Annotated in this window: 53 protein-coding genes and 2 pseudogenes (2 of these 55 running past the window's edge); 39 read left to right on the top strand and 16 right to left on the bottom strand. The window is 66.7% G+C overall.

The genetic code is table 11. From position 1 onward, the window contains the following. From ACJEIK_RS10420 to ACJEIK_RS10515, 20 genes and pseudogenes are all read left to right on the top strand, one after another. Positions 1–132, top strand: partial view of a DUF5642 family protein gene (locus ACJEIK_RS10420; RefSeq protein ID WP_409431447.1) — the end only. The gene continues 546 nt to the left of window position 1, outside the view; 132 of the gene's 678 nt are visible here — the last part of the coding sequence; its start codon lies beyond the left edge, outside the window; it ends in the stop codon at positions 130–132. A 315-nt stretch (positions 133–447) separates the two neighbouring features. Further along, positions 448–2,160: a putative lipid II flippase FtsW gene (gene ftsW, locus ACJEIK_RS10425; RefSeq protein ID WP_061010523.1), complete on the top strand. Its 1,713-nt coding sequence runs from the start codon at positions 448–450 to the stop codon at positions 2,158–2,160. Positions 2,161–2,246: 86 nt separating this feature from the next. Next, entirely contained in the window at positions 2,247–3,362 is a 1,116-nt protein-coding gene (gene murG / locus ACJEIK_RS10430; protein ID WP_409347422.1) for an undecaprenyldiphospho-muramoylpentapeptide beta-N-acetylglucosaminyltransferase, read from the top strand. After that, positions 3,359–4,810, top strand: coding sequence for a UDP-N-acetylmuramate--L-alanine ligase (gene murC / locus ACJEIK_RS10435; protein WP_061010525.1), 1,452 nt, complete (start codon positions 3,359–3,361; stop codon positions 4,808–4,810). The genes murG and murC overlap by 4 nt, the downstream gene beginning before the upstream one ends. Further along, positions 4,807–5,799, top strand: a complete 993-nt coding sequence (locus ACJEIK_RS10440) for a cell division protein FtsQ/DivIB (protein WP_082762207.1) — start codon at positions 4,807–4,809, stop codon at positions 5,797–5,799. Before murC ends, ACJEIK_RS10440 begins: the two co-directional genes overlap by 4 nt. A 207-nt stretch (positions 5,800–6,006) precedes the next feature. Beyond that, positions 6,007–7,191 (top strand): cell division protein FtsZ, encoded by a 1,185-nt coding sequence (gene ftsZ, locus ACJEIK_RS10445; RefSeq protein WP_061010527.1) that lies wholly within the window; start codon positions 6,007–6,009, stop codon positions 7,189–7,191. 42 nt (positions 7,192–7,233) lie between these two features. Beyond that, complete coding sequence (gene pgeF / locus ACJEIK_RS10450; RefSeq protein ID WP_409431448.1) at positions 7,234–7,944, top strand: peptidoglycan editing factor PgeF; 711 nt, start codon at positions 7,234–7,236, stop codon at positions 7,942–7,944. Next, positions 7,941–8,744 carry a YggS family pyridoxal phosphate enzyme gene (locus ACJEIK_RS10455; RefSeq protein WP_061005133.1) on the top strand — a complete coding sequence of 268 codons (804 nt, stop codon included), beginning with the start codon at positions 7,941–7,943 and terminating at the stop codon, positions 8,742–8,744. Before pgeF ends, ACJEIK_RS10455 begins: the two co-directional genes overlap by 4 nt. A gap of 65 nt (positions 8,745–8,809) precedes the next feature. Then, positions 8,810–9,448, top strand: a complete 639-nt coding sequence (locus tag ACJEIK_RS10460; RefSeq protein WP_061005131.1) for a cell division protein SepF — start codon at positions 8,810–8,812, stop codon at positions 9,446–9,448. A gap of 133 nt (positions 9,449–9,581) precedes the next feature. Then, the gene (locus ACJEIK_RS10465; RefSeq protein ID WP_061005129.1) at positions 9,582–9,875 is read left to right on the top strand and encodes a YggT family protein; all 294 of its coding nucleotides are present in this window, start codon (positions 9,582–9,584) and stop codon (positions 9,873–9,875) included. 269 nt (positions 9,876–10,144) lie between these two features. Further along, the gene (locus ACJEIK_RS10470) at positions 10,145–10,948 is read left to right on the top strand and encodes a DivIVA domain-containing protein (RefSeq protein ID WP_020103630.1); all 804 of its coding nucleotides are present in this window, start codon (positions 10,145–10,147) and stop codon (positions 10,946–10,948) included. A gap of 10 nt (positions 10,949–10,958) precedes the next feature. Next, positions 10,959–11,330: pseudogene (locus ACJEIK_RS10475) on the top strand (hypothetical protein); the annotation flags it as partial. 664 nt (positions 11,331–11,994) lie between these two features. Then, entirely contained in the window at positions 11,995–13,488 is a 1,494-nt protein-coding gene (locus tag ACJEIK_RS10480; protein WP_133426993.1) for a NarK/NasA family nitrate transporter, read from the top strand. Between the two features lie 115 nt (positions 13,489–13,603). Next, a complete protein-coding gene (locus ACJEIK_RS10485) occupies positions 13,604–14,308 on the top strand; it encodes a FadR/GntR family transcriptional regulator (RefSeq protein WP_064858713.1) in 705 nt (234 codons plus the stop codon). A 12-nt stretch (positions 14,309–14,320) separates the two neighbouring features. Beyond that, on the top strand, positions 14,321–15,151 hold the full coding sequence (locus tag ACJEIK_RS10490) for a sterol desaturase family protein (RefSeq protein WP_409431449.1): 831 nt from the start codon (positions 14,321–14,323) through the stop codon (positions 15,149–15,151). A gap of 149 nt (positions 15,152–15,300) precedes the next feature. Further along, complete coding sequence (locus ACJEIK_RS10495; protein ID WP_409431450.1) at positions 15,301–19,341, top strand: molybdopterin-dependent oxidoreductase; 4,041 nt, start codon at positions 15,301–15,303, stop codon at positions 19,339–19,341. 90 nt (positions 19,342–19,431) lie between these two features. After that, positions 19,432–20,724, top strand: a complete 1,293-nt coding sequence (locus ACJEIK_RS10500) for a GTP cyclohydrolase II (protein WP_409431451.1) — start codon at positions 19,432–19,434, stop codon at positions 20,722–20,724. Then, complete coding sequence (locus ACJEIK_RS10505; RefSeq protein ID WP_409431452.1) at positions 20,721–21,956, top strand: URC4/urg3 family protein; 1,236 nt, start codon at positions 20,721–20,723, stop codon at positions 21,954–21,956. The genes ACJEIK_RS10500 and ACJEIK_RS10505 overlap by 4 nt, the downstream gene beginning before the upstream one ends. Positions 21,957–21,965: 9 nt before the next feature. Next, on the top strand, positions 21,966–22,595 hold the full coding sequence (gene upp / locus ACJEIK_RS10510) for a uracil phosphoribosyltransferase (RefSeq protein WP_267316747.1): 630 nt from the start codon (positions 21,966–21,968) through the stop codon (positions 22,593–22,595). Positions 22,596–22,597: 2 nt separating this feature from the next. After that, positions 22,598–23,179, top strand: coding sequence for a nucleoside deaminase (locus ACJEIK_RS10515; RefSeq protein ID WP_409431453.1), 582 nt, complete (start codon positions 22,598–22,600; stop codon positions 23,177–23,179). Positions 23,180–23,198: 19 nt separating this feature from the next. Here the strand turns inward: ACJEIK_RS10515 and ACJEIK_RS10520 are convergent, their stop codons facing one another. From ACJEIK_RS10520 to ACJEIK_RS10535, 4 genes are all read right to left on the bottom strand, one after another. Further along, entirely contained in the window at positions 23,199–23,552 is a 354-nt protein-coding gene (locus ACJEIK_RS10520; protein WP_061005115.1) for a heme-binding protein, read from the bottom strand. A gap of 75 nt (positions 23,553–23,627) precedes the next feature. Next, a complete protein-coding gene (locus ACJEIK_RS10525; RefSeq protein ID WP_409431454.1) occupies positions 23,628–25,007 on the bottom strand; it encodes a glycoside hydrolase family 1 protein in 1,380 nt (459 codons plus the stop codon). Between the two features lie 28 nt (positions 25,008–25,035). Further along, on the bottom strand, positions 25,036–25,617 hold the full coding sequence (locus tag ACJEIK_RS10530) for a TetR/AcrR family transcriptional regulator (RefSeq protein WP_409431455.1): 582 nt from the start codon (positions 25,615–25,617) through the stop codon (positions 25,036–25,038). 68 nt (positions 25,618–25,685) lie between these two features. Then, on the bottom strand, positions 25,686–27,026 hold the full coding sequence (locus ACJEIK_RS10535) for an FAD-dependent oxidoreductase (RefSeq protein ID WP_409431456.1): 1,341 nt from the start codon (positions 27,024–27,026) through the stop codon (positions 25,686–25,688). Positions 27,027–27,250: 224 nt separating this feature from the next. Here ACJEIK_RS10535 and ACJEIK_RS10540 point away from each other — a divergent pair, with 224 nt between their 5' ends. From ACJEIK_RS10540 to ACJEIK_RS10550, 3 genes and pseudogenes are all read left to right on the top strand, one after another. Then, positions 27,251–27,670, top strand: a complete 420-nt coding sequence (locus ACJEIK_RS10540) for a hypothetical protein (RefSeq protein WP_409431457.1) — start codon at positions 27,251–27,253, stop codon at positions 27,668–27,670. Between the two features lie 5 nt (positions 27,671–27,675). Further along, on the top strand, positions 27,676–28,137 hold the full coding sequence (locus tag ACJEIK_RS10545) for a hypothetical protein (RefSeq protein ID WP_409431458.1): 462 nt from the start codon (positions 27,676–27,678) through the stop codon (positions 28,135–28,137). A 92-nt stretch (positions 28,138–28,229) separates the two neighbouring features. Continuing rightward, positions 28,230–29,680, top strand: a pseudogene (locus tag ACJEIK_RS10550) (LLM class flavin-dependent oxidoreductase). A 155-nt stretch (positions 29,681–29,835) separates the two neighbouring features. Here the strand turns inward: ACJEIK_RS10550 and ACJEIK_RS10555 are convergent. The 3 genes from ACJEIK_RS10555 to ACJEIK_RS10565 are packed head-to-tail and all read right to left on the bottom strand — an operon-like array spanning position 29,836 to position 33,040. Further along, a complete protein-coding gene (locus tag ACJEIK_RS10555) occupies positions 29,836–30,414 on the bottom strand; it encodes a carboxymuconolactone decarboxylase family protein (protein ID WP_067330661.1) in 579 nt (192 codons plus the stop codon). A 35-nt stretch (positions 30,415–30,449) separates the two neighbouring features. Next, entirely contained in the window at positions 30,450–31,550 is a 1,101-nt protein-coding gene (locus tag ACJEIK_RS10560; RefSeq protein ID WP_067330664.1) for a zinc-dependent alcohol dehydrogenase, read from the bottom strand. Further along, on the bottom strand, positions 31,547–33,040 hold the full coding sequence (locus ACJEIK_RS10565) for an acetyl-CoA acetyltransferase (RefSeq protein ID WP_186275003.1): 1,494 nt from the start codon (positions 33,038–33,040) through the stop codon (positions 31,547–31,549). Before ACJEIK_RS10565 ends, ACJEIK_RS10560 begins: the two co-directional genes overlap by 4 nt. A gap of 51 nt (positions 33,041–33,091) precedes the next feature. On the opposite strand from ACJEIK_RS10565, the gene ACJEIK_RS10570 reads away from it, so the two are divergent. From ACJEIK_RS10570 to ACJEIK_RS10585, 4 genes are all read left to right on the top strand, one after another. Beyond that, positions 33,092–33,778, top strand: a complete 687-nt coding sequence (locus ACJEIK_RS10570; protein ID WP_011560606.1) for a TetR/AcrR family transcriptional regulator — start codon at positions 33,092–33,094, stop codon at positions 33,776–33,778. 45 nt (positions 33,779–33,823) lie between these two features. After that, a complete protein-coding gene (locus ACJEIK_RS10575) occupies positions 33,824–34,261 on the top strand; it encodes a PaaI family thioesterase (RefSeq protein ID WP_186272285.1) in 438 nt (145 codons plus the stop codon). Then, positions 34,261–35,172, top strand: coding sequence for an alpha/beta fold hydrolase (locus ACJEIK_RS10580; RefSeq protein ID WP_186272284.1), 912 nt, complete (start codon positions 34,261–34,263; stop codon positions 35,170–35,172). Before ACJEIK_RS10575 ends, ACJEIK_RS10580 begins: the two co-directional genes overlap by 1 nt. Before the next feature lie 90 nt (positions 35,173–35,262). After that, on the top strand, positions 35,263–35,844 hold the full coding sequence (locus ACJEIK_RS10585; protein ID WP_174545964.1) for a TetR/AcrR family transcriptional regulator: 582 nt from the start codon (positions 35,263–35,265) through the stop codon (positions 35,842–35,844). Positions 35,845–35,935: 91 nt separating this feature from the next. On the opposite strand, the gene ACJEIK_RS10590 is transcribed toward ACJEIK_RS10585, so the two are convergent. Genes ACJEIK_RS10590 through ACJEIK_RS10600 form a run of 3 tightly spaced genes read right to left on the bottom strand, consistent with a single transcriptional unit; the run spans position 35,936 to position 38,871 of the window. Next, a complete protein-coding gene (locus tag ACJEIK_RS10590; protein ID WP_048469544.1) occupies positions 35,936–37,135 on the bottom strand; it encodes an NAD(P)/FAD-dependent oxidoreductase in 1,200 nt (399 codons plus the stop codon). Further along, the gene (locus ACJEIK_RS10595; RefSeq protein ID WP_048469546.1) at positions 37,132–38,520 is read right to left on the bottom strand and encodes a cytochrome P450; all 1,389 of its coding nucleotides are present in this window, start codon (positions 38,518–38,520) and stop codon (positions 37,132–37,134) included. Before ACJEIK_RS10595 ends, ACJEIK_RS10590 begins: the two co-directional genes overlap by 4 nt. 30 nt (positions 38,521–38,550) lie before the next feature. Further along, complete coding sequence (locus ACJEIK_RS10600) at positions 38,551–38,871, bottom strand: 2Fe-2S iron-sulfur cluster-binding protein (RefSeq protein WP_005086615.1); 321 nt, start codon at positions 38,869–38,871, stop codon at positions 38,551–38,553. 115 nt (positions 38,872–38,986) lie between these two features. Between ACJEIK_RS10600 and ACJEIK_RS10605 the strand changes: the two genes are divergently transcribed. From ACJEIK_RS10605 to ACJEIK_RS10655, 11 genes are all read left to right on the top strand, one after another. Next, positions 38,987–39,991, top strand: a complete 1,005-nt coding sequence (locus tag ACJEIK_RS10605) for an AraC family transcriptional regulator (RefSeq protein WP_048469543.1) — start codon at positions 38,987–38,989, stop codon at positions 39,989–39,991. A gap of 280 nt (positions 39,992–40,271) precedes the next feature. Beyond that, complete coding sequence (locus ACJEIK_RS10610; RefSeq protein ID WP_048469542.1) at positions 40,272–41,438, top strand: thiolase family protein; 1,167 nt, start codon at positions 40,272–40,274, stop codon at positions 41,436–41,438. Next, positions 41,435–41,872, top strand: coding sequence for a Zn-ribbon domain-containing OB-fold protein (locus tag ACJEIK_RS10615; RefSeq protein WP_048469541.1), 438 nt, complete (start codon positions 41,435–41,437; stop codon positions 41,870–41,872). Before ACJEIK_RS10610 ends, ACJEIK_RS10615 begins: the two co-directional genes overlap by 4 nt. Beyond that, a complete protein-coding gene (locus tag ACJEIK_RS10620) occupies positions 41,869–42,912 on the top strand; it encodes an LLM class flavin-dependent oxidoreductase (RefSeq protein WP_048469540.1) in 1,044 nt (347 codons plus the stop codon). Before ACJEIK_RS10615 ends, ACJEIK_RS10620 begins: the two co-directional genes overlap by 4 nt. Continuing rightward, positions 42,905–43,363: a MaoC family dehydratase N-terminal domain-containing protein gene (locus ACJEIK_RS10625; protein ID WP_048469539.1), complete on the top strand. Its 459-nt coding sequence runs from the start codon at positions 42,905–42,907 to the stop codon at positions 43,361–43,363. Before ACJEIK_RS10620 ends, ACJEIK_RS10625 begins: the two co-directional genes overlap by 8 nt. After that, positions 43,360–43,785: a dihydroxy-acid dehydratase gene (locus ACJEIK_RS10630; RefSeq protein WP_005086611.1), complete on the top strand. Its 426-nt coding sequence runs from the start codon at positions 43,360–43,362 to the stop codon at positions 43,783–43,785. The genes ACJEIK_RS10625 and ACJEIK_RS10630 overlap by 4 nt, the downstream gene beginning before the upstream one ends. 32 nt (positions 43,786–43,817) lie before the next feature. Next, positions 43,818–44,309 carry a MaoC family dehydratase N-terminal domain-containing protein gene (locus tag ACJEIK_RS10635; protein ID WP_174545966.1) on the top strand — a complete coding sequence of 164 codons (492 nt, stop codon included), beginning with the start codon at positions 43,818–43,820 and terminating at the stop codon, positions 44,307–44,309. Then, complete coding sequence (locus tag ACJEIK_RS10640) at positions 44,306–44,776, top strand: MaoC/PaaZ C-terminal domain-containing protein (protein WP_048469537.1); 471 nt, start codon at positions 44,306–44,308, stop codon at positions 44,774–44,776. Before ACJEIK_RS10635 ends, ACJEIK_RS10640 begins: the two co-directional genes overlap by 4 nt. Positions 44,777–44,819: 43 nt before the next feature. Further along, positions 44,820–45,587: an enoyl-CoA hydratase/isomerase family protein gene (locus ACJEIK_RS10645; RefSeq protein ID WP_048469536.1), complete on the top strand. Its 768-nt coding sequence runs from the start codon at positions 44,820–44,822 to the stop codon at positions 45,585–45,587. Between the two features lies 1 nt (position 45,588). Then, positions 45,589–46,401, top strand: coding sequence for a TIGR03084 family metal-binding protein (locus ACJEIK_RS10650; protein WP_048469535.1), 813 nt, complete (start codon positions 45,589–45,591; stop codon positions 46,399–46,401). After that, positions 46,398–48,122, top strand: coding sequence for an acyclic terpene utilization AtuA family protein (locus tag ACJEIK_RS10655; RefSeq protein ID WP_186272283.1), 1,725 nt, complete (start codon positions 46,398–46,400; stop codon positions 48,120–48,122). The genes ACJEIK_RS10650 and ACJEIK_RS10655 overlap by 4 nt, the downstream gene beginning before the upstream one ends. On the opposite strand, the gene ACJEIK_RS10660 is transcribed toward ACJEIK_RS10655, so the two are convergent. From ACJEIK_RS10660 to ACJEIK_RS10685, 6 genes are all read right to left on the bottom strand, one after another. Continuing rightward, on the bottom strand, positions 48,119–48,712 hold the full coding sequence (locus ACJEIK_RS10660; protein WP_011560588.1) for a TetR/AcrR family transcriptional regulator: 594 nt from the start codon (positions 48,710–48,712) through the stop codon (positions 48,119–48,121). The genes ACJEIK_RS10655 and ACJEIK_RS10660 overlap by 4 nt on opposite strands. Before the next feature lie 219 nt (positions 48,713–48,931). Continuing rightward, a complete protein-coding gene (locus ACJEIK_RS10665) occupies positions 48,932–50,485 on the bottom strand; it encodes a long-chain fatty acid--CoA ligase (protein ID WP_186272282.1) in 1,554 nt (517 codons plus the stop codon). Between the two features lie 26 nt (positions 50,486–50,511). After that, positions 50,512–51,666 carry an acyl-CoA dehydrogenase family protein gene (locus ACJEIK_RS10670; protein ID WP_186272281.1) on the bottom strand — a complete coding sequence of 385 codons (1,155 nt, stop codon included), beginning with the start codon at positions 51,664–51,666 and terminating at the stop codon, positions 50,512–50,514. Between the two features lie 56 nt (positions 51,667–51,722). Then, positions 51,723–53,756, bottom strand: a complete 2,034-nt coding sequence (locus tag ACJEIK_RS10675; protein WP_174545962.1) for a biotin carboxylase N-terminal domain-containing protein — start codon at positions 53,754–53,756, stop codon at positions 51,723–51,725. A 5-nt stretch (positions 53,757–53,761) separates the two neighbouring features. Then, a complete protein-coding gene (locus tag ACJEIK_RS10680; RefSeq protein ID WP_048469530.1) occupies positions 53,762–55,363 on the bottom strand; it encodes an acyl-CoA carboxylase subunit beta in 1,602 nt (533 codons plus the stop codon). Between the two features lie 345 nt (positions 55,364–55,708). Then, positions 55,709–56,377 carry a TetR/AcrR family transcriptional regulator gene (locus ACJEIK_RS10685; RefSeq protein ID WP_409431459.1) on the bottom strand — a complete coding sequence of 223 codons (669 nt, stop codon included), beginning with the start codon at positions 56,375–56,377 and terminating at the stop codon, positions 55,709–55,711. Between the two features lie 68 nt (positions 56,378–56,445). Here ACJEIK_RS10685 and ACJEIK_RS10690 point away from each other — a divergent pair, with 68 nt between their 5' ends. Beyond that, positions 56,446–57,200: the 5' portion of a metal-dependent hydrolase gene (locus ACJEIK_RS10690; protein ID WP_014805699.1), read on the top strand. The gene runs 115 nt beyond the window's last position; the window shows 755 of its 870 coding nt (coding positions 1–755); it begins with the start codon at positions 56,446–56,448; its stop codon lies beyond the right edge, outside the window.

The raw sequence follows: 57,200 nt of genomic DNA on the forward strand, positions 1-57,200 counted from the left end.
GGCAAGCCCATCGAGGAAACCACCTACACCGCGGTCATGGGCGACAAGACCGTGGTCGTCGTCCAGGCCGACGTCGAACCGCAGGTCGCCAAGGACCTGCTCGTCAAGGCCGTCGCGGCGATCAAGAGCTGACCGCCCGCGCAGGCGCGTCCGGCTGCGCTCTTGCCGCGCCGCGAACGCAACCAGGTGGCGGCAGAACGGCCCGAACTTCGCCGTGCGGTTGCATTCGCGTCGTGCCGCCGCTGAGTGTGGGCTCGCGGCCCACTGTCAACGAGGTGCGGCGGTCACTCTCGGCCGTGTGACGCAAGAGTTCCTGGCAAATCGCTCCATTCCGGCGACACGCGCCGGATGTGCCGCCCCCTGCGGGTGCGACAGGGGAGGATTTTGGGATGCAAGGGACAGTTGTGGTTTTTGTGACCAATGTGAACGACGAGGTCGGGTAGTCACATGCCGGACATCCTTGCCAAGCTCCGTCGGGGCAAAGCCGGCCCGGAAGGTGCACAGGCCCCTGACGAGAAAGACCCCAGCGCCGCGGCGGACGGGGGCAAAGATGCGGCCGCAGAGTCGGCCGCGAAGCCCGCCCAACCCGCACGGCAGGGCCCCCGGGCTCGGTTCGGCGCCTGGCTGGGCCGGCCGATGACGTCGTTCCACCTGGTCATCGCCTGCGCGGCGCTGCTGATCACGCTGGGCCTGACCATGGTGCTCTCGGCCTCGGGCGTGCACTCGTACGACGAGGACGGCTCGCCGTGGACGATCTTCGCCAAGCAGGTGCTGTGGACGATCATCGGCCTGTTCGCGTTCTACATCGCGCTGCGGGTGCCGATCGCGTTCATCCGCCGGATGGCGCTGCCGGCGTTCGTCGTCAGCCTCGTGCTGATCGCCCTGGTGCTGATCCCGGGCATCGGCCACCTGTCCAACGGCGCCCGCGGCTGGTTCGTCGTCGCCGGTTTCTCCATGCAGCCTTCCGAGCTGACCAAGATCGCGTTCGCGATCTGGGGTTCGCACCTGCTGGCGACCCGCCGCATGGAACACGCCGGGCTCAAAGAACTGCTGTTTCCGCTGCTGCCCGCGGCGGTGCTGGCCCTCGGGCTGATCGTCGCCGAGCCTGACCTCGGCCAGACCGTGTCGGTCGGCATCGTCCTGCTGGGTCTGCTCTGGTACGCCGGTCTGTCGCTCAAGATCTTCGCCACGTCGCTGGTCGCCGCGGTCTCGGCCGCCGCCATGCTGGCGGTCTCGGCCGGCTACCGCTCCGACCGCGTGCGGGCCTGGCTGGACCCGGACTCCGACCTGCAGGGCATCGGCTACCAGTCGCGGCAGGCCAAGTATGCGCTGGCGAACGGTGGCATGTTCGGCGACGGGCTGGGGCAGGGCACCGCGAAGTTCAACTACCTGCCCAACGCGCACAACGACTTCATCTTCGCGATCATCGGCGAGGAGCTCGGCTTCATCGGCGCGGCGGGCCTGCTGGCGCTGTTCGGCCTGTTCGCGTACACCGGCATGCGGATCGCCCGCCGGTCGGTCGACCCGTTCCTGCGGCTGCTGACCGCCACCACGACGCTGTGGGTCGTCGGCCAGGTGTTCATCAACGTGGGTTACGTGCTCGGCCTGCTGCCCGTCACGGGCATCCAGCTGCCGCTCATCTCTGCCGGTGGAACGGCAACGGCCACAACACTTCTGCTGATCGGCCTGATCGCCAATGCGGCGCGCCATGAGCCCGACGCGGTGGCTGCGCTGCGGGCCGGGCGCGACGACCGGATGAACCGGATCCTGCGGCTGCCGCCGCCGGTGCCGTATTCGCCGACCACGTTGGACTCGGCCCGGGACCGGTTACGTGGTCGCGGCGACAAGCCGGTCCGCAAGCCCGCCGCCCGGCAGGCCAAACCCGCCAAGCCGGCAAAGCCCACGAAGGCCGCGCGGCCGACCAGGCAGGCCACCCGGCAGGAACCCCCGGCCCGGCAGCGCCGGACCGACGCTCCGAGGCGCCCGCGGCGTACCGAGGAACCGGACCGGCGGTCCGACCGCGGCCGCAGAAACCCCGTACCGGCCGACGGTGCCGGACGGCGTGCAAGGCAAAATGGTGACCTCAAGGGTCAACAAAGACGTGACCCGCGCCGGTCGGACCCGCGGGTCCGCACATTGGAAGGTCAGCGGTACGGGTGAGTGGTGTGAGTTCGGGCCGAGGCGAGCGGAGCGACGGGGAAACACACCCAGGCGAGCGGAGCGACGGCGGAACTCGCGGCATCTCCGTGGTGCTGGCCGGCGGCGGCACCGCCGGTCACATCGAGCCCGCGATGGCGGTTGCCGACGCGCTGGTGGCGCTGCGGCCCGACGTCCGGATCACCGCCCTCGGCACGGCCCGCGGGCTGGAAACCCGGCTGGTCCCCGAACGTGGTTACGACCTCGAGCTGATCACCCCGGTTCCGTTGCCGCGCAAGCCTTCTGCTGACCTGGCTCGGCTGCCGCTGCGGGTTCGCGCCGCGGTCCGCGAGACGCGTGACGTTCTCGACGCCGTCCGGGCCGACGTCGTCGTGGGATTCGGCGGTTACGTCTCACTGCCGGCCTACCTCGCCGCCCGCGGCGGGGGACTGCGCCGTCGCCGCACCGTTCCGGTCGTGGTGCACGAGGCCAACGCCAGCGCGGGCTGGGCCAACAAGGTCGGTGCCCGGTCGGCGCGCCGGGTGCTGGCCGCGGTGCCGGATTCGGGTCTCAAGGGCGGCGAGGTCGTCGGGATCCCGGTGCGCGAGTCGATCACCTCACTCGACCGGGCCGCGCTGCGTGCGGAGGCCCGGAAGTTCTTCGGCTTCGCCGACGACGCCCGCGTGCTCCTGGTGTTCGGCGGCTCCCAGGGTGCGCAGTCGCTGAATCGCGCCGTCTCCGGTGCGGCCGAAAACCTCGCCGCGCAAGGTGTTTCGGTCCTGCACGCCTACGGCCGCAAGAACACCCTCGAGCTGCCGGAGCCGGCACCGGGTGCCCCGCCCTATGTCGGGGTGCCTTACCTCGACCGCATGGATCTGGCTTATGCGGCGGCCGATCTGGCCATCTGCCGGTCCGGCGCCATGACCGTCGCGGAGGTCAGCGCGGTCGGTCTGCCCGCGGTCTACGTGCCGCTGCCGATCGGCAACGGTGAGCAACGACTCAATGCACTCCCGGTGGTCGATGCCGGCGGCGGCCTGCTGGTCGACGACGCCGAACTCACCCCGGACTACGTCACCGAACGGATCGGAACTCTGATGGGCGACACCGCCGCACTGGACCAGATGACGACGGCGGCCGCGCTGGCCGGCCACCGCGACGCGGCGCGGCGGGTGGCGCAGATCGCCCTCGAAGTCGCCGGCGTGGCAACCGGATCGGGCCTCCGGTGACGGCGCGGCAGCTGCCACCCGAGCTCGCCCGGGTGCACATGGTCGGCATCGGCGGCGCCGGGATGTCCGGTATCGCCCGCATCCTGCTGGACCGCGGTGGCCAGGTGTCCGGCTCGGACGCCAAGGAGTCCCGTGGTGTCGCGGCCCTGCGGGCCCGTGGTGCCGAGATCCGGATCGGGCACGACGCGTCGTCGCTGGACATGCTGCCGGGCGGCCCGACCGTCGTGGTGAGCACGCACGCGGCCATCCCGAAGGACAACCCCGAGCTGGTGGAGGCCCGGCGACGCGGCATCCCGGTCATCATGCGCCCGGTCGTGCTCGCCAAGCTGATGGACGGCTATCGCTCGGTGCTGGTGACCGGAACCCACGGCAAGACCACGACGACCTCGATGGTCATCGTGGCGTTGCAGCACAGTGGTTTCGACCCGTCGTTCGCCGTCGGTGGCGATCTGGGTGAGGCCGGCACCAACGCGCATCACGGCAGCGGCGACTGCTTCGTGGCCGAGGCCGACGAGAGCGACGGTTCGCTGCTCGAATACACACCCGACGTGGCGGTGGTGACCAACATCGAGGCCGACCACCTCGACCACTTCGGCAGCGTCGAGGCCTACACCGCGGTGTTCGACGACTTCGTGGCCCGGCTGCGTCCCGGCGGCGCGCTGGTGGTGTGCGCCGACGACCCGGGTGCCGAGGCGCTGGCCCAGCGGTCGGCGGAGCGCGGTGTTCGGGTGCTGCGGTACGGCATGGGCAGTGCGCAGCGCACGGATCTGGAAGCGACGCTGCTGACCTGGCAGCAGCAGGGCACCGGTGGGGTCGCGGCCATCCAACTGGCGGGCGAGCCGCACCGCCGGGGCATGCGGCTGTCGGTGCCGGGCAAGCACATGGCGCTCAACGCCCTGGCGGCGCTGCTGGCGGCCCGTGAGGTCGGCGCCGATCCGGAGGCCGTGCTCGACGGCCTCACCGGGTTCGAAGGTGTGCGGCGTCGCTTCGAGGCGGTCGGAACTGCTTACGGCGTCCGGGTTTTCGACGATTACGCGCACCATCCCACCGAGGTCCGGGCGACGCTGGAAGCGCTGCGTGCGGTGGCCGGCACATCGCGGTCCATCGTGGTGTTCCAGCCCCATCTGTATTCGCGCACACAGACTTTCGCGAAGGAGTTCGGTCAGGCCCTCGATCGTGCCGACGAGGTGTTCGTCCTCGATGTCTATGCCGCGCGGGAAGCCCCGTTGGCAGGCGTCAGCGGCGCGAGCATCGTCGAACACGTCTCGGCGCCGGTGCATTACGTGCCCGACTTCTCCGCGGTGGCCGAGCAGGTGGCGGCCAAGGCCGGTCCGGGTGACGTCATCGTCACCATGGGCGCCGGCGACGTCACGCTGTTGGGGCGCGAAATCCTGACCGCACTGGAGGTCAAGGCCGACCGCGCCGCCCCGGGACGGCCCACGTCGTGACCGTGGAGGACGGCTCGGGGGAGCCGGCTACCGAACCCGTTGCGGCGCAGGATGATCCGGTGCACGGCGAGGCGACAGAAGACGTCGCGCCGGACGGCACCGCGCCGGACGCCGCGGCAGAGCCCGCCGCCGAGGAGGCCCCGGACGCCGCGTCGGCCGATCCCGCATCACCCGACTACGAGGGGCCGCGTCGCCGGGCCCGGCGCGAGCGGGAGGAACGCCGCATCGCGCTGGAGCGGGCCAGGGCTTTGGAGCAGGCGCGTCAGGAGGCGCGGCGCCGCGCGGCAGGCCTGTCCGAGCAGCCCAAGGCACCCACACGGGGCGTCATCCGCGGTCTGAAGATGTTGCTGTGGTCGGCGGTGACGGCCGTCGTCGCCGTCGCACTGGGTCTGGTGCTGTACTTCACGCCGATCATGGCGGTCCGCCACACCGTGGTCACCGGTCTGGGCACCCTGACCGAGGACCAGGTGACGGCGGCGGCCGCGGTCAAGCCGGAGACGCCGCTGCTGCAGGTCAACACCGACGCCGTGGCCGAGCGGGTTGCCACGATCCGGCGGGTGGCAAGTGCCCGGGTGCAGCGCGAGTACCCGTCGACCCTGCGCATCACGGTGCTGGAGCGGGTTCCGGTGGCGGCCAAGGAGTACCCGGACGGTCCACACCTGTTCGACCGCGACGGGGTTGATTTCGCGACGGAGCCCCCGCCGCCGGGCCTGCCGTACCTGGATGCCGACAATCCCGGCCCCAAGGACCCGGCGACGCTGGCGGCCCTCGAGGTCCTGCTGTCGCTGCGTCCCGAGGTGTTCAGCCAGGTCGCGCGCGTCGGGGCGCCGTCGGTCGCCGGTGTCACGCTGACGTTGAACGACGGTCGCGAGGTCATCTGGGGGACCACCGACCGCACCGAGGAGAAGGCGCTCAAGCTGGGCGCGCTGCTCACGCAGCCGGGCCATACCTATGACGTGTCCAGTCCCGACCTGCCGACTGTGAAGTAGCTCATCGACTTCCCGTCGCTGAGCTCGCCCAGGCCAAGAAAAATCACGTGAACTCTCGGCGCGCCTGCACGGCTGCGGCGTGGCCGCGCCCTACCGTTCTGTTTGCGCGGAACAACTTGACATAACTCTAACCCTATGGTTGAGGTTTAGGGTTTTGATTCGAGAAGTTTTGCTCAGGACAAACCGAGCCAGGGAGGAAGACGTCAGATGACACCCCCGCATAACTACCTCGCCGTCATCAAGGTGATCGGTGTCGGCGGCGGCGGCGTCAACGCCGTCAACCGCATGATCGAACAGGGCCTTCGCGGCGTCGAGTTCATCGCGATCAACACCGACGCGCAGGCGCTGCTGCTCAGTGAGGCGGACGTCAAGCTCGACGTCGGCCGCGACTCGACGCGTGGCCTGGGTGCCGGCGCCGACCCCGAGGTCGGGCGCAAGGCCGCCGAGGACGCCAAGGACGAGATCGAGGAGCTGCTGCGCGGCGCCGACATGGTGTTCGTCACCGCCGGTGAGGGCGGTGGCACCGGTACCGGTGGCGCGCCCGTCGTCGCCGGCATCGCCCGCAAGCTCGGCGCGCTGACCGTCGGTGTCGTGACCCGCCCGTTCTCCTTCGAGGGCAAGCGCCGCTCGAACCAGGCCGAGCTGGGCATCCAGGCGCTGCGCGAGAGCTGCGACACCCTGATCGTCATCCCCAACGACCGCCTGCTGCAGATGGGCGACGCCGCCGTCTCGCTGATGGACGCGTTCCGCAGCGCCGACGAGGTGCTGCTCAACGGTGTGCAGGGCATCACGGACCTGATCACGACCCCGGGTCTGATCAACGTCGACTTCGCCGACGTCAAGGGCGTCATGAGCAGCGCCGGCACGGCGTTGATGGGCATCGGTTCGGCCCGCGGCGACGGTCGCGCGCTCAAGGCCGCCGAGATCGCCATCAACTCGCCGCTGCTCGAGGCCTCGATGGACGGCGCGCAGGGCGTGCTGATGTCGGTGGCCGGTGGCAGTGACCTGGGTCTGTTCGAGATCAACGAGGCCGCGTCGCTGGTGCAGGATGCCGCCCACCCCGAGGCCAACATCATCTTCGGAACCGTCATCGACGATTCGCTGGGTGACGAGGTTCGCGTCACGGTCATCGCGGCCGGGTTCGACACCGCCGGCCAGAGCCGCAAGCCCGTCACCTCGGCGGTGCCGGGCGCGACGGCGTCGGCGACGCCGGCTGCCGGCGGCGGCGCGCACCGGGCGCAGACCTTCGGGGCGGCGAGCGCGGGCAAGCTCGGTGCCTTCAATGCCGACCCGGGCAGCGTGCCGGCGGCGACCAATGGTGTGACGGTGAGCGTCGGCGGCCGCGGCGACGACGATGACGACGTCGACGTGCCGCCGTTCATGAAGCACTGACGATGACCGAGTGGCGCGGGCACACCGGATAAATTTGGAATCGTGACGTTCCGTATCCGCAGAGTGACTACGACGCGTGCGGGCGGGGTCTCGAAGGCCCCGTTCGACACGTTCAACCTGGGTGACCACGTCGGCGACGAGCCAAAGGCCGTGGCGGCCAACCGGACTCGGCTGGCCGAGGCCATCGGGCACGGCTCGCTGGTGTGGATGAACCAGGTGCACGGTGACCATGTCGAAGTTGTCGAGGGCCCTGGAACTGGAGCCGGGGGAGCCTATGACAACACCGACGCCCTGGTCACCGCAACGCCGCGGCTTCCGCTCGCGGTGATCACGGCCGACTGCGTGCCGGTGCTGTTGGGTGATGCGCGCGCTGGTGTGGTGGGCGCCGTGCATGCCGGACGGGTCGGCGCGCAGAAGGGCGTGGTGCTGCGCACGGTCGAGGCGATGCAGAAACTCGGTGCGCAGGTGCAGGACATCTCGGTGCTGCTGGGCCCGGCGGTCAGCGGGCGCAACTATGAGGTGCCCTACGAGATGGCCGACGACGTCGAGGCGGTGCTGCCGGGCAGTATCACCACCACCGCGCGCGGCACGGTCGGTCTGGATCTGCGGGCGGGTATCGCCAGGCAGCTGGCCGGTCTGGGTATCAAGGCCATCGACATCGACCCGCGCTGCACGGTCGACGATCCGAATCTGTTCAGCCACCGACGTGGCGCCGCGACCGGGCGGCTGGCGTCGGTGGTGTGGATGGAATGACCAGCGCGCCGCGCGAGGCCGAACTGGCCGCGTCGCTGGCCCGGATTCAGGCGCGGATCGACGCGGCGGCGGCGGCCGCCGGCCGGGATCGGGCCGACATCGAATTTCTTCCGGTCACCAAATTCTTTCCGGCGAGTGATGTTGTCGCACTGTTCGGATTGGGCTGCCGGGCATTCGGTGAATCGCGCGAGCAGGAAGCGGCGGGCAAAGTCGCTGAGGTGTCGGGCGTCTTGTCGGACAAGAAATTGATCACACCGCCGGGCGAATTGTTGGATGCGTCATCGAACATAGAGTCGAACAATGTAATTCGGTGGCACATGATCGGCCGAATTCAACGCAACAAAGCGCGGGCAGTGGCGCGCTGGGCCGCGGTGGCGCATTCGGTCGACACCGCGCCGTTGATCGCCGCGCTGTCGCGCGGCGCGGTCGAAGCATTGGACCAAGGCCGCAGGTCCGAGCCATTGCAGGTCTATATCCAGGTCAGCCTCGACGGGGATCCGGCGCGCGGCGGCGTGCCGGTGGACCGACCGGACCTGGTCGACGAACTGTGTGCGGCCGCGGATGCCGCGCCGGGCCTGGGTCTGGCGGGCCTGATGGCGATCCCGCCGCTGGCCAGCGCGGCCGACGCGGAGTTTGCGCGACTGGAGGCTGAATTGCTCAGGGTCCAAACGCAATACCCATACCGGCTGGGCCTGTCCGCGGGCATGTCGAATGACCTGGAAGTTGCGGTGCGACACGGGTCAACGTGTGTGCGTGTCGGTACCGCGTTAATGGGACCGCGTCCTCTAACGTCACCATGAGTAGTCACTCCAGTCACACTTACATCACAGTCACCAGACACCACATTTTTAGCTAGGGGCATCCGATGAGCACACTGCACAAGGTCAAGGCCTACTTCGGTATGGCGCCGATGGACGACTATGACGACGAGTACTACGACGACGAAGAGCGTCCATCGCGCTCCTACCAGGCCCCGCGCCGCCCCCGCGACGAGCGTTTCGAGGACGAGGACTACGGCCGCGGTGAGCCGCGCGGCTACGACGACCGCATGGGCCGCGAATACGAAAGTGCCCCAATGGGTTACCGCGGTGGCTACGACGAGATGCCCGCCCGTGGCCCGCGTGAGTTCGAGCGTCCGCGCTTCAACACCCTGCGTGGTGCCACCCGTGGCGCCGTCGCCATGGAGCCCCGCCGCATGGCCGAGCTGTTCGAGGCCGGCAGCGCACTGGCCAAGATCACGACCCTGCGTCCCAAGGACTACAGCGAGGCCCGCACCATCGGTGAGCGCTTCCGCGACGGCACCCCGGTGATCATGGACCTGGTGTCGATGGACAACGCCGACGCCAAGCGCCTCGTCGACTTCGCCGCCGGCCTGGCCTTCGCGCTGCGCGGCTCGTTCGACAAGGTCGCCACCAAGGTCTTCCTGCTGTCGCCGGCCGACGTCGACGTCAGCGCCGAAGAGCGTCGCCGGATCGCAGAAGCGGGCTTCTACAGCTACCAGTAGCACCCCCGGCATCACCGAACAGCTCTACGCAAGACCCCTTCGGCCCCCGGCCGGAGGGGTCTGCGTTAGGTAGGCTCGCTCTCAAGCGCCGACAGCAGTCGGCGCTTTTCCCGCGCTAGTGAGGTCTGTTGCATTGACCCTGTTCTTCGACATTCTGGGTTTTGCGCTGTTCGTCTTCTGGCTGCTGTTGATCGCCCGTGTGGTGGTGGAGTTCATCCGCGGATTCAGCCGGGACTGGCAGCCGAGGGGACTGACCGTGGTGATCCTCGAGGTGATCATGACGGTGACCGATCCTCCGGTGAAGCTGTTGCGGCGCTTGATCCCGCCATTGACCATCGGGCCGGTCCGGGTCGACTTGTCCATCGTGGTGCTGCTCATGGTGGTGTTCATCGGCATGCGGCTGTCTTTCGATCAGGTCGGGGCCTGACCGCGACGTTCCCCTGACCTGCAGAAGCGCATTAATTACATTTATGTAATTAATGCGCTTCTTTCGTTTTGGTCAATTCGGTGTCGAGCGCCGGGCAGCGTTGCCGAATTCCAATGAAACATTGAAATTCGTTCTTAATTCCGGACCTCGCCTGCAACCGCCGGGTCTGCTGTGACAGGATGGACGCCAGTTACTCCACGATCGCTCTACACTTTGATCGCTCTACACTTTGACACCGATTGACGGTCCAGACTGCAAGGGGGCAGAAGATGCCGCTAACTCCGGCTGACGTCCACAACGTCGCATTCAGCAAGCCGCCGATTGGCAAGCGCGGTTATAACGAGGATGAGGTCGATGCATTCCTCGATCTCGTCGAGACCGAGCTGACCCGGCTGATCGAAGAGAACAGCGATCTGCGGCAGCGGGTCGCCGAGCTCGACGCCGAGCTCCAGTCCGCCCGCACCGGCCAGCCGGTCGCGGCGCCGGTCTACACCCCGCCCGCACCCGCGCCCGAGCCGGAGCCCGTCGCGGCACCCGCGCCGGTGGCCGCTCCTGTCGCCGCGCCGGTCGGCGAGGACCACCACGTCCGTGCGGCCAAGGTCCTGAGCCTGGCCCAGGACACTGCCGACCGTCTCACCGGTTCGGCGAAGGCCGAGGCCGACAAGACCCTCGCCGACGCCCGCGCCCAGGCCGATGCCCTGGTCAGCGATGCCAAGCGCACCGCCGAGACCACGGTCGCCGACGCCAAGGCGCGCGCCGAGGCCATGCTGGCCGACGCACAGACCCGTTCGGAGGCGCAGCTGCGCCAGGCGCAGGACAAGGCCGACGCCCTGCAGGCCGACGCCGAGCGCAAGCACACCGAGATCATGGGCAACATCAACCAGCAGCGCACGGTGCTGGAAGGCCGCCTCGAGCAGCTGCGCACGTTCGAGCGCGAGTACCGCACGCGTCTCAAGACCTACCTGGAGTCCCAGCTCGAAGAGCTCGGTCAGCGTGGCTCTGCCGCTCCGGCCGATTCGGCGGCCGGTGGCGAAGGTGCTGGCTTCGGCCAGTTCAACCGGGGCAACAGCTGACGGCTGACCAATGCTGATCATTGCCCTGGTCCTTGCCCTCATCGGGCTGACCGCGCTGGTGACCGCGATTGTCACCAGCAATGAGCTGATCGCCTGGGTGTGTATCGGCGCCAGCGTCATCGGGGTGCTGCTGCTCATCGTCGACGCGCTGCGGGAACGCTCGCGCGGCGGGGCGGCACCGGCCGACGCCGGCGGTACCGATGTCGATGCCGCGGCCGATACCGCGGTGGTCGAAGCCGTGGACTATCCCGAGGATGACGCCGAGGCCGAGCCGGAAACGGTTGTCGCCGAAGCGGTTTCGGACGACGAGGCAGTTTCTGAGGATGCCGACGCCGAGGCCGATGTGGCCGAAGCTGAAGAGGCTGAGGGTGACGAAGCCGAGGCTGCGGACGAGTCCGCGGAATCCGAAGAGACCGAGGACGCAGAAGCTGCGGACGCCGAGGAGGCCGACGAGCCTGAGGCCGCCGGCGCGGACGAGGCCGAGGAAGCCGAAGCCACCGACGAAGCCAAGGCAGACGACGACGTCAAGGCCGACGACGAAGCCAAGGCCGACGAGGACGAGGCCAAGAAGGCCTGAGGCGCCCCCAATTTCACACCGATCACCGCCGCGACGGATTGCCGTCGCGGCGGTGCTTTTTTGCCCGGTGTTGACCCGGCCGGAGAAGTGCACGGCTTCACTCGCCACGCGTTTCAGCGGCCGTTATTGAAGCCAGGTACTTTCTCCGGCCGCCTGAGGTCCCTGAGTTCAATAACTGCCGCGGACCGCCACCACGATTGAATTCACGTACTTCCCGGCCACTCCACCGAGATTGACCACCTGATCAAGACTGCCGTCGGCGGCCATGCGCCCCGCCCGACCGTTCGCACTCCACATTTCGTGCTTGTTGCGTCGATACGTCGGCTGTGAATCGCGCGGGTCACCAACCACAGGGTCCTCCAAGTGAGTGCCTATTGACTTTGCTGACACCGAAGGGCAACAGCTGCGGCATGGGGCGTCCGTACATATGTAGCCAACCAATTTCCGCACTGGGAGGCCTGGAGGCACTGTGAGTCTGTTGAGTCGTAACCGCGACATCGAGCACTGGGATGCTGAGGATGTTGCTGCGTGGGACGCGGGTAACAAGGACGTCGCCAAGCGGAACCTGATCTGGTCGATCTTCGCCGAGCATGTCGGTTTCTCCGTATGGAGCATCTGGTCGGTGATGGTGCTGTTCATGCCGCAGGCGGTCTACGGCATCGATGCGCTGGGCAAGTTCGTCCTCGGCGCGGTGCCGATCGCGGTGGGCGCCTTCATGCGCATTCCCTACACCGTGGGACCGGCCAAGTTCGGCGGCCGCAACTTCACGATCTTCAGCGCCTTGATGCTCGCCATCCCGTGCGCGCTGACCATGTACTTCATGATGCATCCGGGTACGTCGTACACGACGTTCCTGATCGTCGCCGCGGTCGCCGGTTTCGGTGGCGGTAACTTCGCGTCGTCGATGACGAACATCAACGCCTTCTACCCGCAGCGACTGAAGGGCTGGGCGCTGGGCCTGAACGCCGGTGGCGGCAACATCGGTGTCCCGGTCATCCAGATCATCGGCCTGGTCACCATCGCCACGCTCGGCAACCGTCGTCCCGAGGTCGTGTGCGCCATCTACCTGGTGCTGCTGGCCGCCGCGGCCCTCGGTGCCGCGCTGTTCATGGACAACATCCAGGGCCAGAAGTCGAACCTGTCGGCGATGGTCGAGGCCATGAAGTTCCGTAACTCGTGGGTGATGTGCTTCCTCTACATCGGTACGTTCGGTTCGTTCATCGGGTTCAGCTTCGCGTTCACCCAGATTCTGAACATCAACTTCACCGCCCAGGACGTCGCGCCGCTGCTGGAGAAGTACCACGTCGCGTCGGTGGCCAAGCTGCCGAAGGAAGCCGCCAAGGAGCTGGCCAAGGCCAACTTCGACGCCTCCATCCACACCGCGTGGATCGCGTTCCTGGGCCCGCTGCTCGGCTCCATCTCGCGTCCGTTCGGCGGCAAGCTGGCCGACAAGATCGGTGGCGGCAAGATCACGCTGTACACCTTCGGGGCGATGACGGCCATCACCGCCGTCCTGGTCGGTGGCGGCATGTGGGACGACGCCACCAAGGGGCCGGCCACGGGTGCCCAGATGGCCGTCTACATCACGGCGTTCATGGTGCTGTTCGTCCTGACCGGCCTCGGTAACGGCTCGACGTACAAGATGATCCCGTCGATCTTCGAGGCCAAGGCGCAGAGCAAGGACGAGCTCGGCGCGACGGAGAAGATGCTGTGGTCGCGCAGCATGTCGGGCGCCTTGATCGGCTTCGCCGGCGCGGTCGGCGCGTTCGGCGGCGTGCTCGTCAACATCGTCCTCCGGACCTCTTACGCAGGCCCCTCGCACTCGGCGACCACCGCGTTCTGGGTGTTCCTCGCCTTCTACGTGATCTGCGCGGTCGTCACCTGGTTCGTGTTCCTGCGCCAGCCGCACCTGCGTGCGGCGACGGGCGAGCACGTCGGCCGGGCGGTGGTGCCTGCCACCTAGTCCATCGGCCGGAATGCCCCGCGGGAGTTTCCCGCGGGGCATTCTCGCGTTTGTGATCCAGATAACTGGTCCAACCAGTTGACCAGTTGTCGTGGCGAGCCCGATCATTGACCCCATGGACATCGCACCCGTCGCGCGGTCGGCGGTCAGTGACTCGGTCTTCGCGCACCTCGTCGACGAGATTCTGTCCGGACGCGTCGCGGTCGACGACGCGCTGCCGTCCGAGCGCGAGCTGGCCCTGGCCTTCGCGGTGAACCGGCACGCCATTCGGGAAGCGCTCAAGCGGCTGCAGCAGGCCCGGCTGGTACGGATCAGCCACGGCGGCAAGACGCGGGTCCAGGACTGGCGGCAGACGGCCGGTCTGGACGTGCTCAGCACCCTCGCTGCCACCGGAGCCGTGCCGGCCCTGCAGATCGCCCGCGACATCATGGTGATGCGTCGGTCCGTGGCCGCCGACGCGGCCCGGCTGTGCGCCCGCAACGCCACCGCGGAACAGCTCGCGTCGATCGCTGCCGCGGCCGCGGCGTACCCGGCGCAGCGCACCGACGAGTCGTTCGCGGTGGACCTGACGTTCTGGACCGCGATCATCGACGGCAGCGGCAACCTGGCCTACCGCCTGGCGCTGAACACGCTGGTCGCAGCATTCACCGACATCGGCTTCGACTCGATCGCCGACCTCGGCATGGCGGCCGAACTCATCGACCGCGAGGCCCACATCACGCTGGCCGAGCACCTCGTCGCCCGCGATGCCGATGCCGCGCACCGCGTGGCCGACGAGCTGCTGGGCCGCGTCGTCGACACCCTTTCCGCTCGGCAGTAGGAGTCATTGCCCATGTTCGATCTGATCCAGCACGCCATACCGGTGTTCGTGATCTGCCTCGTGCTTGAGGCGCTGTCCTTCCGCTTCCTGCCGGACGATGACGAGGTCGGTTACGAACTCCGGGATTCCCGAACGAGTCTCACCATGGGCATCGGCAACGTCATCATCAACATCGGCTGGAAGCTCGTGGTTCTGGCGGCGCTCAGCGCGGCGTACCTCGTGGCGCCGGTACATCTGCCCGCCGACAATCCGCTGACCTGGATCGCACTGTTCGTCGCCGACGACTTCGCCTACTACTGGTACCACCGCACCCACCACACGATCCGGGTGTTCTGGGCCAGCCACGTCGTGCACCACTCCAGCGAGCACTACAACCTGTCGACCGCACTGCGACAGACGTGGACGCCGTTCACGGCGCTGCCGTTCTGGTTGCCCTTGGCGTTCCTCGGCTTCTCGCCGTGGATGATCCTGCTGCAGCAGTCGGTCAGCCTGCTCTACCAGTTCTTCATCCATACCGAGCGCGTCGGAAAGCTGTGGCGGCCCATCGAATTCGTGATGAACACGCCGTCGCATCACCGGGTCCACCACGGCTCCAACGATCAGTACCTGGACACCAACTATGGCGGCATCCTCATCATTTGGGACCGGCTGTTCGGCAGCTTCCAGCCCGAGGGCGAGCGCGTCGTCTACGGTCTGACCAAGAACATCAAGACGTTCAACCCGCTGCGGGTTGCCACGCACGAATACACCGCGATCTGGCAAGATGTGCGCGCGGCGAAGACGTGGAAGCAGCGCTTCGGACACACGTTCCGCGGCCCGGGTTGGTCGCCCGACAGCGCGTAACGCAGCTCACAGATTTCCGGCAGGTTTCCATCATGATTCCGGCGTGAAACATGTTGCGCACCAGGGCCTGCCGGCCATGTGAGCTTGGGTTGACGCGTAGTACATGGTCGCGCAACGGTTGCGGCATCGGCGGCCCGTAGAACTGAGGCATGACGCCGCCCGGAGCACACACCACGCGCACCGCGTGCTCCTACTGCGGTGTCGGTTGCGGTATTTCGGTCGAGACCCGCCCCGACGCCGGTACCGGGCTGCCCGTGATCGCGCGGGTCTCCGGGGACCGCTTGCACCCCACCAACTTCGGACGGTTGTGCACCAAGGGCGCCACCCACGCCGACCTGATGGCCGCGGACGACGGCCGACTCACCACAGCGCTCGTGCGACGCAACGGTGAGATGGTAAGCGTCACAACTGACGACGCCACCGCCGAAGCGGGCCGTCGGCTGCGGGCCATCATCGATGAGCACGGCCCCGACGCTGTGGCGCTGTACGTTTCGGGCCAGATGACCATCGAGGCCCAGTATCTGGCCAACAAGCTGGCCAAGGGCTTCATCCGCACCGTGCACATCGAATCCAACTCGCGGCTGTGCATGGCGAGCGCCGGCACCGGATTCAAACAATCGCTCGGTGCCGACGGTCCACCCGGGTCGTACACCGATTTCGATTCTGCCGACCTGTTTTTCGTGACCGGCGCCAACATGGCCGACTGCCACCCGATCCTGTTCCTGCGCATGGCCGACCGCATGGCCAAGGGCGCCAAACTGATCGTCGTCGACCCGCGCCGCACCACAACCGCGGAAAAGGCCGACCTCTTCCTGCAGATCAAACCCGGCACCGACCTGGCGCTACTCAACGGCCTGCTGCACCTCCTGGTCGAAAGTGGCGCGATAGACCATGAATTCATCGCCACGCACACCGAGGGCTGGGAGACCATGCCGGCGTTCCTCGCCGACTATCCGCCGGCGACGGTCGCCGAGATCACCGGAATCCCCGAAGCCGACATCCGCCGTGCCGCCGCGATGATCGCCGAGGCCGGGGAGTGGATGTCGTGCTGGACCATGGGCCTGAACCAGAGCACGCACGGCACCTGGAACACCAACGCCATCTGCAACCTGCACCTGGCCACCGGTGCCATCTGCCGGTCAGGTAGCGGCCCCATGTCCCTGACCGGCCAGCCCAACGCCATGGGCGGCCGCGAAATGGGTTACATGGGACCGGGTCTGCCCGGCCAGCGCGCCGTGACGTCGGCCGCGGACCGGGCGTTCACCGAAGAGCAGTGGGAGCTGGAACCCGGCACCATCCGCACCGACGTCGGCCCCGGCACCATCGAGATGTTCCGGCAGCTGGGCGCCGGTGACATCAAAGCCGTATGGATCATCTGCACCAATCCCGTTGCCTCCGTGGCCAATCGGCAGACCGTCATCGACGGCCTGCAAGCCGCCGAGCTGGTGATCACGCAGGACACCTACCAGGACACCGCGACCAACGCCTACGCCGACATCATGCTGCCGGCGACGTTGTGGGCTGAAGCCGACGGCGTCATGGTCAACTCCGAACGCAACCTGACCCTGTTGCAGCAGAGCATCCCCGCCGCCGGTGACGCGCGTCCCGACTGGGAGCTGATCTGTAATGTGGCCCGGCACATGGGCTTCGGCGACGAGTTCGACTACAAGTCCAGCGAGCACGTATTCGCCGAAATCCGCCAGTTCAGCAACCGCCGGACCGGTTACGACCTCAGCGGCGTGACCTACGAGCGGCTGCGGGAGACCCCGCTGCAGTGGCCCTGCCCGCCGGACAGTGGCGATCGGAACCCGATCCGTTACCTCAACGACGGCATCAGCCAGGACCTGTTCGTCGGCGCGGACGGGCACCGGCCGCGGCTGGCGTTCCCGACGCCTTCGCGGCGGGCGGTGTTCCACGCCCGCCCGCACATGGACCCCACCGAGCTGCCCGACGACGATTTCCCCTTGGTGCTGAACACCGGCCGGTTGCAACACCAGTGGCACACCATGACCAAGACCGGGAAGGTCGAGAAGCTCAACAAGCTCACCGGGAAGCCGTTCATCGAGATTCATCCCACCGACGCGGCCGGCCTCGGCATCACCGACGGAGCGTCTGTCGAGGTGTCGTCGCGCCGCGGCACAGCGGTCCTGCCGGCCGTCCTGACGGACCGGGTACGGCCGGGCAACTGCTTCGCGCCGTTCCACTGGAACGACCAACAGGGTGACCAGCTCACGATCAACGCCGTCACCAACGATGCGGTGGACCCCGATTCGCTGCAGCCCGAATTCAAGGTGTGCGCGGTGCGGTTGGCGCCGGTGGTGACCGCACCGGCCGTCGCGCCTCTCGCGCCCGTTACTACCGGGACCCACCCGCTGGCGGCCGCACTCGGCCTGGCCGGGCCGCCCGCGCTCAACGACACCGAAAAGGTTTATCTGTCAGGATTTTTCAGTGGTATCGGACACTCGGCCGGAGTGCCGGTGCTACCCGTATCGGCGCCAGTCAGCCCCCTGGTGCGACTGTGGGTCGACGGGGCGCTGGCCGGTGCGCACAGCGTCTCGGGTCCGGCTGCCGCCATCGATGTCCAGCCGGAGCCGGCGCCCCCGGGTCCGTTGGTGCTGTGGGCGTCGCAGACCGGCACCGCCGAGGAGTTCGCCACCGGCTTGGCCGCGAAGATCGCCGGGGCCCGCCTGCAGGTGCTGGATGACACCGCGCTGGACGAGGTCGCTGCCGCAGGTGAAGTCCTGGTCGTGACAAGCACTTTCGGGGATGGCGGACCACCCGACAACGGTGCCGACTTCTGGGCTCGCCTGAGTGCCGCGGATGCGCCGGATATGTCCGGGCTGCGGTACTCCGTACTCGGGATCGGCGACCGCGCATACGACAACTTCTGCGGCTACGCCAAATCCCTGGACGGCCGCTTCGCCGAACTCGGGGCCACCACGCTGCTGGACCGCGCGGACTGCGAGGCCTACGACGACGAGCCGATTGCTCAGTGGTCCGACGCTGTTGTCGAACTCGCCGTGGCAGCCCCGGTGGCGCCGGCCGCACCCGTCGCTCCGGCCGCACCTGCCAAGCCCGCTCCCAGACCCGCCGGGCCGTTCACCCGTAACAACCCGCTGCCGGTCCCGTTGTGCCGCAACACATTGCTGACCACCGGCGGCGCGAAGGAAGTGCGCCAGATCGGCTTCGACCTGTCCGGCCACGACGTCAGCTATGGTGTCGGCGATGCGCTCGGCGTGGTCGTGGCCAACTGCCCGGAGACCGTGTCGGCATGGCTGGCGGCCACCGGGCTCTCCGGAGACGAGGTCATCGAGATCGAGGGCGGCGAAACCGCTCTGCGCGACGCGCTGACGACGTCGTACGACATCTGCAAGGTGTCGCCGACGCTGATCAACTTCCTGGCCGAACGCAGTCGCGCCAAGGTGCTGCGGGCGCCCCGCGAAGAACGCGACCGCTGGCTGGACGGCCGCACCGGCCTGGACCTCGTGGAAGAGTTCAAAGTGCGGGCCGAACCCGAGGAGTGGCGAGACGCCCTGGTGCGCCTGGCGCCACGTTCGTACTCGATCTCGTCCAGCCCGCTGGTGAGCCCCGACGAGGTGCAGCTGACCGTGTCGGTGGTCCGCTACGAGGGCGCCCGTGGCGGTATCCGGCACGGCGTCGCGTCCACCTACCTCGCTGACCGGGCGCAGACGGTGCCGGTGTTCCTGCAGTCGGCGCCGCACTTCCGGCCGCCCGAGGATGCGCTGACCCCGATGATCATGGTCGGCCCCGGCACAGGCATCGCGCCGTTCCGTGGCTTCCTGCACGAGCGCCGGGCACTGGGACACACCGGCCGCAACTGGCTGTTCTTCGGCGACCAGCACCGGGCCGAAAACTATTACTACCAAGACGAATTGGAGGCCTTCGCCGCCGACGGGCTGCTGACCCGGCTGGATACCGCGTTCTCGCGGGACCAGGCGCGGCGGGTGTACGTGCAGCACCGGATGCGCGAGCACGGCGAGATTCTGTGGCGCTGGCTCGAGGATGGCGCGCACTTCTACGTGTGCGGCGACGCGGCGCGGATGGCCAAGGACGTCGACGTGACGCTCACCAACATCATCAAGGCCCACGGGGGCATGTCGGAATCGGCGGCGCACGAATACAAGCGTGAGCTGATCGCCGACAAGCGCTACGTCCGCGACGTCTACTGATCGGCGTGCCGGGCCAGGCGGTCCGGCGGTACCGCTGCACGCCCGGCCGTTTCGGGGTTGACTGGAGCTTGCCGGGAAGGAGCGATGTCGATGGTCATCGAGTCAGACGCAGGGTCGGGGTCGCCCGTTGCGGTTCCGCCCCGGGGCCCTGCCCGCCACATCCGGCTGACCTCCCACAGCGGCGCGGCCGACGCCCTGGCGATCCACTGGGGTGCAGCGACCGCCGCTGAGCGCGGCCCGCTTATCGGTACCACGACCACGCGCGCGCACCGCAACGTGATCGGCACCCACAGCGGCTCCTACAGCGTCTACCGGGCACTGGCGGTGGCGGCGGGGGCGCTCTCGCCAGAGCACCGCGCCGACCTGACCAACACCGCGCCCACCGATGTCATCGGCCCGTACCCGCAGTGGGCCGATCCGGGGGCGATCGTGAGTCTGGACCCCTGGGGAGCCATGGTCGCGGAGGCGTTCCCCGCCGAACTGGCCGCCGGCTACGACATCCGGCCGACCATCGCCATCACCAAGGCCCACGTGATGCTGCCGGAGGTCGCCGAGGCGATCGGCAGAGGCCGGCTCCGCCCCGACGGTCGCGTGTTACTGGACAACGACGCTGCCCTGGTGACCAAGGCCGCCATCGAACCGGTCTGGTTCCTTCCCGGGGTCGCGGCACGATTCGGTTGCAGCGAAACGGAACTGCGCCGCGTGCTGTTCGAGGAGACCGGCGGCATGTACCCCGAACTCGTCACGCGCGGCGACCTCGAAGTCTTCCTGCCACCCATCGGCGGGCAGACCGTCTACATCTTCGGCGAGGCCCGCGATCTCGCCGACCCCAGCGTGGAGTTGACCGCCCGCGTGCACGACGAGTGCAACGGATCCGACGTGTTCGGATCCGACATCTGTACGTGCCGGCCGTATCTCACGCATGCCATCGAGGAGTGCATCCAGGGTGCGCAGCGCGGCGGCGTGGGGCTGGTGGCCTATTCGCGCAAGGAGGGCCGGGCGCTCGGTGAAGTCACCAAGTTCCTGGTGTACAACGCGCGCAAGCGTCAGGTGGGCGGCGACACCGCCGACCAGTACTTCGCTCGCACGGAATGCGTTGCCGGAGTGCAGGATATGCGTTTCCAGGAGCTCATGCCCGACGTGCTGCACTGGCTGGGTATCCGCAAGATTCATCGACTGGTGTCGATGAGCAACATGAAGTACGACGCCATCACCGGCTCGGGTATCGAGGTCGTCGAACGCGTGAACATCCCCGACGACCTGATCCCGGCCGATGCCCGCGTCGAGATCGACGCCAAGACGGCCGCCGGTTACTTCACCCCCGGACCGGTGCCCGACGCCGACGAACTCAAGATCGCCAAGGGCCGCGGACTCACGTCATGACGATCAGCACCGGCACTGGCACCGACAGCGCCGTCGCGGTCGGCATCCTGCGGAGCACAGGCGCCGTCCGCGAACGCGCCGAATTCCTGCTGCGCCGGGCACGCGCGGGGGAGTCCCGCTGGTTCGTGGTCGATGACGACGCACTGGCGCAGGCCGCTGATCTCGTCGCCGACGTCACCCGCACGCGTTACCCGGATTTGGTGATCCCGTATCACAGCCGCTGGCGCCATTTCGAGGCCGGCGGCGTCGATCGCACCGCCGACCTGCGCGCCCGGCTGGCCGGGTTGGATGCCGCCGCGCAGGCCCGCGCGCTGATCGACCTGGCCGTGGTCAGTGTGCTGCTCGACGCCGGTGCGGGTCCCGACTGGGGTTACACCGAACCTGTTACCGGTCAACGCTTCACGCGGTCCGAAGGCCTCGGGGTGGCCAGTTGGCATGCCTTCGCCGACGGGCTGTTCTCCAGTGACCTGGCCCAGCCCTGGCAGGTCGACGCCACGGCATTGCGCGCCATCGACGACGCCGCCCTCGGCCAGGCATTTCAGGCCGCGCCGGACAATCCGCTGGTCGGACTCAGCGGCCGGGTGCAGCTGCTGCGCCGCCTCGGTGCCGCGCTCGAGGATCGTCCTGAGGTCTTCGGGCCGCAGGGGCGTCCCGGCGGCCTGTTCGACGTGCTGGCCGGCCCGGCAGTCCACGCGCACGACATCCTGGTGCGGCTCTTGGGCACCCTTTCCGGAGTCTGGCTGGCCGACAACGACATTGGCGGTATTCCACTCGGTGACTGCTGGCCGCACCCGGCAGTGCCCGGGCCGGGGCTGTCGCGTGGGTGGATGCCGTTCCACAAGCTCTCGCAATGGCTGACGTACTCGCTGCTGGAACCGTTCGAGTGGGCGGGGGTGCCGGTCACCGGGCTGGACGCGCTGACCGGCCTGCCTGAATACCGCAACGGTGGCCTGCTGCTCGATACCGGGGTGCTGCGCTTGCGAGACCCGGCGGCCGCGGACCGAACCTGGTCGGTGGCCGACGAATTGGTGGTCGAGTGGCGAGCGCTCACCGTCGCGCTGCTCGACGAACTCGCGCCGCTGGTGCGCGCCGCGCTCGGCCTCGACTCCGCGACCCTGCCGCTGGCGTGCGTCCTCGAGGGCGGCACCTGGGCTGCCGGGCGTTCCCTGGCGCAGCAGCTGCGAGGCGGCAACCCGCCGCTGTCCATCAGCAGTGACGGCACGGTTTTCTAGGGGGGCGCCATGGGTAACCTGCATCTCGTCGACCATCCGCTGGTTCAGCACAAGCTGACGCTGATGCGGCAGAAAGACGTGTCCACCAAGGGCTTTCGTGCCCTGCTGAACGAGATTTCGATGCTGATGACCTACGAGGTGCTGCGCGACATCCCCGTGCACGAGATCGAGATCGACACGCCGCTGGAATCCACCACGGGCATGGTCATCGACGGCAAGAAGCTCGTCTTCGCCTCGATCCTGCGCGCGGGCAGCGGCATTCTGGACGGCATGCTCAGCGTGGTTCCGGGCGCGCGCATCGGCCACATCGGTCTGTACCGTGATCCGAAAACCCATGTCGCCGTGGAGTACTACTTCAAGATGCCGAGCGAGCTGCACGAGCGCGACATCGTGGTGTGCGATCCGATGCTCGCCACCGGTAACTCGGCCGTGGCCGCGATCGACCGACTCAAGGAGTACCAGCCGCGCTCCATCAAGTTCGTCTGTCTGCTGACGTGTCCGGAGGGCGTCGCGGCCATGCAGGCGGCCCATCCCGAGGTGCCGATCTACGCTGCGGCGCTGGACCGACAACTTGACGAGCACGGCTACATCGTGCCGGGCCTGGGCGACGCCGGCGACCGCATCTTCGGCACCAAGTAGCCATGCCGAACCCGAACAGACGGACCGTGCTGCGCGGCGCCGGAATAGCCTTCGGCGCTTCGGTGGTGGCCGTGAGTGTCGCCGACCCGGCAGGCGCCCAGCCCGAGCCCGACCCGCAAGACCTGGCCCACCTCCGGCGCACATTCGTGCTGGCACAGCAGGCGCGCCAGGCCGGCGGCGCCCCCTACGGTGCCCTGGTGGCCGACGCCGCCGGCAATGTGGTCTCAGAGCACGGCAACACGTCGTCCGTCGACGGCGGGGATCCGACCGATCACGCCGAGATGGTCACCGTACGCAGCGCCTGGCGCGCGATCGGCGACGACGGCATGCGGTCGGCGACGCTGTACGCCAGTACCGAGCCGTGCACGATGTGTGCGGGCGGCGCCTACTGGAGTGGCATCGGCCGGGTGGTGTACGGCATGTCCAACACCCGGCTCCTGCAGTTCACCGGCGGCGATCCGAACAACGCGGGGTACGCGCTGCCGTGCCGCGACATCCTGCTGCACGGCTACCGGCCCATCACCGTCATCGGACCGCTGCTGGAAGACGAAGCGGCGCAAGCCCATCAGGGCTACTGGCGTTGACGTCCCCGGTTGTGGCGGCTCAGGACGACAGCGCGTCGAACAGCGCAGACATCTGTGCGGGTGAGACCGACATGCCGCCGCACTGACCGCGCAGCGTCGTCAGGGGCCGTGCGATGTTCTTCAGGTCGAAGAATTCGCCCGGGTGAGCGGTGAAGTACGCCCGGACGGCGCCTTCGGCGTCGCCCGACGAGCTCGCGTTGGTCAGGGCGTCGTTGGCGCCCGGGTGGGCGTCGAGGTAGGCCCCGGCCTGGGCGAGGACGGTCCCCGCGGTGCTGGCCAGTCCGCTGGCGGAACACGGCGCTGCGGTCGCGTTGGGGATGGCGATCGTGAGCGAGGCGAACCCGGCGAGCGCGAGCATGGCAGTCAGTTTCATACCGCTGATCCTGCTGGAAACCCGGCGATCTCGGGCGCATTGCGGGGAATTCGGCTCCGCGTGTTGGGGCCTGACTCAGCGCAGCGCGACCGTCGGCCCGTTCATATCCAGCGGCGCGCAGCTGTCCTGGCCGACGGTCGTCGAGCACTTCGCCGCGGGGATCACCGGCCGGTACGCCGGCGCCGTCCCGCCGTCGCGCGTGATCTGTGTGTAGGTCTGGACGGCGTCGGTCGGGACCCGCCGCAAGGCCGGATCATTGACTGCGTCAACCGAATACAGGCCGAAGCGGGGCCGGTAGCTGCCCCACTCGTAGTTGTCGATCAGGGACCAGTAGTTGTAGCCGATGATCGGGATGCCGTCGGCCTTGGCGCGCTGCAGCCAGAACACGGTGTCGCTGAGGTACTGCGATCGGGTCACGCCGTCGGTGCGCGGCTTCGCGTTGTCGGTGACCATGCCGTTTTCGACGACATAGATCGGCAGGCCGGGATACCGCTGGGCGTAGTGCCGCGCCACGTAGTAGATGTCCTCGGGCTGCAGTTTGGTGTTCCACCGCGCCGCCATGTTCTGCGCCGATGCCGGATTGTCCGCGGCCGTGCCGGTGTAGTAATCGAATCCGAGATAGTCGAGGCTGTCCCTGACCCGGTCGAAGAACGAGCCCTCGATACCCTTGATGCCGAATCCGGTGAACTGCGCCAACACTTCCGGCGGGATGTAGGCCTCGTTGGTGGTGACCTTGGCCTTGGGGTCGGCGTCATGGGCGGCGCGATACACGGCGCGGTGGGCGTCGGCGACGCGGTCGAGGAACGTGCCGAACTGGTCGGGTTTGATGGCGCCGGTGCGCACCTCCATGGCGCCGAAGGCCAGTGGCTCGTTGATGCTCACCCACAGCACGCCCTGCCCCGCATACCGTTTGGTGATCGCCTTGGCGAAGTCCTCGAACGCCGCGACATTGTTGAGGAAGCCGCCGCGGTCGGCGATCCAGCCGGGGTAGACCCAGTGCATCAGCGTGATCATCGGCGTCATGCCGTTGGCGAGCAGCGTCGCAACCACGTCGTCGTAGTAGGCCAGTTCCTTCTCGTCCCACACGCCGGGCTGCGGCATCACCCGCGCCCATTCGACCCCGAAGCGGAAAGTGTTGACGCCCATGGCGTGCGCGTTGGCGATGTCTTCCTTGTAGCGGTGCCGGAAGTCGTCGGCCTGCTTGTACGGCTCGACCGCGCCGAACGGATCGGTGACGGGCTTGCCGGCCGTCCGGTCGACGTATCGGCGCCAGTTGCTGTCGGGAGCGGCGCCTTCCACCTGGTAGCCGGCGGTCGCGGTACCCCAGTAGAAGTTGCGGTTCCAGGACGGACTGCTGTCCGTCCGCTCCTGCTTCACATCCGGCTTCGCACCGCAGGTGGAGAGGCCGAGGGAGAAGACAACGGCGGACGCCACGACAACCCGGTTCCACTTCATGCAAAAACCATACACTGCACTGTTTTGCTCAGGCGAGTAATGCTGCCCACACCGCGCGCACGTGCGCGCCCATGTCGATCGAGCGGTCGGACATCCACTGGATCTGGATCCCGTCGGCTGCGGCGATCAGGGCCGTGGCGGCGAACTCGGCGTCGACGTGTGCGGGCACGGCGCCGGCCTCCTGGCGGCGGCGCACATACTCGGTGATGGTCGCCCGCATTCCTTCGTACCGCCGGCGCAGGTATTCCGCGGCCGGATGGGATGGGTCGACCGCGGCGGCCGCGGCCAGCGACAGATAGACCGTGCCCGAGCCCGGTTTGGCGGCCTTGTCCACCATCGCCTGCGCCATGACTTCGCCCGGGTCGATGTCGATGTCCGAATTGCGGTACCACTCTTCGAATTTGGCGTCACCGTCGCGCTGCAACTCGGTCAGCAGGGCATCGCGCGTCGGGAAATAGTGCATCAGGCCCGCCAGGCTGATGTTCGCCTCATTGGCGATCACCCGCATCGATGCACCGGCCTCACCGTCGCGCTCCAGCACCGCGAGCGCGACGTCCTTGATCTCCGCACGCTTGGCCTCACCCTTGGCGTACCGACCCACAGTTGGCATGACGTGAGGCTAACGACAACCGCGGCTGGACGTGGCCGGAGTGGGATGTGTTCCGTGTGCGCGACCCGCTAGCGGCGGCCGGCGCTGACCATGTCCGCGCGGGGCACCACCTTGACCCGTTCACGGCCCTGTTGCGCACCGAGGGCCACCTCGTGCGCGTCGAGGCGTTCCCATTCCGCCCACGTCGTGTAGTCGATGCCGTTGCCGGCCAGGTGCTCCAGGATGGCGTCGGGTTCGCCGATCTCGGGTGCGCGGAGTCCGGGCAGATCCGCGAGCAGGCTGGTGATCGTCTCGGACGCATCGGATTTGGTGTGTCCGATGAGTCCGATGGGTCCGCGTTTGATCCAGCCGGTGACGTAGGTGCCCTCGATCAGCTCGCCGTCGAGGTCCAGGACCCGGCCGGCATCGTGCGGGACCACACCGGCGTGATGGTCGAACGGCAGGTCGGCCAGGTGCGACGAGAGGTAACCGACCGCGCGGTAGACGGCCTGCACCGGCCAATCGGTGAATTCTCCGGTGCCTCGGGCGGTTCCGTCGCCGATCAGCTCCGTGCGTTCGGTCCGAAGTCCTTCGACCCGTTCAGCGCCGAGCACTGCGACCGGGGATTGGCACAGATGGATGTGGATGCGGTGCGGCGCACCGGTGGGCTCGACGTCGAGATACCGCATCATGGTGTTGACGACGAGCTTGGTGGACTTGCTGGTGTTGATGGCGTGCTGACTGGCCTCGTCGATCTCGAAGCCCTCCGGGTGCACGATCACGTCGACGCTGGGGGAGTGTGACAGCTCGCGGAATTCCATCGGCGAGAACTTGATCTGGGCCGGACCGCGCCGGGCGAACACATGCACATCGGTGGCCTGATTCAGTGAAAGGCCTTGGTACACATTGCCGGCGATCTCGGCGCTCAACTGTTCATCGGCGGGCTTGGCCAGCATCCTGGCGATATCGAGCGCCACATTGCCCGCGCCCAGGACCGCCACGCTCCTGGCCTCCAGTGGCCAGGTTCGCGGCACGTCGGGGTGGCCGTCGTACCAGGACACGAAATCGGCGGCGCCATAGCTGCCGGGCAGTTCGATGCCAGGGACGTTCAGCGGGCGGTCCGCCCGGGCGCCGGTGGAGAAGACGACCGCGTCGTAGTGGCGCCGCAGGTCGGACAGTTTCAGATCGGTGCCGTAGTGCACATTGCCGATGAAGCGGATCTCGTCGCGTGAGAGCACTCGCCGTAGCGCCTTGATGATCTCCTTGATCCGGGGTTGGTCGGGCGCCGCGCCATAGCGGACCAGCCCGTACGGGGCCGGCAGCCGGTCGAACAGGTCGACCGTGGCCTGCGGGTATTCATCGACCAGGATGTCGGACGCATAGATTCCGGCCGGACCTGCCCCGATCACCGCCACGCGGATGTCACGCATTCAGCATCTCCTTGAATTAGGTAAGGCAAGCCTAAATTGGTACGCCGGTACCGCAAGGCCTACGTCAGGGCTGGGGCCGCGATGCTGATCACAGGCGTCCGCGGAGGTCGCCGGCGCACCAAGAAATCACCAAGGCGTCGGCCGCAACCTTGGGGTGACGACAAACCGTCAGCACCAACGGCTCCCGCCGTGAAGTGTCATCCCGAGAAGGGCAGCCCACGAAGATGATGAAGCTGGCGCTGATCGCAACCACGGCGGTCGCGGCAACGATCGGCCTGGCGGCAACCGCGCACGCCGATGACACCTACGCCTTTCGGTCCCCGTCGGGGAACGTCGGCTGCAAGATGGGCACGGGCGGTGCAATGTGCGAGATCACGGATTACACGTGGTTCATCCCGCGCCCGGCGGACTACACCGTGGGCGGGAAGGGCAACAGATTCCTGCTCGACCGGGGTCACGCACCCATCGCGGGTGACTGGCACTCGGACCACGAATTTCCCGACGGCGCAGCGACTCTCGACTACGGCCACAAGCGGGTGGTGGGCTCCATCACCTGCGACAGCGAACCCTCGGGAGTGACGTGCACCGATGCCGGCACCGGATACTTCTTCCGGGTGTCCCGCGATTCCTACCAGGTGGGCTGACGTCCATGAAGACGATGACATCGAACGCGAAACTGGTCGCAGCGGCCCTGGCGACTGCCGTCACGGTGGCCGCGTGCTCGCCGACCGGCACACCCGCCGTGCGGGCCGACCCGCAACCGACTCTCGGCCGCGCCTGGAACCCGAGTGCGCGGGGCTACGGCACGGTGCAGCCGGCGCGGGTCTTCAACGGCGGTGACCCGACCGGCGATATCTGGGGCATCACGTGGTCCTCCTGGGGCGGGGAACAGGCCACCGGGACGGGCACGTCGTACGGCATGCCGCCGGGCGTCGTCAGTGTCTCGCAGTCGGTCACGGAATCGGCGACCATCGTGGCCTACAACCTCGGCTACTGCGACGGCCGGCTGATGTACCAGGCGGCGAAGTGGTACTTCCCCGGTTACGGAGAGACGTTCAATCCGGCCGGGCATTACAACATCTGCACGGGCGATTACGTCGACGGCATCTGAGAGGTGGCCCTCGACCGGGGTCGATACCGTGAAAAATGTTCGTGCTGAGTGCAATCGGTGTCTGATGCGCGAGATGTGTGCACGGTGGAGTAGTGACCCGACAAATTCGCTTCAACGCCTTCGACATGAACTGTGTCGCTCATCAGTCGCCCGGACTGTGGCGGCATCCAGAGGACCAGTCCTGGCGCTACAAGGACCTGGAGTACTGGACCGAACTGGCGAAGTTGTTGGAGCGCGGCAGTTTGACGGCCTGTTCATCGCCGATGTGCTCGGTACCTACGACGTCTACGGAGCCAGCGACGAGGCCGCCATCCGGCAGGCTGCGCAGATTCCGGTGGGCGACCCGCTGTTGTTGGTATCGGCAATGGCGTTGGTCACCGAGCATCTGGGCTTCGGCATCACCACCGGCACCGGTTTCGAGCACCCGTATCCCTTCGCGCGCCGAATATCGACCCTCGATCACCTGACCAAGGGCCGCATCGGCTGGAATGTGGTCACCGGTTATCTGCCCGCGGCGGCACGCAATATGGGGCAGACCGATCAGCCGGCCCACGACGCCCGGTACGACCATGCCGACGAATATCTCGAGGTGCTGTACAAGCTGTGGGAGGGCTCCTGGGAGGACGACGCGGTGGTCCGCGACCGCGAGCGCGGGGTGTTCACCGACCCGGACAAGGTGCACCACATCGGGCACTCCGGAACGCATTTCAGCGTGCCGGGAGTGCACCTCGCCGAGCCCTCGCCGCAGCGCACCCCGGTGATCTACCAGGCCGGTTCATCGCCGCGCGGGGTGCGGTTCGCCGCCGAGAACGCCGAGGCGATCTTCACCGCGGCGCCGACCAAAGCCATTCTGGCCGAGACGGTTTCGACCATCCGCCGGGAGCTGGAACTGGCCGGCCGGGATCCGTACTCGGCCAAGATCTTCAACCTGTCGACAGTGATCACCGCGGCCACCGATGCCGAGGCGCACGCGAAGCATCGCGAGTTGCTCTCCTACGGCGACCCGGAAGGCGCGCTGGTGTTCATGTCCGGGTGGATGGGTGTGGATCTGGCCCGGTACGGGTTGGACGAGCCGATCGGCAACGTCGACTCGAACGCGATCCTGTCCGCGGTCAAGGCGTTTCAGTCGGCTGACCCCGATGGCCGGGAGTGGACGGTCCGGGACATCGCCGAGTGGGGCGAGATCGGGGGCATGGGCCCACGGATCGTCGGGTCGGGCGCGGCGGTGGCCGACACCTTGCAGGAGTGGGTCGACGAGACCGATGTCGACGGTTTCAACCTCGCCTATTCCATCACCCCGGGTTCGTTCGCCGACGTGATCGAGCATGTGGTTCCCGTGCTCACCGAACGTGGTGCCTACCAGGCGGACTACCAACCAGGGTCGTTGCGGCACAAGCTGCTCGGCAATGGCGACCGGCTACCGCAGGAGCACCGCGGCGCGCGATACCGGGTCGGTGGGCCGTCGTCGACGATCATCGATCGTCCGTCCACGCTGCCGTCGTCGTCGGCATCGACCGCGGCTCAACCGGCGCGCGGCCGCTGAGCGCTCAGTGGAGACAAGAAACCCCGGCCCGCGGGCCGGGGTTTCTTGGTTACTGATGTGTGTCCGAGGGGGGACTTGTCCGTCTACGACACGGGTCGTGGTCTGGCGATTGGGGCGCTGACCGCTTCGGTCAAGCACCGGTCCACGTTTTTCGCTCAATCGCAACGCTGAGGAGCTCGCCCATCGGGCGGCCAGCCGTCGGTACCGGACTCAAGCGGAATATTCAGAGATCGAAGCAGGATCGAAAAGAGCCGCCAATTGGCGATTGCTCCGACAAGTTCGACCAAAACGGCGTGATCGCTATTGAATGCCTTCTGGCACCCAGCCCAGTTTTCCTCGGAGATGACCCCGTCGCGTACCACATCATCGGTCGCTGCGAGGACCGCACGCTCGACTGGCCCGAGGCTTTCGGAATTCTGCCAGTCGCGCACCGCCAGGAGATCATGCTCAGGCACGCCGAGCAGTGTGGCGATTCGCCAATGTTGAGTCCATTCGTATTCGGAGCCAGTAATCCAGCCGATGCGCATGATGACCAGCTCGCGTAGCCGCGCGTCAAGGGAACCGCGGAAGAGTAACGCGTCTAGCAGCCCATACAGCGCAACCGCCACACGCGGCTGATGAAGTGCCACGCGGAATACCGACAGGTCTGCCAACTCTTCGGGCAACCCACATTCGGCAGCTCGCAGCTGGGCCTGCTCACGGTCGAGCATCGGTACGCGTTCCGCCATGGTCACGGGTGGCCCTCTCTGTTGAACCTCTGCCCACGCCGTTAGGGCGTGGGCAAAAAGACGTTGTGCAGCGCCCCACTTGATCGGGCACTTTCATCTGCAAGCGAAGTGAGCAGCTGCGCGAGCCCAGCGAATCCGGTTGATTCTCTGGTGATCCGGTCGAACGGCCAGCGGCCCATGGCGAGAATCTCGAGGGCTGCCCGGTGGGCGGGATACTCCACGCCGAGTGCGCCTACGACGTGTAATTCTTTATAGACCAACAAGTCTGGTTCAAACCGGGGCGCGCCGCCTCCTCCGCGGGTGCCGGCCACCACAATTGTGCCGCCGGGCCTGGCAAGGCCGACGGCATCGGCGAACGCGGAGGGTGCTTTAGCGGTGACGTCGACGACCACGTCGGCAAGCCGTCCGCCTGTCTCACGCTGGAGCGCGGTCACTGCATCGTCCTGCGATACATCGATGGGCAGGTCGACACCGAATGATCTGGCTATGGCCAGTCGTTGTTCGTCGCGTGGGCCTACGCCGGTCATCGCGACGAACGCGGCTCCCGCCTCTTTGGCCGCCACCGCCGCACAGATTCCGCGGATGCCGGGCCCCAGGATCGCTACGACGTCCCCGGCCTTGGTGTCGGGAAGAGTCGCCCCCCACTGGATACCGGCCCCGAGAGGGTTGAACAACGTGGCGAGAACGGGGTCCATGTCTTCGGCAATCGGGAGCAGCATCGCGTCCCACGGAAGCTCCACATGGGTGGCGTATCCGCCCCATAAGCCCGCGCCGACCTCCACGTCGACGAACCCGAACATGGTGGCGATGCCGTTCACCGCGCACCGCCGGTATTCGCCGCGGCGGCACTCGGGGCAGTCTCGGCAGGACCGGAACACCTCAACGGCCACGCGCTGGCCGGCTTGTACACCCCAGCGTTGGCCGGCCGCAGCGCCAACATGTTCGACGATGCCGACGATTTCGTGCCCTGGAACGAATGAGAAGCCGGCAGGCAGGTGTCCGGTGAATTGTTCGTGATCTGTTCCGCACAGACCGCATGCTTCAACTCGCAGGATCGCACCCCGGTCGCCGACGTCGGGGATGGTCATCTGGCGCCGCTGCAGACTCCGCGGTCCGGTCAGCACCATCGCCTCGGCGATCATGGAAGCTCGAACCCGGTGAACGACCCTGTGTTTCGGAGGCACACCGTTTTACCTACGTACATTTCCGCGCCCATCGCCTCGGCGATCTGCGGATCGTCGCTGCGTGCGACGACTCTTTGCCCGTCGGACAGGTGCGCGATGATCGGAGTCCATCGAGGTTGGCCGTCTCGGTCGTAGACGACGGTGTATCCGTCGACTGTCGCGCAACCGGTCGCCTCGTCGGCGCCTGCGACGGCCAGCCGCGATGAATCGATTTGAGCTTGTTCGACCGCCGTGTCGAGCAGTCGCCACCCGGCTGGTGGCGGGGTGGCCGACCACACACCGACCGAATGCTTCGTCGAATACCACCCGAGGCCGGTGACGAGTCCGGCATCGGTTGGGTCGCGTCGGCACCGTCGGACCATCTCCACGATCGAGTGGCTGACGTAATTGTTTCCGGGACCGCCGTGATAAGGCAGGCCTCCGGTTACTGTGAGGCCTCTGTCGTCGAGGGGGTCCAAGTCGAGAGCCTCGGCAGCCATCTCAATTGCCGACGGGAAGCAGGAGTAGAGGTCGAACCACCGGATGTCGTCGGTGGTCAACCGGCCCGCATCGAAAGCCTTCCGTGCCGCTACCTCGATACCCGATGAGCGGCTGAGGTCCGGCCGTTCCACGGGGAAGTACACGTCGTTGCAAGTCGCTGCTGACCAGGGAAAGACCCAACGATCGCGCGCGACGCCTAATTCGTCCGCCACCTCGGCCGCCATGAGAATGAAGGCGGCAGCCATGTCGACGGACATGATGCTGTTGAGCAGCTTGGGATAGGGCAAGCAGACCATGCGGTTTTCCGCGGTGACTTCGCTGAGTTCGGTGGCACTTCGTGCGCGTGGGAACCAGGCCTGTTCCGGATGGCGTGCCGCCTCGGCTGTGAACGGGGCCATCAGCGTGCCCAGCCACTCCCGTTGAGCATCGAAGTCGCGGCCGTGGCGCGCGGCGATCGCGGACTCGAAGATGGGATACACCTCGTGCGGCCAACTCAGACCCACCGACAATTCGGCTTGACTCAGCCCGGGGCGGGCGTCGCCCAGGGATTCGTCGTCGGAGCGGGGTGGGGGCGGCGAGTCGAGAAGTGCCCCGCCCTGAAGCTTGCGTGCGGAATGCCCGCTCTCCGCCCCGACGACCAGGACGACATCTGCACGGCCTTCGCCTATTTCGCCACCCAACACTTCGACGAGATACTGCGGGGTGTTTCCGCCGACGGGACAGCTGATGCGGCGGGCGGGACTGATGTGCATCGCTTCGGCGATCCTGCTGGCGGGATTGTCGCGCGGTATGACCAGGATGCCCGGAGTCGCGACGGTGTCGATGCGCCGCTCGACCGGGCGACTTGCGTCTTTGACCGCGCGGCGTGCGGCTTCTACCGCCAAGTCGATCGGGTCCACGAAGTCGTTCCCGCGATGGGTAACTTCGCCCACGCCGACGACAACCGGGGTACGCGCTTCTACCAACATCGGCATCGGCATCCGCTCAGGGCCACGGGGCTGACTTGAGACATAACTGCGATGGTGTCATGTGCGTGGGCAAGTCACAATGGTGTGCGCTCGCGGCATACTGGCTGTGTGTCGACGAGGTTGTTGAGATGGGGTGCCGCCGCGCCGACAGATCGTGGGTCCGCTCGCGACCGGTTGCTCGATGCTGCCGAGCGGTGCCTCGAGAGTTGCGGTGTGGTGGGCACGACCATGGAGGACATCGGCAGAACAGCGGGTGTGTCCAGGGCAACGGTGTATCGCTACTTCCCCAGTCGGGAGGCGGTGATGTCGGGTGTCATCATTCGCGCCGCCGAGCGCTATCTCGACCGCATCAGCCCGCGGATCGCGGCGCACGCCGACCTGGGCTCCGCGCTCGTCGATTTCGTGGAATACACGGTTGAGGCCGCGCGCCGCGAAGAGATCATCGGATTGTTGTTCGGCAGCGACGAGGAACTCGCCGGCGTGGGTCTCGCGGCGGGGACCTCGACGTCCCTCTTCGAAATCGTCACCGAATTTCTGCGTCCCATCTTCACCAGACACTGGAGTTGCGTGGAACCGGGCGTCTCCGTCGACGACGCCGCCGAGTGGGTTGTCCGCACGATATTGAGCCTGCTGACTGTTCGAGGGCCGCGGGAGCGCAGTCGTGACGGACTCCGGGCGTTTCTGTCGAGGTTTCTCCTTCCGGCGATCCTGGCGGGTGACCACGCTCGACCGATGTGACATCTATGGCGTAATGTCTCGACGGCAGATGAGGTAGGAGGGCCTGTGCAATTCACCACGTTCAACGAACAGGTCGCTGAGCAACTAAAGAGCGCAGCAGAAACCACGGGCGGGTTGGCCGGTTACCTCGGCTTCCGTCACACCGAATTCACTGCGGGACGGCTCGTCGCGGAGATGGACGCACGCGACGACCTGAAGACGCCTTTCGGCAACTTGCATGGGGGCTGCTTGTCGGCCATGGTCGACCACTGCCTCGGAGTGGTGTTTTATCCCGTGATTCCAACGGGATCTTGGGTCGCGACGACGGAGTTCAAACTGAATCTGCTTCGTCCGGTCTCCAGCGGCACCTGTGTAGCCATGGCTGAGATTATCTCGCTGGGCAGAACCAGCGGTGTGGCGCGTATCGACATCTGCAACGACGGCAGAGCGGTGTGTGCGGCCCAGGGAACCGTCACCGTCGTCGCACCGAAGACGAGCTCCTGATGTCGGCAAAGAGAACAGGCGATTCGTCGGCTCCTGTGGTCGAGCGCGTGCCCACGGCGGACGGGCTGACGCTGGCGGTCGACCTCTACCGCTGTGATGCGCCGCGGGCGGTCGTGTTGCTCCTTCACGGCGGAGGTCAAAGCCGACACGCCTGGGACGTCACCGCCCAACGCCTGCACCAGCGGGGCTACACGGTGGCCGCGTACGACACCAGGGGACACGGGGACAGCGACTGGGACCCCGACGGACGCTACGACGGGGACCGGCTTGGATCCGACCTATTGGCCGTGCGCTCATACGCCGATTCCGGCCGCCCCGTCGCCGCGATCGGCGCCTCTCTGGGCGGCTTGACCATTCTCGGAACACACTTGCTCGCCCCGCCGGACCTATGGCAGGCCGTCGTCCTGGTTGACGTCACTCCGCGAATGGAGATGGAAGGCGCCCGACGAGTCGTAGCGTTCATGTCGGCACACCCCGAAGGTTTCGACAGCCTAGAGTCGGCCGCTGACGTGATCGCCGCCTACAACCCGCACCGCCCTCGCCCCGAAAACCTCAACGGCCTCCGAAAAGTCCTCGCCCGTCGCGAAGACGGTCGCTGGGTCTGGCGATGGGATCCAGCCTTCGTGACGTCGAATTTCCAGTTCCTGCAGGGTGATCCAGACGAAGGCGCTGAAGACTTCGACATGATGAGCGCTTCCCTTCTCGATGGTGCGCGGCAGATGTCCGCGTCAACGCTGCTGGTCCGGGGCCTGCTATCTGACATGGTCTCCGAAGAGACAGTAAAGCATTTCCTCACCGTCGTTCCGCACGCGCAAACCGTTGACGTGTCGGGCGCGGGCCACATGATTGCCGGCGACAACAACGACGCATTCTCGACGGCGGTCGTCGAATTCCTCGACAGGACCATATGAACCCTGCTGTCGGTCGACTGCCCTTGTAGGGCTGGCGCCTATCCTGCTCCTATGCCAACTGAACCGGTGCGGATGTCTTTCCGCCGGCATGTGCGCGAACAGGTTTTGAGGGCGACACGAGAACTCACCATCGAGAAGGGCTGGGATCAGGTCCGGATGAGCGAGGTTGCCGAATCGGTCGGCGTGTCCCGCCCGACGTTGTACAAAGAGTTCGGCGACAAGCAGGGGCTCGGTGACGCGCTTGTGGTGTCAGAGGGTCAGCGCTTTGTGGAAGGCATTCGTGCCGTCCTTGCCGAACATGTGGGCGATGTGCAGGGCGGCATCACCGCAGCGGTGCAGTTCACCCTCTGTGAAGCAGAAGACAGCCCGCTCCTCAAGGCAGTTCTGACGTCCAGCCCCTCGGGGAATGATGGCGGTGGCTCGTCGTCTACTGGGGTCCTTCCTCTTCTGCCGACCTCGGCTTCCCTGCTTCAGCTCTGCTCCGGGGCTCTGATCACGTGGTTTAACGACCACTTCGCCGATCTCGACCCTGACGACGTCGGAGACGTCGCAGATGTTCTGGTGCGACTGACCGTGAGTCATGTTGTACTCCCAGCCGCGGACATCGCCACCACTGGTGAGCGGATCTCCCGCGTAGCACTCAGGTACCTGGGAGTTGTCCACAGTTTGTAAAGACCAGCAAGCTTTCGCTACTTTTTGGATCTGAGCCGACGCCACAATCTGCGGAGTTCCGAGCGCATGGTTTTGCCGCCGTCGCAGGATGTCAGATCGAGCCGGTGAGCAGGTCTGAGCGGTCAACCCGAAGTTGCTGGCTGATGGCCCGCTTACTGGACATGAAATCGCGAGGACGGTTGATGCAGTCGGCGGCGATGAGTTCGCTCTCGCGGAAGTAGAAGCAGCTGAAGTCACGGTCACGCGACGGGTCGCCGCTGAAGACTACTTCGTCGTACCCGGTGTTGAGACCGGCAATCTGGAGTTTGAGGTCGTACTGGTCGGACCAGAACCAGGGAAGCGCAGCGATTGCGCTGTGTTTACCGCAGATGGTCGCTGCGGCGATCTTGGCCTGCTCGCCGGCGCTAGGTACGGACTCCAAGCGAATACGCGAGCCGTATCGAGCCATGGTGTGGCTGGTGCAGTCGCCGGCGGCCACGATGTCGGGGTCGCTGGTGCGGGCCTGGTCGTCGATCACGATGCCGTTGTCGACGGATAATCCTGCGGCCGAGGCGAGCTCGGTGTTCGGCACCACACCGACGCCGACGATGACCAAGTCGGCGGGGATCGGTTCGCCGTCAGCCAGCACGACCTGCTGCACTCTGCCGTCACCGGAGAAGGCTTCGACGAGAGCGTGTGTCCGGATGTCCACTCCCTCGCCGTTGTGGATTCGGGTGTAAAACGCGGAAACCTCCGGCGCGGTGACCCTTTGGAGTACACGCTCGGTTGCCTCGAGGACGGTGACGTTCATGCCGAGCGAACGCAGCGAGGCCGCCGTTTCCAGGCCGATGTAACCGCCGCCCACGATCACGACCCTCCGACCTGATGCGGTGGCGGCACGGATCAACTCGACGTCTGCAGCGGTACGCAGGTAGTGAATTCCGGGAAGATCCACCCCTGGTGTGGGGAGTCGTCTGGCCCTCGCACCGGTGCACAACGCGAGCTTGGTGTAGGCCAGCGTGTCGCCGGTGTTCAGAGAGACGTGCTTGGCAGTCCGGTGGATGGCCTCCACGGTCGCGTTCGTGAGCTGAATATTCTGCTTGGTGTAGAAATCCGCGCCGCGAATCAGGAGATCGTCGAGGCCGTTCTTGCCGGCCAGGTATCCCTTCGACAACGGAGGCCGGTGGTAGGGCAGTCCCCCCTCGTCGCCGATGAGCACGACCTCCCCAGACCACCCCTCCCTTCGAAGATTAGCTGCCAACTGCGCGCCGGCGTGGCTCGCGCCGACGATCACCGCTCGTTCGGGAGTCACGCACTTGGCCTGGGAGTGAGGCGAACCATCAGCTTGCTGATACCCCTGACGAAATTCGATTGCACATACTCGGGTTCGCCGACCACCTCGATGTTCTCAAAGCGAGGGAGCAATTCCTCCCACAGGATTCGAAGCTGCAACTCAGCAAGTCGGTTTCCCATGCACCTGTGCACGCCGAACCCGAACGAGATGTGATTGCGGGCGTTGCTCCTATCGATGATCAACTCATCGGCCCGCTCGAAGACACGCTCATCGCGGTTACCCGAGGCGTACCACATCACGACCTTGTCGCCCTTGCGGATGAATTGCCCGTTCAACATGATGTCTTTTTTCGCGACTCGGCGCATGTACGCGAGGGGGGTCTGCCAGCGAATGATCTCGGATACCATGTTGGGAATCAGGTCAGGGTTCGCCTTCAACTTCTCGAACTGGTCGGGGAACTGGTTCAAGGCGAGAACCCCTCCGCTCATCGAGTTGCGAGTCGTGTCGTTTCCCCCGACGATCAGCAGTACCAAATTGCCGAGGAATTCCATCGGGCGGTCGATGAGATCCTTAGTGTCCTCGTTGGCCTGCAGCATCGTGATCAGATCGAAGCCCGGTCGCTCCCCGTTGGCGGTACGGGCCGCCTTGTCATGCCAGAGAGCGCTGAGCCCCTTCGCCATGTCGACCATGCCACGAAACACTCTGTCGTTGTCGGAAGGACCACCATTGGCTTGCTCCATGGAGGTGGCGAGGTCCGACCATTCCACGAGCTTGTGCCGCTGCTCGTACGGGAAGTCCAGCAGGGTCGCGAGCATGCGCGCTGTCAGTTCGATGGAGACGTGGTGCACCCAATTGAACGGCTGATCCACCGGTAGATCGTCCAGCACTTCCTGGACACGCGAGCGGATCAGCCCCTCCATCTCGCGCAGGTTCTTCGGCGCGACAACCCCTTGGACGGAAGCGCGCTGCAAGTCGTGTTGTGGCGGATCCATCGCGATGAACATGGCGATGTCCAAAAAGCGGGGGGGTCTGCCGATGATGATGAACGGCTCTGCGGAGAAAGCCTCGTGGTTCTTGTCGACGGCGATGATGTCCGCGTGGCGGGTCACCGACCAGAACGGGCCGAACGGACTGTGAGCCTGGTAATGCACCGGCGCCTCGGTGCGCACGCGTTCGAAGTAGGACTTCCAGCGGCCTTGGCGGTAGAGGAACGGGTTGCTGAGATCGATGTCGGCGATATCGATGTCCTCGACCGGAGGAATGGGCGTCTCGGTGAAGATCTTCTTACCATTGGTTCCGGTTACCCACCGGCGTGTCTTGTCGTAGAGGTGTGCGCCGCGGATTTGCAGCTCCAAAGGCACGGCAGACTGGGCTTTGGCGGCCACTGCCGCGGGAATACTCATTATTGTTTCCTCCAAATCCATGGCGTTGTTTCAGAGCTGGAACTCAGGTAGCTCGACCGTCAAGCCATCCCATGCCTCGGAGGCGGCCATCTGGCAGGACAGCCTCGACGTCCGCTGACGCTCGGGGTTCATCGCGAGCATCTCCTCTTCGTTGGCGCCGCAGAGTCCCACCGTGTCCGACCACTCGGGAGCGACGATCACGTGGCACGTTCCGCATGCGGCTTCCCCTCCACAATCGCCGTCGATGCCGGGCACCGCGTTGTTGACCGCAATCTGCATCAAGGACTGCCCTTCGGCCAAGGGGGCTTCGTACTTCTCGCCGTCATGAGAGACGAAGGTGACGACTGCCATGACTAACTCTCCTCAATCTGGAACTCCTTGTAATTAGTGTTGTCGCGCGTGACCAGCGTCGCTAGGCTCGCAGGAGTCAAAGAGTTGTGTTTTTAGCTCACGCGCAGGGAGGCACGTGAAACTCGACGACTCGGGTATGCCAGCGCTTGCTTTCCTGCAGATGCTGGACAGTGAGGCGCTGGGGCATGACGCCAGCATTGCGCTGCGCAGCCTCATGGTTCGCGAGCACGTCACCGAGTCGATGTTGGTGGGGCGCGACGCGCAGGTCCCCTTGCGGTGGTTCAGGGAGATATATCCCGATTTCGATTGTGATCAGGGAACCCGTCTGGGTTTCGCGTTCGCTGAACACGCCAAACTGACGTCCTTTGGGGCACTCAGTGTTCCGTTGGTCAGCGCGGGCTCGGTAGCCGAGGTTGTCGAGTTACTTGCTTATCTGCCGGTGATCACAACGGCCCTCAGCCCGTCGTTCCATTCGACTGAACGCGGCCTCACGATCGGGCTCACCGGTCGCACAGGTGACGCGGGCCTGAACTGCCTGGCCGTCACCTACGGTGGGCTGGCGCTGTTGCGTCTGCTCGACATGCTCGCGGGTGCCGTACCGAATATTGAACTGCATCTGAGTCATTCAGCGCCTGAGTCGTGGGTTCTTCGTGAAGAAGTGTTGGCGGGTCGGATCTTCTTCGACGCCCCTAGCTCGTTCGTCCACGTTCCCGCGGCTACGCTGGAGGAGGTCTGTCGATTCTCCGATCCTGTGGCGTACCGGATTGCCGTCACCGATTTGCAGCGAACTCTCGATCAACGACGTGACACGTCGGTCTCCGAAAAAGTAAGGGACCTGCTCGAGAAAGATCCCGGAAAAACGAACATCAGCCGGACGGCGGGCGAGCTCTCGATATCCCCGAGCACGTTGAAGCGGCGCCTCAGCGAAGAGGGGACCACCTTTCGAGAATTACGTCAGTCGTTCTTGCAGGAGCGAGCAATTCTGCGACTTCTCGACAGATCGGTGTCTGTAAGCGAGATCGCGGCAGAACTCGGGTACGCGGACCTCACGAACTTCACACATGCCTTCAAACGGTGGACCGGTCGGTCACCGCGCCACTTCAGAAAAACGCGCGACTGAGCGCGCATTGATCCGCCCGCGTGCGCCGGGCGTCCACCGGAACCAGCGGGCTTCGCGATCGGCCTCATCTGTCACCTGGACATCGTCGAGAAACGACACGATCGGCGCGGGTTTCGGTCATCGCAGCACCCTCTTGGGAAGAGGCGCAACGACATCCAGAGAATCCATACCGCGCTGGCGGCGGGTGCGGGCCGGGGGTGACGCGGACCCCCTAGTCACGCTATGCTAACCGTCGTTCACGTCGGGACCGGCGTTGAACGCGTGGTCGAGAGGAGCGCGGATGCCACATGACCAGCCGGCCATCATCGGTGCCGCCGAACTCGCTCCAGGAAGAAACGTTCCGTACACCTCCACTGAATTGCATGTGCGCGCCGCGGTCGCGGCTCTCGCCGACGCAGGGGTGGTCCCAGACGAGGTCGACGGCCTGGTGTGCGCCGGGCCGATGACGAACGAGGGTTCGATCTTCCTGTCCGAGGACCTCATGGACTATCTCGGTCTGCACAACCTGAAACTTCAGATGACCTGTCAGCTTGGCGGCGGGACTCATCTGGCCATGACGCGCATGGCGAGTAACGTCGTCGCCCGGGGCGAGGCCGAGACGGTGCTGGTCGTGTCGGCGGGCAAGTTTCCGCCGATACGCGATGGCGGGCGCGAACTGATGGCGTTGGTCTGTGACCACGCGTTCGAGATGCCCTACGGACCGTCCGTGCCGGCGCTGTACGGTTTGATCGCGCAGGCCTGGATGCACGAGACGGGACAGGGCAAGGCGGACATCGCCGAGGTCACCGCGTCGCAGGACCGGTGGGCGGCGTTGAACCCCGCGGCGATCGCGCACCGCTCACAACGCCTGACTGTGGAGGACGTGCTGGCGTCCCGCCCGATCGCCGGGCCGTTCCACTTCTACCACTGCTCGATTCCCTGCGAGGGCGGTGGCGCGCTCGTGCTGGGCTCGGCCCGCCGGGCCCGCGCGGGCAAACACCGGCCGGTACACCTGCTCGGGTTTGGAGAGGGTCACACCCACGGTTTTCTGACCTCGCTGGCCCGCCCGGGTCGTACCGGGGCCGCCCGTTCGGGTCCGATGGCCTTCGAGCGCTCCGGACGGGCGCCGGCCGACATCGACATCGCCTTGCTCTACGACGCCTTCGCCTCCAACCCGGCGATGATCCTGGAGGAGGCGGGCTTCGTGAAGCCCGGCGGGGCAGGCGATTTCTACCGTGACGGCCGCGCCGATCCGGGCGGCGACCTTCCGGTGAACACCGACGGCGGCCTGATCCGGTTCGGGCACACCGGGACCTCCTCTGGCATTTCGCAGATCCTCGAGGGTTACTGGCAGCTGTCCGGTCGCGCCGAGGGCCGTCAGGTGCCCGGGGCGGACACCGCGTTCGTGCACAGCTACGGCTCGATGCTGTGCAGTCACGTCAGCATGGTGATGGAGGGAGCGTCATGACCGCAGCTTCGAGTTCCCTCGACGGTCTGCACGATCCTGAGGCGCTGCCGCCGCTGACCGATGTCAACCGTCCCTACTTCGCAGCAGCGGCCCGCGGCGAACTCGTTTTCCAACGGTGCGCGAACGGCCACCCGTTCCTCTACCCGCGGCTGGTGTGTCCCGTCTGCCATGACGGTGAGTTGGCCTGGGAGACCGCGGCGGGCACTGGCGAGATCGTCAGTTTCGCGCCGGTGTACCGCCCCCCGTGGGACTCGTTCCCGCGCAGCGAGCCGTACGTCGTCGTGCTCGTTCGTCTGGACGAGGGGCCGCAGTTGCTGGCCACCCTCGAGGGCGTGGCCCCCGATGAAGTTGCGATCGGCGCAAGAGTGCGCGCAGTGTTCGAGCGGGTGAACGAGAACCTTGGGCTGGTCCGATTCAGGCCGGCGGCGTCGTGAGCACGTACGGGGTCTCGGTGCTCGGCGCGGACTTGGCCACCCTTGTCGAGACCGCCGAGGCTACCGACCTCGCCGGCTTCGACGCCGCCTGGGCCTCGGAGTTCTACTCGCGCTCCGGCTCGATCTCGATGGCCGCGATGGCCGCGCGCACAAAGCGCTGCCGCATCGGGTCGTCGATCCTGTACGGCGTCGGGCGCAGCCCGCTCGTGCTCGCCACCGAGGCGCGTGACCTCGACGAGCTCTCCGGCGGGCGCGTCGTGCTCGGGCTCGGCAACGGCACACGCCGCATGATGAGCGACTGGCACGGCGTGGAGGACACCTCCGCTCCCGCTCTGCGCATGGAGGAGCTGGTCCCGCTCGTGCGTCGGATCTGGAACCTGCACGAGGGCCCCGTGCGCCACGAGGGGCGCTTCTACCGCATGAATCTCGTCCCAACCGGCGACGTCGCGCCGCCGAAGCGAGCGATCCCGATCATCACCGCGGGCGTGCGTCCGCGGATGTGCGAGGTGGCCGGGCGCGTGGCCGACGGGTTGGCTGGTCATCCGCTGTTCACCACGGCTTACGTCGAGGAGGTCGCCCGCCCAGCCGTCGTGCGCGGTGCGGAGCGGGCCGGACGCGATCCCGCCGACATTGAGATCGTCTCGATGGTTATCTGCGCGGTGCACGACGACCCACAGATCGCACGTCGTGAGGCCGCGCAGCAGATCGCGTTCTACTCCTCGGTGAAGACCTACGAGCACGTGCTCGACGTCAGCGGCTTCGCCAGGCAGGGAGCGGCCATCCGCGACGCGTTCGCACGGCGTGACCTGCCGGCCATGTTCGCCGCGGTCACCGACGACATGATCGACGCGATGGCCGTGGCCGGCACCGCCGCCGAGGTCCGCGACGGGCTGCGCCGCTACGAGGGCGTGCTGGACCACATCGTTCTCTACTCACCCTCGATAGGGGTCGCGCCCGAACGCATCGCCGAGAACCTCGGCAACCTCATCCGCGATTGTGCGCCGGCGCTCGCCGGCGGGAAAGGTGACCAGAGTGGCTGATCCCTCGCTCATCGGGACGCACTTGGGCACGACCACGTTCCCCGTCGACCGGTCCAAAGTGCGCGAGTTCGCACTTTCCCTCGACGACGACGACCCGATCTACCAGGACGTCGCGGCCGCCCGCGCCGCCGGCTTCGGCGCGATCCCCGCTCCTCCGACCTTCGTCGTCTCCTCGGCTCACTGGCGCGCCGACGACGACATGTTCGGCGCCCTCGGCCTCGACCTGCGACGCGTACTGCACGGTGAGTGCGGCTGGGAGTATTTCGCGCCGGTGTTCGTCGGCGACGAGCTCACGGAGACGCGCCGGGTGTCGAACGTGACCAGCCGCGAGGGCAAGCGCGGCGGCACCATGACAATCGTGACGATCGAGACCGACTTCACCAACCAGCGCGACGAACTCGTCGTGCGCCAGACCGACGTCTTGATCGAAACCGGAGGCTCCACCCAATGACGACATCCCCCGCGCCGGTGGCGTTGGCCGCCGGCGACGAGATGCCGAGCTCACAGTTCGGCCCGCTGACGCGCTCGCACATCGTCCGCTACGCCGGCTCCGGCGGCGACTTCAACCCGATCCACCATGACGAGGAGTTCGCCCGCGCGGCCGGCATGCCCGGTGTGTTCGGTATGGGACTGCTGCACGGCGGTGTGCTCGCCCAGCGGCTGACCGCCTGGGTGGGGCTGGCCAACATCCGCTCGTTCCGCATCCGGTTCACCGGTCAGGTATGGCCCGGTGACCTGCTCAGCTTCGGCGGCAGGGTCACCGGCGTGCGCGAGGCCGGAGGGCAGCAGGTGGCAGACCTCGAACTCGTGGTCACGCGCCAGTCCGGCGAACCCGCGATAAAGGGGAGCGCCGTCGTGCAGGTGGCCCGGTGAGCGCGCCAACGAGCGACGTCACCGGCCTCGGGATGACATTCGGGACCTTCGACGAGGGCCGGGCGTGGGTCGGCCATCGCACGGAACCGCGGCGTGCGTGGTTCCCGATCGACCGCTCGATGGTGTTGTACTACTGTTCGCTCGTCGAGGACGCGAACCCCAGCTACTGGGAGGGTGAGGACTGCCCGCCCGGGCTGTTGATGACCCTTGGCTTCGCGCCGCAGTGGGCGCCGGAGCACCTCACACGCACGGACATGCTGCTGGCCCTCAGCGTGCCGCTGCCGGGCCACCACATCATCAACGCCTCGACGACGACGGAGTTCGAACGCCGGCCCCGGGTGGGCGATCACGTGTCGATCGTGGAGGAGGTGGCCTCGATCTCCGAACCGAAGACGACGCGGGTGGGCACCGGCGTGTTCATCACCACGGTGAGCACCTTCTCCGATCAGCACGGCGAGATCATCGGGCGCAACACCAACGTGCTCTTCCGATACGACACCGCCGATAGTGAAGGCGCATCATGAACGACTCCACCGAGCACAGCATGGTCCGCGTCCCCGTGCGGTTCGAGGACATCGCCGTCGGCGACACCCTGACGCCCGTCTCGATCGAGATCAGCTACAAGCGCATCTGCATGAACGCGGCTTCGACATGGGACTGGTTCCCCGGTCACCACGACCCCGACTACGCGCGCAGCCAGGGCCAGCGCACGATCTACCTGTCAACCCTCTTCTTCCATGGCTTCATCGACCGCGGCCTCAACGAATGGGCCGGACCCGACGCGCTCATCCGGCGCCGCAGAATCTCAATGATCCGGTCGATCTACCCGGGCCAGACCGCGACCCTGAGCGGCAAGGTCGTGGCCAAACGCGACGATGGCGGACGGCGCCTCGTCGACCTCGAGTTGCTCGTCTCGAGCGAAGATGGTCCGTGCGTGCCGAGTGAAGCCACCGTTGAACTGACCGACGAATCCGCTGCGGCGCCTGCGTGAACCACCGAGTACGTCCGCAGCGACGTTAAGAAACGGAGGACCAGTGGGCGAGCAACCGATTCGCTACGAGGTCGTCGACAGCGTCGCGTGGCTGACGATCAACCGGCCCGAGGCGCGCAACGCGCTGAACAACGCTGTGCGCACGGGGCTTTTCGACGCGGTACGCCGCTTCAACGACGATGACGCGGCGAAGGTGCTCGTCCTCACCGGCGTGGGCGATAAGGCGTTCTGCGCCGGCGGGGACTTGAAGGAGATGGCGCAGAACGCGCTCAAGGTGCCCCCGAAGGACTTCGCTCCGCAGTTCGGCCGCAACATCGATGTCGCGAAGCCGACGATCGCGGCCGTCAACGGTGTCGCGTTCGCCGGGGGCTTCCTGCTCGCGCAGCAGTGCGACCTGGTCGTGGCTGCCGAACACGCGACCTTCGCCGTCAGCGAGGTCAAAGTCGGCCGCGGGTCGCCGTGGGCGGCACCGCTATCGTGGCTGGTGCCCCCACGCGTTGCCATGCAGATCCTGCTGACCGGCGACCCGATCACCGCCGAGCGCGCCCACCAGGTCGGCTTAGTCAATGAGGTGGTGCCGGCCGATCAGTTGCGCGAGCGTACCCAGCAGTTGGCGCTCAGCATCGCCGCGAACGCACCGCTATCGGTGCTTGCGTCCAAGCGCACCGTGTACCTCTCGGCACAGCACCACCTCGCCGCCGCCTACGACCTGGCCGACGAGATCTGGGAGCCGGTCTATCTGAGCGACGACGCGCAGGAAGGCCCGACGGCGTTCCGCGAGAAGCGCGCACCACAGTGGAAGGGACGCTGACATGGCGGTGACCATGCAGTCGGTAATCGCCGACATCGAAGCCGAAACGGCCGCGTTGCGCGAACTCATCGCACCGCTGCCCGAAGGTCCGCGCGGCTGGGACGCACCGACTCCGGCCGTGGGCTGGGCGATCCGCGACCAGATCAGCCATCTGGCGTTCTTCGACGACGTGGCGGTGCGCTCGGCCACCGACCCCGACGGTTTCAGCAGCGACTACCTGCCGATGATGGCCGACGGAAGCATCTCACCCGACGTCATCGCTGAGCGCTACCGTCAAATGCCGGCTGCCGACCTGCTCGCGTGGTTCGACACGTCGCGTGCAGCCCTCGTTGCGGCGTTCGCGGACATGGCCCCGGCGACCCGCCTGCCGTGGTTCGGGCCGCCGATGAGCGCGGTCTCGTCGCTGACAGCGCGACTCATGGAGACCTGGGCGCACGGCCAGGACATCGTCGACGCGCTCGGCGCGACCCGCGAGGCCACGGCACGGCTGCGGCACGTGGCCCACATCGGGGTGGGTGCGCGCGCTTTCAGCTACCTGGCCAACGGTCGGGACCTCCCCGCGGACCCGGTACGCGTCGAGCTAGCCGCCCCGGACGGCAGCGTCTGGACGTGGGGGCCAGCCGACGCCGCCAACCGCGTGAGCGGGCCGGCGCTGGACTTTTGCCTGTTGGTGACCCAACGCCGCCACCGCGACGACACCGCTTTGGTCGCCGACGGACCGCTGGCCGACCAGTGGCTCGCGATCGCCCAGGCCTTCGCGGGGCCCCCTGGCGGCGGGCGCGTGGCGGGCCAGTTCGCAGGGGGTCAGCGGTGAGCGTCCCGGTTCGCATCGGCAACTGCTCCGGCTTTTACGGCGACCGCATCGCCGCAGCCCGCGAGATGGTCGAGGGCGGACCGATCGACGTCCTGTGCGGTGACTATCTGGCCGAGCTGACCATGCTCATCCTGGCCAAGGCCCAGGCCAAAGACCCGTCCGGCGGGTACGCGCGGACTTTCCTCACCCAAATGGAACAGGTGCTGGGCACCTGTCTCGATCGTGGCATCAAGGTCGTCGCGAACGCGGGCGGGCTGAATCCCGCCGGCTTGGCCGCCGCGTTACGCGAGCTGTCCGCACGTCTCGGCCTCACCGCGCGCGTCGCACACGTCGAGGGCGACGACCTACGTGGCGACCTCCACGCAATCACGCCGCCCGTCGGCGACATCAAACCGGTATCGGCCAACGCCTACCTCGGCGCCTGGGGCATCACCGAGGCGCTGCGTTCGGGCGCCGACGTCGTCGTGACCGGCCGGGTCACCGACGCATCCCTGGTCGTCGGTCCAGCTGCCTGGTGGCACAGCTGGGCGCCCGAGGACTGGGATCGGCTCGCGGGCGCGGTCGTCGCCGGGCACGTGATCGAGTGCGGCCCTCAGGCGACGGGCGGCAACTACGCGTTCCTCAACGAGATCACCGACCGCCGCTACCCGGGGTTTCCGATCGCCGAGGTCGCCGAGGACGGCTCTTCGGTGATCACGAAGCATCCCGGCACGGGGGGATTGGTCTCAGTCGGCACGGTCACCGCCCAGCTGCTCTACGAGATCGCTGAACCTGCCTACCTCGGCCCCGACGTCGTCGCCCACTTCGACACCATCCGGCTGGCTCAACAGGATGAGCACCGCGTCGCGATCAGCAACACTAAAGGCAGTCCGCCGCCGGACACGTTGAAGGTGGCGTTGAATGAGGTGGGCGGCTTCCGTAACACGATGACCATGGTGCTCACCGGCCTCGACATCGAGGCCAAGGCGGCCTTCGCCGAACAGCAGCTCTTCGACGTTCTCGGCGGACGCGACGCCTTCGACGAAGTCGACGTGAAACTGCTGCGCTTCGACGTCTCCGATGCCCCGACGAACGAGCAAGCCTGCGCGCACCTGCGTGTGACGGTCAAGGACGCCGACCCGCGCAAGGTGGGCCGAGCATTCTCCGGCGGGGTCATGGAGATCGCCCTGGCCGGTTTCGCCGGCTTCCACACCACCACGCCACCGTCCTCGGAGACCGCCTTCGGCGTCTACCGGCCGGCCCACGTGCCGCGCTCGGCCCTCACGCACGTACTCGTCGACGCCAACGGCACACGGCACGAAATCCCTGACCCGCCGACCGGTGCGGTCCCGCCGGCTGGGATCGCCCCGCCCGCGAACCTGCCGGTGCCGTCCGGGCCGACACGGCGCGCACCGCTCGGGTCGGTACTCGGCGCGCGGTCCGGAGACAAGGGCGGCAACGCCAACCTCGGCCTGTGGGCACGCGACGACCCTGGCTACGCGTGGGCGCGCGACTACCTCAGCGTCGAGCGGCTGCGCACACTGCTCGGGCCGGAGACGGCGCACCTGCCCATCGAGCGCTTCGAACTGCCGAACCTGCGCGCCCTCAACGTGGTCGTGCACGGCTTGCTCGGTGACGGGGTGGCCTCCTCGACCCGGCCGGACGCGCAGGCCAAGGGGCTCGGGGAATACGTGCGGTCCCGCATGGTGGACATTCCCCAGTCGCTGCTCGACACACACTAAATCCGGTGCGGGGCGCCGTCTACCTGCTGTGTAACCGCGCGGCTGAACAGCGCCGCAACGGCCGCGGCGGCCAGCATCGCCTCAATCGTCGCGTCGTCCAGCGACGCCGGCATGTACGCGGACGCGTTGAGCAATGACAGCACGGCGGCGACCAGGCCCTGTGCGCGCTCACGGTCCAGATCGCCCCGTGCTCGTACGAGCGCGTCGACCCAGAAGGACTCGTACCTGTGCTGTCGGCGTCGCAGGGCACGGGTCGCCAGCGGTGACAGCGAACGGTGCTCGCGGGCGTAGACGGCCAACAGGCCGCGTCGTCGCGCGCCGAAGGCCGCGTGTAGGTCGACAAGGGCGTGCAGGACCTCCGTCGGTGTGCCGGCATTGGTGGCGCGCCGGGCGCCGGCCAGCAGCTCAGTCATGGCGGCGTCGCATAACTCGCGCAGGATCGCGTCCTTGTTCTGAAAGTGCCGGTAGACGGCCGGCCCGCTCACCCCTGCTGCGGCACCGATGTCGTCGATGCCCACGGCGTGAAAGCCTTGCCGCGCGAACAGGTCGGCGGCGGCCTCGAGGAGCAGTTTGCGGCGCAAACCGGCCACTTTCAGGCCTCCTGTCGATTTGTGGTTACGTTGTTCGCCGTCCGATCCGCTGGGCCGGGCTGGGATCCTACCGGCGCTGGGGTTGCCTGCGTCGGCACCCGCCGCACCAAATCAAGGGAGGTGAACGAAACCGCTAGCCCCCGCCGATGCTGTCGCATCCTCTTCCCAGTTCATGATTTAGGGGCCCTGCTTCGAACCCGCGATGTGCAGCGGCACGACTCAGCGCAAAACGACTCCGCCCTCGATGCCCGTGAACTGCGCACGCAGCTCGGTCTTGAGCAGCTTGCCGGTGGCGTTGCGCGGCAGTTCGGCGACGAAGTGCACGTCACGCGGACACTTGAAGTGTGCCAGCCGCTCCCGGCACCACGCCACGATCTCCTCGGCGCTCGGTGCCTGTGTTGCCGGGTCGGCGACGACGACCGCGACGACGCGTTCGCCCCACTTCGCGTCCTTGCCGCCGATCACGGCGGCGTCGAGCACCGCCGGGTGGCGGAAGAGAACCTGCTCGACCTCGATCGGGTAGACGTTCTCGCCGCCGGAGATGATCATGTCCTTCTTGCGGTCGACGAGGGTGATGAAGCCCTCGGCGTCCATGCGCCCGAGGTCGCCCGTGTGGAACCAGCCCCCGCGTAACGCCTCGGCGCTCGCCTCGGCCTTCATCCAGTAGCCGGTGAACACATTCGGGCCGCGCACGATCAGTTCGCCCACGGTGTCGGTCGCGACGTCGCGGTCGTCGTCGTCGACGATGCGGGCGTCGACATGCATTGCGACGCGGCCGATCGACCCGGCCCGCGTGCTGACGTTCTCGGCGTCGAGGACGGTCACCAGGGGAGCGGTCTCGGTCATGCCGAAGCCCTCGGTGAAGGGCACGCCTCGCTCGCGCATGAAGTCGATGACGGTGAGGGGGACGGGCGACCCGCCGCCCATGGCGAAACGCAGCGCAGACAGGTTGAAGGAGTCGAAGTCGGGCACCTGTGTGAGAGCGGTCCACATGGCCGGCACCATGAACTGGACCGTGACGTGGTGGTCGGCCATCGCCTGTAACGTCGCTCGCGGCTCGAAGGACGGCATGATCACGCTGGTGCCGCCGACGTAGAGCAGCGGCAGTGTGTGTACTCCCAGCCCGCCGATGTGGAACATCGGCGCCACCGCGACGGTGACGTCCTCGCCCCGCAGACCGATGTCGGTGCCGAGGACGTTGATCGCGTTCCATAGCAGGTTGTCGTGGGTGAGGATCGCGCCCTTGGGTCGGCCCGTCGTCCCCGACGTGTACATGATGAACGCGGGGTCGCGGCCGTCGACGTCACCGTTGAGCGGTTCGAGCGCGGCGCCCGAGACGACGTCTTCGTAGCCGAGCTCACCCGGCGCCGGCACCCCACCGGCGCGCACGACATGGCGCACGCGGACTCCGGGCTCGGTGACGGCGCTCCTGGCCTGCGCGGCCAACGGCTCGTGGAAGACCAGAACATCGGCGCCTGAGTCGGCCAGGATGTAGCCGATCTCGGATCCGGCAAGGCGCACGTTGAGCGGCACTGCAAGTGCGCCGATTTTGGCGCAGCCCAGCAGCACCTCGATGAACTCGGTCGAATTGACCAGCAGCACCGCGACCCGATCGCCCCTGCGCACGCCGAGGGCGATGAGTGCGGCGGCGACCTGGTTGGTGCGCCGATCGAGGTCGGCGTAGGTGATGTGCGCGCCGTTGCTGATCAACGCGGTGCGCCCGCCGTTGAGGAAGGCGCGCCGGGTGACCCACTGACCGATGCCGAGTTGCATGCGATTCCCTTTCAGTCCGCGGCGACTCAGTAGGACGCGGGCAGTTTCAGGCTGTGCTGCGCCACGAAGTTGAGGATCATTTCGCGGCTGATCGGCGCGGTGCGCATGAGCCGGGCCGGACCCCACAACGTGGCGAGGCCGTACTCGGTGGCCATGCCGTTGCCGCCGTGGGTCTGAATCGCCTGGTCGAGCGCCAGGATGCCCGCCTCGGCTGCGGCATATTTCGCCATGTTCGACGCCTCACCCGACCCCGGATCGCCGGCGTCGTGCAGGGAGGCGGCACGCTGAGTCATCAACCGGGCCAGCTCAACCTGGATCTTGGCGTGGGCGAGCGGGTGCGATACGCCCTGGTGCGAGCCGATCGGAGCTCCCCACACGTGGCGGTTGCGGGCGTAATCGGCGGCTTTATCCAGCGCGTAGCGACCGATGCCGTTGCCGAGCGCCGCCCCCATGATTCGCTCCGGGTTCAGGCCCATGAAGACCTGGCGCAGGCCCTCGTTCTCCGTGCCGATCAGGTTGGCGGCCGGCACGCGGACGTCATCGAAGAATAGAGTGAACTGCTTCTCCGGAGTGACAGCCTGGACCGGGATGAGTGACTTGGTTAGCCCGGGGACATCGGTGGGCACGACGAGCAAGCTGAGCAGTCCGCGGCCACGGTCATTGGTAGACGTTCGGGTGACGACCAGGACCGCCTCGGCTTCGTCGACACCAGAAATGTAGTACTTGGTGCCGTTGATGACCCAGTCGTCACCGTCGCGTTTGGCGGTCGTGGAGATGTTATGCGAGTTCGAGCCCGCGTCCGGCTCGGTGATCGCGAAGGCCATGATCGTCTCGCCGCTGGCGATGCCCGGCAGCCACTGCTGCTTGAGTTCCTCACTGCCGAATGCCTGGATGATCGTGCCGCAGATGGTCGGCGAGACGACTGTCATCAGCAGCGGGCAGCCCGCTGCGGCGAGCTCCTCGCCGACGATCTGCATGTCGTAGATGCCGCCGCCGCCGCCGCCGTACTGCTCGGAAAGGTTCACCCCGAGGAAGCCCTGTTTGCCCACGGCCTGCCACAGCTCGGTGCTCTTCCCCCCGGCCAGCGATTTTTCCAGGTAGTACTCGTGTCCGAAGTCCTTGGCGATCTCGGCGACCGCCTTGCGCAGGTCCTGACGTTCCTCTGTCTCGTGCAATTCCATGACACTCCTCACATCGGTATCGACGCGCCACCGATCGGCAGAGCGCGCCGGGTTCATTAGAGCTCGGTGGCGTCCGACGCCACTTCACCGCCGTCCACCGCCTCGACCACGGCGAGTACATCACCGCTCGAGACCTGATGGCCGACCTGGACCGGCAGGGCGCTCAGCACCCCGTCGATCGGGCTCGCGACGGTGTGCTCCATCTTCATCGCCTCCAGGACGACAAGGGTTTGGCCCGCCGAGACCGTCTCGCCCTCGGCGACTGGCAGTCGGACCACCGAACCCGGCATCGGCGCGGTGAGCGACCCGGGCGGGTTCAGAGTGCTCGGGTCGACGAAGCGTGGCGCCAGCCGCAGGGCGGAGTAGCCGGCGACCGAGTCGAGGTGGGCAACATCGCCGTCGAGGACGACATCATAAGTGCGGCGCACCCCGTCGACGCGCAGCACCACCCGCTCGCTACTGCCCTCGACAACCTCGACGTCGGCCAACGGCTCGTCGTCGACCTGCAGGCAGGTCCCTGTCGAACCTAACGTGTACCCGACGCGCACTTCGCGCCCACCCTGGGTCTGCCAGGTTGTGGTCTGCGGCTGCGAAGGGTTGTTGCGCCAGCCGGCGGGCAACGTGGCCTGCAGAGTTGCGACGGCACGCCGCGCGGCCACCCCGGCCACGGTCGCCGCGACAGCGTGCAGGCGCTCGGACTGCGTGTCTGGGAGGGCAGCGCCGAGTTGGGCGACGTCGTGTCGGTCAAGGAAACCAGTGTCGGTGCCCCGCCCGGCGAACTCGTCATGGCGCAGGACGCGAACAAGCAGGTTGCGATTGGTCGTCACGCCGTGAATACGGGCGCCGGCCAGCGCCGCCGAGAGGCTGGCAAGTGCCTCGTCGCGCGTTGGTGCCCACGCGATGACCTTGGCCAGCAGCGAATCGTAGTAATGACTGATGACCGAACCGGCACGAAAACCCGAGTCAACCCGCACGCCGGCAAGCGCCGGGACATCCAAGGTGCGCAGGGTGCCGGTACAGGGCCGGTAGTCATCGGCCGGATCCTCGGCGCACAGACGGGCCTCGACCGCGTGACCGCGAATTCGCGGGTTGTGCATCTCCTCAGGCAGCGGGCGGCCCATGGCTACGAGCAGCTGGGCACGCACCAGGTCGAGGCCGGCGATCAGCTCGGTAACCGGGTGCTCGACCTGCAGCCGGGTGTTCATCTCTAGGAAGGCGAAGGAGTCGGCTTTGCCATCCTGAGCGGCGTCGTAGACGAACTCGACCGTCCCGGCGCCTACGTAGCCGACGGCGCGCGCGGCGGCGATGGCGGCGTCGCTCATCCGAGCACGCAACGCGTCGTCGACGACCGGTGACGGCGCCTCCTCGATCACCTTCTGGTGTCGACGCTGCACGGAGCACTCGCGCTCGAACAGAGACACGACGTTTCCGTGCGTGTCGGCCATGACCTGGATCTCGACATGGCGTGGGCGCTGGACGTAACGCTCGAGGAAGACGGTGCCGTCGGCGAACGCGGCGGCGGCCTCACGCGAAGCGGAGGTGACCGCTTCGTCGAGCTCGTCCGGCGACGCGACAACGCGCATGCCTCGGCCACCCCCGCCGGCGCTGGCCTTGACCATTACGGGGTAGCCGACGTCGGCGGCCAGCTTCGCCAGCTGCTCGGCCGACAGCCCCGTCGTGTCGCCACCGGGCAGCACAGGCACCCCCGCGTCGGACATCATCTTCTTGGCCTGCAGCTTCGAGCCCATCGCGTCGATCGCCCCGGGCGGCGGACCGATGAAGACGAGGTCGGCGGCGGCACAGGCACGCGCGAACCCGGCGTTCTCCGAAAGGAAGCCGTAGCCGGGGTGTACTGCGTCCGCGCCGGTGAGCGAGGCAGCGGCGATGATCCGGTGGATATCGAGGTAGGTCTCGGCGGCAGACGAGCCGGGAAGGTGCACGGCCTCGTCGGCGTCAGCGACGTGCCACGCGTCCGCGTCGGCGTCGGAATAGACCGCCACGGTGGCGATCCCGAGGTCGCGGCAAGTGCGGAACACCCGCCGCGCGATCTCGCCACGGTTGGCGACCAGGACCTTGCGGATCTCGGGCATCGCCATCACATCCGGAACACGCCGTAGCCACGCTGGCCACGGACCTCGCCGTTGTGGATCACCGACAGGCAGAACCCGAGAACGGTCCGCGTATCGCGGGGATCGATGATCCCGTCGTCGTAAAGGCGGCCGCTGTTGGCCAGTGCGACGGATTCGCGCTCGATCTGTTCCTCGACGGCGGCGCGCATCTGGGCGTCGGCCTCCTCGTCGAAGGGCAGCCCGCGGTCGGCGGCGGACTCGCGCGCCACGATGGACAGCACTCCGGCCAGTTGCGCCGGACCCATCACGGCCGACTTCGAGTTAGGCCAAGCGAATAGGAAACGCGGCGAGTACGACCGCCCGCACATGCCGTAGTTCCCGGCACCGTAGGACGCACCCATGGTGATGGTCACGTGCGGAACTGTGCTGTTGGACACGGCGTTGATCATCTTGGCGCCGTCCTTGATGATGCCGCCCTGCTCGTACTCGGCACCGACCATGAAACCAGTGGTGTTCTGCAGGAAGATGAGGGGGGTGTCGATCTGATTCGCCAGTTGGATGAACTGCGAACCCTTCTCGGCCTCCTCACTGAACAGGATGCCCCGTGCGTTTGCGAGGATGCCGACCGGGAAGCCGTGGATCGAGGCCCAGCCGGTGACGAGTGACGTGCCGTAGAGAGGTTTGAACTCGTCGAAGGCCGAGCCGTCGACCACTCGGGCGATGACGTCGCGGGGGTCGAAGGGCACCTTCGGATCGACCGACGCGATGCCGAGCAGCTGATCGGGGTCGTGCACCGGCGGGTGCGGCGGCGTGGTGGGTCCGGGGCCGCTCTTCCGCCAGTTGAGCCGCGCCATGATGCGACGGCCGATGCGGATCGCATCCTGCTCGTCCTCGGCCATGTAATCGGCCAGCCCCGAGGTGCGGGCGTGCATGTCGGCGCCGCCGAGCGACTCGTCATCGGAGACCTCGCCCGTGGCCATCTTGACCAGCGGCGGACCGCCGAGGAACACCTTGGAACGGTTGCGCACCATCACGACGTAGTCGCACATGCCCGGGACGTACGCACCTCCCGCGGTCGAGTTGCCGAAGACCAAGGCCAGTGTCGGCAGCCCCGCTGCGCTGTGCTGTGTCAAGTCGTGGAACAGCTGTCCGCCGGGCACGAAGATCTCTGCCTGCGTGGGCAGGTCGGCGCCGCCAGACTCGACGATGTTGATGATGGGCAGCCGGTTCTCCCGCGCGATGGCCATGCCGCGGAACACCTTGCGGAAGGTATAGGGGTTCGATGCGCCGCCGCGGACGGTGGGGTCGTGGGCGATGATCATCGACTCGATGCCCTCGACCACGCCGATGCCTACCACCACGCTACCGCCGACGGGGAACTTACTGCCCCAGGCGGCGAAGGGGCATAGTTCGAGGAACGCCGTGTCGGGGTCGAGCATCAGCTCGATGCGCTCGCGGACAAGCAGCTTGCCCCGCTTACGGTGGCGCGCAACGTATTTCGCGCCGCCGCCGCCGTTGACCAGCGCCAGTTGCTCCGCGATGGTGTCGAGTTGCGCGCTCAGTCCTTCGCGGTTCTTGAGATAGCCGGGCGCGGTGTCGTCGACCCGATCGGGCAGGACCTGTACCAAAGTTTTCCCTCCAAGCGACCATCGACGTCGATCTACTAGGCGCTGATGTTAGCCGCAATTAACATCAGGTGACAACGGTGCGGGGCGGGCGTCGGATTTGTTCCGCGCCGTGGTTCCGTCGGATGGCGAGGATCGAAGCGGTGCGTTTCGCTGCAGATCGAGCGATCGAAGGAATTGACTGGGGAGGGACGGCACACAGGGCCCGTGCGAGGTCGTATCGAGTTCCTCGTCCGGCGCGCGTGGAGTCTACGGTTCACGATCTCGGGTGAACACCCGCAGCGATTGTCAGTGTCGCGCCATGCCCTTCAGCCAATTGAGTAGTGCATAACGCCGGTCGGCCAGAATCTATTCCTCAGCTGCGGCCAGCCGCGGAGCGGCCTGATCAGGTGCCTGCCCGAGGGCATACAGCCCGAGACTGCCGAGAAAACCCGCACCGTGCTCGATAAGCATTTCAGTCGAGAGGTTCAGTTGTCCGTCTATCCAGCGACGGAGTATCTCGAACAGGCCCCCGACACCGTAGGTAGCGGCGAGATCTGCGACTTGAAGCACATCGCTGGGTATATCGAGGTGCAAACGGGCCTCTCTGAGGACCAGCTCCGCAAAATCGGTCATCAGTTCGCTTCGCAGTTGCCGAAGAAGGGGTTCTGCGCCCGACTCGACAAACAGTATGCGGGCCATGCTGGGATCGTTCTCGATCACCTGAACCAGGGCCTTGATCGGAGCGTAAGCGAGTTCTTGAGGCGCAACCGTGTCGTCCGGAATGGCGCTGGTTACCACCGCTTGGAAGGTGGCGGAGATCTTGGCAAATACCGCGTGCAACAGCGCGTCTCGGTCGCGAAACTGCTGGTAGAAGTACCGGCTCGTCACTCCTGACTTCGCACACACGGCGGTCACGGTGCACGCGGCAGCTCCGTGGGTGCCCATGATTGAGACTGCGGCATCAATCAACATCATCCGGCGCTGCGCATCGCGTTGAGCTGCGGACAGCCCGCCATAAACACGTGCTGGACTCATGTCCTACAGTCTGGCAGTCTTATCTGACAAGGTATAAAGTCAGATACAACTTCGAGGAAGGACCTCAAATGTCGGAAGATCAAGCCCCGACCAGGACCCGCGTGCTGCCAAAACCCAGGCGTGTTCGTTTTCCGATGCCGACCTCCACGAAGCGGCAACATTTTGTCGATGGCGACCTGGTGATGAGCCATTTCATCTCGGTGCTTTCTGCGACGTTCCCGGAAGGCGAGGATTTCTTCATCCGCTCGGTCAGGAACTTCCAGAGTTCCATCGAGGATCCCCAATTGGAGACAGCGGTCAAGGGTTTCATCGGACAAGAGGCCACACATCGACACCAGCATCGTCTCCTCAACGAGCGACTCCAGGTCATGGGGTATCCGACCGCGCGAATCGACCGTCATGTCGCACGCCTGATCAAGCGATTGGAACGGCGCTTTTCGCCGGAAATGCGGCTGTCCATGACGTCCGCGTTGGAGCACTACACCGCTACGCTGGCAGAAATCATTCTTACCAGCGAAGACGCCCAGAAGCTCATCGGACAGACAGAGGTTCGACCGATTCTGCTGTGGCATGCCTTCGAGGAGTCGGAGCACAAAGCGGTTGCCTTCGACGTCTATCGGCTCGTGGGAGGAACCGAGCGCACCCGTGTACGGGGCATGCGGATCGCTTCAGTAATTCTGTTCGGCGAACTCATTCTGCAGACTGCCCTGTCCATGGCCGCTGATAGAGCCTCGTATAACCCGGTCACGTTGGTGCGCAGTCTGTACCGCTTCAGTCGCACCCCGATGTTCACCGCCGATGCGCTGCGGCGATTCCGTTCCTA

Origin of the sequence: Mycobacterium sp. SMC-16 (assembly GCF_046250085.1) — a bacterium.
GTDB classification, from domain to species: Bacteria; Actinomycetota; Actinomycetes; order Mycobacteriales; family Mycobacteriaceae; genus Mycobacterium; species Mycobacterium phocaicum.

Excerpts from the sequence above, each read along its gene's own strand:
- ftsW (WP_061010523.1), top strand. The coding sequence starts at position 448 with ATGCCGGACATCCTTGCCAAGCTCCGTCGGGGCAAAGCCGGCCCGGAA.
- ftsZ (WP_061010527.1), top strand. The coding sequence starts at position 6,007 with ATGACACCCCCGCATAACTACCTCGCCGTCATCAAGGTGATCGGTGTC.
- ACJEIK_RS10455 (WP_061005133.1), top strand. The coding sequence starts at position 7,941 with ATGACCAGCGCGCCGCGCGAGGCCGAACTGGCCGCGTCGCTGGCCCGG.
- ACJEIK_RS10460 (WP_061005131.1), top strand. The coding sequence starts at position 8,810 with ATGAGCACACTGCACAAGGTCAAGGCCTACTTCGGTATGGCGCCGATG.
- ACJEIK_RS10470 (WP_020103630.1), top strand. The coding sequence starts at position 10,145 with ATGCCGCTAACTCCGGCTGACGTCCACAACGTCGCATTCAGCAAGCCG.
- ACJEIK_RS10485 (WP_064858713.1), top strand. The coding sequence starts at position 13,604 with ATGGACATCGCACCCGTCGCGCGGTCGGCGGTCAGTGACTCGGTCTTC.
- ACJEIK_RS10490 (WP_409431449.1), top strand. The coding sequence starts at position 14,321 with ATGTTCGATCTGATCCAGCACGCCATACCGGTGTTCGTGATCTGCCTC.
- ACJEIK_RS10495 (WP_409431450.1), top strand. The coding sequence starts at position 15,301 with ATGACGCCGCCCGGAGCACACACCACGCGCACCGCGTGCTCCTACTGC.
- ACJEIK_RS10500 (WP_409431451.1), top strand. The coding sequence starts at position 19,432 with ATGGTCATCGAGTCAGACGCAGGGTCGGGGTCGCCCGTTGCGGTTCCG.
- ACJEIK_RS10505 (WP_409431452.1), top strand. The coding sequence starts at position 20,721 with ATGACGATCAGCACCGGCACTGGCACCGACAGCGCCGTCGCGGTCGGC.
- upp (WP_267316747.1), top strand. The coding sequence starts at position 21,966 with ATGGGTAACCTGCATCTCGTCGACCATCCGCTGGTTCAGCACAAGCTG.
- ACJEIK_RS10515 (WP_409431453.1), top strand. The coding sequence starts at position 22,598 with ATGCCGAACCCGAACAGACGGACCGTGCTGCGCGGCGCCGGAATAGCC.
- ACJEIK_RS10520 (WP_061005115.1), bottom strand. The coding sequence starts at position 23,552 with ATGAAACTGACTGCCATGCTCGCGCTCGCCGGGTTCGCCTCGCTCACG.
- ACJEIK_RS10525 (WP_409431454.1), bottom strand. The coding sequence starts at position 25,007 with ATGAAGTGGAACCGGGTTGTCGTGGCGTCCGCCGTTGTCTTCTCCCTC.
- ACJEIK_RS10530 (WP_409431455.1), bottom strand. The coding sequence starts at position 25,617 with ATGCCAACTGTGGGTCGGTACGCCAAGGGTGAGGCCAAGCGTGCGGAG.
- ACJEIK_RS10535 (WP_409431456.1), bottom strand. The coding sequence starts at position 27,026 with ATGCGTGACATCCGCGTGGCGGTGATCGGGGCAGGTCCGGCCGGAATC.
- ACJEIK_RS10540 (WP_409431457.1), top strand. The coding sequence starts at position 27,251 with ATGATGAAGCTGGCGCTGATCGCAACCACGGCGGTCGCGGCAACGATC.
- ACJEIK_RS10545 (WP_409431458.1), top strand. The coding sequence starts at position 27,676 with ATGAAGACGATGACATCGAACGCGAAACTGGTCGCAGCGGCCCTGGCG.
- ACJEIK_RS10560 (WP_067330664.1), bottom strand. The coding sequence starts at position 31,550 with ATGATCGCCGAGGCGATGGTGCTGACCGGACCGCGGAGTCTGCAGCGG.
- ACJEIK_RS10565 (WP_186275003.1), bottom strand. The coding sequence starts at position 33,040 with ATGTTGGTAGAAGCGCGTACCCCGGTTGTCGTCGGCGTGGGCGAAGTT.
- ACJEIK_RS10570 (WP_011560606.1), top strand. The coding sequence starts at position 33,092 with ATGGTGTCATGTGCGTGGGCAAGTCACAATGGTGTGCGCTCGCGGCAT.
- ACJEIK_RS10580 (WP_186272284.1), top strand. The coding sequence starts at position 34,261 with ATGTCGGCAAAGAGAACAGGCGATTCGTCGGCTCCTGTGGTCGAGCGC.
- ACJEIK_RS10595 (WP_048469546.1), bottom strand. The coding sequence starts at position 38,520 with ATGAGTATTCCCGCGGCAGTGGCCGCCAAAGCCCAGTCTGCCGTGCCT.
- ACJEIK_RS10600 (WP_005086615.1), bottom strand. The coding sequence starts at position 38,871 with ATGGCAGTCGTCACCTTCGTCTCTCATGACGGCGAGAAGTACGAAGCC.
- ACJEIK_RS10610 (WP_048469542.1), top strand. The coding sequence starts at position 40,272 with ATGCCACATGACCAGCCGGCCATCATCGGTGCCGCCGAACTCGCTCCA.
- ACJEIK_RS10615 (WP_048469541.1), top strand. The coding sequence starts at position 41,435 with ATGACCGCAGCTTCGAGTTCCCTCGACGGTCTGCACGATCCTGAGGCG.
- ACJEIK_RS10630 (WP_005086611.1), top strand. The coding sequence starts at position 43,360 with ATGACGACATCCCCCGCGCCGGTGGCGTTGGCCGCCGGCGACGAGATG.
- ACJEIK_RS10635 (WP_174545966.1), top strand. The coding sequence starts at position 43,818 with ATGACATTCGGGACCTTCGACGAGGGCCGGGCGTGGGTCGGCCATCGC.
- ACJEIK_RS10640 (WP_048469537.1), top strand. The coding sequence starts at position 44,306 with ATGAACGACTCCACCGAGCACAGCATGGTCCGCGTCCCCGTGCGGTTC.
- ACJEIK_RS10650 (WP_048469535.1), top strand. The coding sequence starts at position 45,589 with ATGGCGGTGACCATGCAGTCGGTAATCGCCGACATCGAAGCCGAAACG.
- ACJEIK_RS10665 (WP_186272282.1), bottom strand. The coding sequence starts at position 50,485 with ATGCAACTCGGCATCGGTCAGTGGGTCACCCGGCGCGCCTTCCTCAAC.
- ACJEIK_RS10670 (WP_186272281.1), bottom strand. The coding sequence starts at position 51,666 with ATGGAATTGCACGAGACAGAGGAACGTCAGGACCTGCGCAAGGCGGTC.
- ACJEIK_RS10675 (WP_174545962.1), bottom strand. The coding sequence starts at position 53,756 with ATGCCCGAGATCCGCAAGGTCCTGGTCGCCAACCGTGGCGAGATCGCG.
- ACJEIK_RS10685 (WP_409431459.1), bottom strand. The coding sequence starts at position 56,377 with ATGAGTCCAGCACGTGTTTATGGCGGGCTGTCCGCAGCTCAACGCGAT.